A 57,671-nucleotide genomic window follows, 5' to 3' on the forward strand; every position below is an offset into this window, starting at 1 on the left:
CTGCCGCGCGTCCTTGCCCAGCACGGCGAAGGCTTCGGCAAACGCCTGCGGGTCGGCCATGGGCCCGACGATTGGCAGGTAATCCGGGCTGGTGCAGCGAAACGCCGCCCGGCCCTGCAACTGCTCAGGGTCGAGCGCAGCGGTGTCCAGGCGCTGGGCCAGGTCCACGGAAATATCGTCCAGCAGCGCCAGGTTGCCCTTGTGCTCGGCAACGGTCGGCGCCAGGTCGTCACTGTGGAAGTCGAAGCTGGCGCCCAGGGTGTGTTCGCCCTCGCGCGGCGGCGCCACATAGCCGTCCGCACACACCACCGTGCGCAGGGCGCGGCTGCTGTCGGTGGCCGGCAGGCGGGTGATCTGCCCGCGGATACGCTTGAGCGGCAGTTGTGCGCAGGGCGCGAAATGTCGCACGTCGGCAGCACCGGCCAACACCACCAGCGGCGCGCTGGCCAGCAAGCGTTCGCCGTCCCAGGCCTGCCACAGGTGATCGACCTTGCGCAGTTCGATCACCTCATGGTGCACCCGTAGCTGGATCCTGGGGTGTTGCAACTGCGCCTGGCACAAGGCCGGCGGGTGTACCCAGCCGCCTTCCGGATAGAACAGGCCACCTGCGGGCAATGCCACCCCGGCAATGGCTTCGGCCTGGTCACGGTCAAGTGCGTGCAGCAGGTCGTGGTCGAACGCCTCGGCCAGTTTGCCCTGGCGTTCGGCCTCCTTGCTGTCGAACGCCAGCTGCAGCACCCCGCAAGCATCCCAGTCGCGGCCGCGCTGCAAGTGCGCTAGCTGGCGCCGGGTGTAGCCGAAGCCGGCCAGGATCATCTGTGAAAGGGCCGTACCATGGGCAGACAGCTTGAGGTACAGCACCCCTTGTGGGTTACCGGAGGCTTCCTGTGCAGGCGCCGCATGGCGCTCCAGTACCGTGACCTGCCAGCCACGCCTGGCCAGGCTCGCGGCACTGGCACTGCCCGCTAGCCCGGCACCGATCACCAGCGCCTCGCGTGGCCCCGCAGCACTGCGCGGGCGGCCATACCAGGGCAGCTGTTTACGCAGGGCGGTCGGCCCGGTGTAGGCACCGCTCATCACCTCCCACTTTTTGCCAATGCCCGGCACCTTCTTCATGGCGAAGCCGGCCTCGACCAGGCTACGCCGCACCCAGCCGGTGGTGGTGAACGTGCCCAGCACGGTGCCTGGGTGTGACAGCTGCGCCAGTTGCGCGAACAGCTCTGGGGTCCACATGTCGGGGTTCTTGGCCGGGGCGAAGCCGTCGAGGAACCACACGTCGATGCGTGCATCAAGCTGCGGCAACTGCTCGAGCACATCGCCAATCAGCAGGGTCAGGGTCACCCGGCCGTTGGCGAAGGTGAACTGCTGAAACCCTGGGTGCACAGCCACGTACTGCTCAAGCAGTGGCTCGGTATAGGCCGCCAGCTCTGGCCACAGGCGCACCGCCCGGGCCATGTCGTCGTGGCCGAGCGGGTATTTTTCGACACTGACGAAGTGCAGGCGGGCGTCGGCGTGGGCGTGCTGGTCGAATAACTGCCAGGCGCAGAAAAAATTCATGCCGGTGCCGAAACCGGTTTCGCCGATCACCAGGCAGGTGTGCGGCGTTAGGTCGGCGAAACGCTCGGCCAGGCGCGTCTGGCCGAGGAAGACGTGTTTGGTTTCTTCGATGCCTTCGTTGACGGCGAAGTACACGTCGTCGTACTGCCGCGAATGGGGGCGGCCCTGGTCGTCCCAGTCGATCTGGGCATGTTGGAGGAGGGTGGACATGGTGGGCTCGGTTGCAGCGGATGGCGGGATTTTATGCCATCTGCGGTTTTTACGCTGGTTGCATGAACACAGCCCCAGCACAAATCCGCTAGTCTTGGTTATCCAATGAAGGAGCCACTGCATGTTCGAATCCGCTGAAATCGGTCACAGCATCGACAAGGAGACCTACGACGCCGAAGTGCCCGCCCTGCGCGAGGCGCTGCTTGAAGCCCAGTACGAGCTCAAGCAGCAGGCGCGCTTCCCGGTGATCGTGCTGATCAATGGCATCGAAGGCGCCGGCAAGGGCGAGACGGTCAAGCTGCTCAATGAGTGGATGGACCCGCGCATGATCGATGTGCTCACCTTCGACCAGCAGACCGACGAAGAACTCGCCCGGCCACCGGCCTGGCGCTATTGGCGGGCCTTGCCGCCGAAAGGGCGGATGGGCGTGTTTTTTGGCAACTGGTACAGCCAGATGCTGCAGGGGCGTGTGCACGGGGTGTTCAAGGACGCCGTGCTCGACCAAGCCATCACCGGTGCCGAACGCCTGGAGCAGATGCTGTGCGACGAAGGCGCGCTGATCATCAAGTTCTGGTTCCACCTGTCCAAGAAACAGATGAAAGCCCGCCTCAAGGCGCTCAAGGACGACCCGCTGCACAGTTGGCGCATCAGCCCGCTGGACTGGCAGCAGTCCGAGACCTACGACCGTTTCGTGCGCTTTGGCGAGCGGGTGCTGCGCCGCACCAGCCGTGACTACGCGCCCTGGCATGTGGTCGAGGGGGTCGACCCTTACTACCGCAGCCTGGCGGTGGGGCGCATTCTGCTGGACGGCCTGCAAGCCGCCCTCGCCAACAACCCCAAGGGCAAGCACCAGGGCAACGTCGCGCCGTTGGGTCGCAGCATTGACCAGCGCAGCTTGATCGGTGCCCTGGACATGACCCTGCGCCTGGACAAGCAGGATTACCAGGAACAACTGGTCACCGAGCAGGCGCGCCTGGCCGGCCTGCTGCGCCACAAGCACATGCGCCGGCATGCCCTGGTGGCGGTGTTCGAAGGCAACGACGCGGCAGGCAAGGGCGGCGCGATCCGCCGCGTGGCGGCGGCACTGGACCCACGCCAATACCGCATCGTGCCGATTGCCGCGCCCAGCGAAGACGAACGCGCGCAACCGTACCTGTGGCGTTTCTGGCGGCACATCCCGGCGCGGGGCAAGTTCACTATCTTCGACCGCTCCTGGTATGGGCGGGTGCTGGTGGAGCGGGTCGAGGGGTTCTGCAGCCCGGCCGACTGGATGCGTGCCTACAGCGAGATCAACGATTTTGAAGAGCAGTTGGTGAATGCCGGTGTGGTGGTGGTCAAGTTCTGGCTGGCGATCGACCAGCAGACCCAGCTGGAACGTTTCGAAGAGCGTGAGCAGATCCCCTTCAAACGCTACAAAATCACCGAGGACGACTGGCGCAACCGCGAAAAGTGGGACCTGTATACCGAGGCCGTGGGCGACATGGTCGACCGCACCAGCAGCGAGATCGCGCCATGGACACTGGTCGAGGCCAATGACAAGCGCTGGGCCCGGGTGAAGGTATTGCGCACCATCAACGAGGCGCTGGAAGCAGCGTTTGCCAAGGACAAGAAATAGCCACCTGTGCCCGTTGGTCATTGGGGCTGCTGTGCAGCCCATCGCCGGCAAGCCGGCTTGTGTCTTGAGGGGGTATTAGAATCAGGAGTGAGAGCGGTGAATGGCAAGCTGACTGCCGGAGGTGCTGGTTTGCCCGCGAAGGAGGCACCACCTTGGATGGCACGGGCTTCGCCCGTGTTCGCGGGTAAACCCGCTCCCACAGGGTCAGCAACTCGCTTACGAACTTTGTTCTCTGCTCGACAACGCGGTCCAAAGGGCTGGCTGATTTCCCAGAGGATGGAATGCCCTCAGAAATTTGAACAAGACAGTTGCTCCCACGGTTTGCCCGCGAAGGAGGCACCACCTTGGATGGCACGGGCTTCGCCCGTGTTCGCGGGTAAACCCGCTCCCACAGGGTCAGCAACTCGCTTACTAACTTTGTTCTCTGCTCGACAACGCGGTCCAAAGGGCTGGCTGATTTCCCAGAGGATGGAATGCCCCCAGAAATTTGAACAAGACAGTTGCTCCCACAGGTGGGGCGTGAATCTCAGGAGGCGGTGTATCTGTGGGAGTCGGCTTGCCGGCGATGGGGCGCGCAGCGGCCCTTTCGGACCGCCCGTCCAGCCATGCCGCGGTGGAATGACCTGATGAATTCTTTTCCCGGCACTTAGCCCCGCGCCAGCCGCCAAGCCCGTAGAATCCAAGCACCCCCACCACGGGCTTGATCGAGGGCTTTATGCACACCACTTCCGGACGCTGGGTCTATGGCCTGCTGTTGGCACTTCTGACCGCGCTGCTGTGGGGCATCCTGCCAATCAAGCTCAAGCAGGTGCTGCAGGTGATGGACCCGGTCACCGTCACCTGGTACCGCCTGTTGGTGTCTGGCGGGCTGTTGTTCGCCTGGCTAGGGGCCAAGCGCCAGTTGCCCTCGTTCGGCAAGCTCGGGCCCAAGGGCAAGGGGTTGGTGGCCGTGGCCGTGCTTGGCCTGATGGGCAACTACGTGCTCTACCTGATCGGCCTCAGGCTGCTTAGCCCTGGTACCGCGCAACTGGTGGTGCAGGTAGGCCCGGTGCTGTTGCTGGTGGCCAGCGTGTTCGTGTTCAAGGAGCGCTTCAGCCTGGGGCAGGGGCTGGGCCTGGTGGTGTTGATCGGCGGTTTCGGGCTGTTCTTCAACCAGCGTCTGGAAGAGCTGCTGACCTCACTCGGCACCTACACCACTGGCGTGCTGACCATTTTGCTGGCGACCAGCATCTGGGTGTTCTACGCCTTGAGCCAGAAGCAGCTGCTGACGGCATGGCATTCGCAGCAGGTGATGATGGTGATTTACCTGAGCTGCGCCGCGCTGCTCACGCCTTGGGTGCATCCACTGGAAGCGTTGCAACTGACGCCGCTGCAAGGCTGGCTGCTGTTGGCTTGCTGCCTGAATACCCTGGTGGCGTATGGCGCCTTTGCCGAGGCACTGGCGCACTGGGAGGCCTCAAGGGTGAGCGCGACGCTGGCGTTGACGCCGTTGGTGACCTTTGTGGCGGTGGCGCTGGCGGCCTGGGTGTGGCCCGACTATGTGCATGCCGAGGACATCAATGCCCTGGGGTATCTGGGGGCGGTGACGGTGGTGCTGGGGTCGGCGCTGGTGGCGCTGGGGCCTTCGTTGGTTGCCGGTTGGCGCGCCAGAAAGGCACGGTTGGCGCAGGTCCATCAATAGCATGCGCTAACCACCGTCCTTGTAGGAGCAGCCTTGTGCTGCGAAGAGGCCGGTGCAAACACAGCGATTTTTCGCTACTTTCACCGGCCTCTTCGCAGCACAAGGCTGCTCCTACAGGGGAGGGGCGAGCGGGTCAGCCTTTACCGCCCGGCGCCAGCATGTTTTCCGGCCTGACCCACTGATCGAACTGTTCATTGGTCAGGTACTTCAACGCCAACGCCGCCTCGCGCAAGGTCGTGCCTTCGGCATACGCCTTCTTGGCAATTTCCGCTGCCTTGTCATAGCCAATATGCGGGTTCAATGCCGTCACCAGCATCAAACCCTGCTCCAGGTGCGCCGCCATCTGCTCGGCATCCGGCTCGATCCCGGCCACGCAGTGCTGCTGGAAGTTGCGGCAGCCATCAGCCAGCAGTTCAACCGACTGCAGCAGGTTGTGGATGATCACCGGTTTGAACACGTTCAACTGCAAGTGGCCTTGGCTGGCGGCAAAACCGATCGCCGCGTCGTTGCCCAGCACCTGGCAGGCCAGCATGGACAGTGCCTCGCACTGGGTCGGGTTGACCTTGCCGGGCATGATCGAGCTGCCCGGCTCGTTGGCCGGCAGGCGCACTTCCGCCAGCCCCGTGCGGGGGCCAGAGCCAAGCAGGCGCAGGTCATTGGCGATTTTCATCAAGGCCACTGCCAGGGTCTTCAGCCCCCCCGCCAGGCTGGTCAGCGGTTCATGGCCGGCAAGGGCGGCGAACTTGTTGGGCGCGGTGACGAATGGCAAGCCGGAAAGGGCCGCCAGCTCGGCCGCGATGGCTTCGGCAAAGCCGTGTGGCGCGTTCAGGCCGGTACCGACGGCCGTGCCGCCCTGGGCCAGTTCGCAGACTGGGGGCAGGGTGGCGCGAATGGCGCGCTGGGCGTAATCGAGCTGGGCGACGAAGGCCGAGACCTCCTGGCCGAAGGTGATCGGCGTGGCGTCCATCATGTGCGTACGGCCGGTCTTGACCAGTTTGAGGTGGCGCGCAGACAGTTCGGCCAGCCCCGAGGATAACTCGGCGATCGCCGGCAGCAGTTTTTCATGCACCGCCTGGGCCGCGGCAATGTGCATGGCGGTGGGGAAGCAGTCGTTGGAGCTCTGCGAGCGATTGACGTGGTCGTTGGGGTGCACGGGCGTCTTGCCGCCACGGCCTTTGCCGGCCAGTTCATTGGCGCGCCCGGCGATGACTTCGTTGACGTTCATGTTGCTCTGGGTGCCGCTGCCGGTTTGCCAGACCACCAGTGGGAACTGATCGTCATGCTGGCCGTCGAGCACTTCGTCGGCGGCCTGCTCGATCAGCCGGGCGATATCGGCCGGCAGGTCGCCGTTGCGGTTGTTGACCCGTGCCGCGGCTTTCTTGATCAGCGCCAGGGCGTGCAGCACCGCGAGCGGCATGCGTTCCTTGCCAATGGCGAAGTTGATCAGCGACCGCTGGGTCTGCGCACCCCAATAGGCGCCCTCAGGAACTTCGACCGGGCCCAGGCTGTCTGTCTCGATACGGCTCATTCTGCGCTCACTCCTTTGTGGTTCGAAATCGCAGTTTAGGCCCTGATTCGACAGCGCGGTTCCCTCGCTCGTCGTGCCCACTTGAGCACATCGCCACCACAGCGCAGAATGCTCTACTCTGAGGTACCCGCCTCCCTCTCTTGAAGGAAATGCAATGACCCGTCTCCGTGTCCTTTGTGCCGCCGTCGCCCTGGCCTGTGCCAGCGGCCAGGTACTCGCTGCCACCGCCAGTCACAACGCTGCCGCCGAGAAATTCCTGACCCTGGCCAACGCCGACAAGCTGGGCACCCCGGTCTATATGCAGGTCCAACAAATGTTCGCCCAGCGCTTCGCCCAAACCAAGGCGCCTGCGTCCAAGCAACCGGTGCTGCAAAGCTACCAGGCCAAGGCCAACGCCGCCCTGGACAGCGCCATCGGCTGGAACAAGCTGAAGCCGAAAATGGTCGACCTGTACACCGCCACCTTCACCGAGGCCGAGCTCAAGGACCTGGTCAAGTTCTACGAGTCGCCGCTGGGCAAGAAAGTCCTGCGCGAGATGCCCAAGGTTACCCAGCAGTCGGCCCAGCTGACCCAGCAGAGCCTGGAGCCTGCGGTACCGGTGGTCAACAAGCTGCTCGAAGACATGACCAAAGAGCTTGACCCGAACGCTGGCAAGGCCGCCGCCCCTGCCAAGAAGTGAGTAACGCGTGATGAGCATGCAGCACCGCATCGAGCAACAACTGGCCGCGCTGGCGCCGCAACACCTGGAAGTGCTCAATGAAAGTCACATGCACAGTCGTGGTCAGGAGACCCACTACAAGGCAGTGATCGTCAGCGAGCAGTTTGCCGGGCTGAACAGCGTCAAGCGTCACCAGAAGGTCTACGCCACCATGGGCGAGCTGATGGGCCAGATCCACGCCCTCGCGATCCACACCTACACCGCTGAAGAGTGGGCCAAGGTCGGGGCCGCACCGGCCTCGCCGGTGTGTGCGGGCGGCGGGCACTGAATCCTTTTTGCCGTTCTGGTAGAATCTGCAACATCCGGGGGGCCGCTTTGCGGCCCTTTCGCGACACAAGGCCGCTCCTACAGGGGTTATGCGTTCCCTCTGTAGGAGCGGCCTTGTGTCGCGAAAGGGGCGCAAAGCGCCCCCCTGCTTTTTTAACAACCCGGTCCGCCCCTTACGAGGGCAACCACCTGGAGATTCACGTTCATGTCACAACCGATCGTCGTCGCGGCGCTGTACAAATTCGTCACCCTGCAGGACTACGTCGAGCTGCGCGAGCCGCTGCTCAAGGCCATGCTCGACAATGACGTCAAAGGCACCCTGCTGCTGGCCAACGAAGGCATCAACGGCACCGTGTCGGCCACCCGCGAAGGCATCGACGGCCTGCTGGCCTGGCTGCGCAACGACCCGCGCCTGGTGGATGTCGACCACAAGGAATCCTACTGCGACGAACAGCCGTTCTACCGCACCAAGGTCAAGCTGAAGAAAGAGATCGTCACCCTTGGTGTGCCGGGCGTGGACCCCAACCAGCAGGTGGGCACCTACGTCGAGCCCAAGGACTGGAACGCCCTGATCAGTGACCCTGAAGTGCTGCTGATCGATACCCGCAACGACTACGAAGTGGCCATCGGCACGTTCAAGGGCGCCATCGACCCCAAGACCGAGACCTTCCGCGAGTTCCCCGAGTACATCAAGGCCAACTTCGACCCGAGCAAGCACAAGAAAGTGGCGATGTTCTGCACCGGCGGTATCCGTTGCGAAAAAGCTTCCAGCTACATGCTCGGTGAGGGCTTCGAGGCGGTCTATCATCTTAAAGGTGGCGTCCTGAAGTACTTCGAAGAAGTGCCTCAGGAAGAAAGCCTGTGGGACGGCGACTGCTTCGTCTTCGACAACCGCGTCACGGTGCGCCATGACCTGAGCGAAGGCGAGTACGACCAGTGCCATGCCTGCCGCCACCCGATCAACGCAGAGGAGCGTGCGTCCGAGCACTATTCGCCAGGTGTCAGCTGCCCGCACTGCTGGGACAGCCTGAGTGAAAAAACTCGCCGCAGCGCCATCGACCGGCAGAAGCAGATCGAGCTGGCCAAGGCCCGCAACCTGCCGCACCCGATCGGTTACAACTACAAAGCCGAGGCCTGATGCATGACTGCACGCCTGCTGTATGTGATGGACCCCATGTGCTCCTGGTGCTGGGGTTTTGCGCCGGTGGCCGCGGCCCTGATCGCCCAGGCGCGTGAAGCCGGCGTGCCAACCCACCTGGTGCCAGGCGGCCTGCGCACCGGTGGCAGCGCCTTGGATGCGTCGACCCGCAAGTACATCCTCGAGCATTGGCAGGCGGTGGCCGACGCCACCGGCCAGCCGTTTCGTTTCGAGGGCGCCATGCCTGACGGTTTCGTCTACGACACCGAGCCTGCCTGCCGCGCCCTGGTCACCGCCCGTGAGCTGGACGCCGAGCGCGTCTGGCCACTGCTGGCGTTGATCCAGCGCGCGTTCTACGAGGCCGGCGTCGACGTTACCACTGCGCCGCACTTGGTTGAGCTGGCCGAACAGGCGGGCTTCGACCGTGCGTTGTTTGCCGAGGCCTTTGCCCGCGCCGATACGCGTGTAGCAACCGCAGCCGATATTGCGTGGGCGCAAGACCTGGGCATCGCCGGTTTCCCCACCCTGCTGGCCGAGCGTAACGGCCAGCTGGCGCTGCTGACCAACGGCTACCAGCCGCTGGAGCGCCTGCAACCCTTGCTCGGCCGCTGGCTGCAGCAGGCTGCCTGTGCTTGATGTGCCCGGGTCGCCCGACCCTGTGCCAGGGAAACCCCACAGTGCGGCCGATCGACTGAGCTGGGCGGAAATCCGCCGCCTGGCACTGCACCACAAGAAAAACCTCTGGTCTGCCAACCTGATTGCCGTGCTCGCGGCGTGCTGCAGCGTGCCGATCCCCTTGCTGCTGCCGCTGCTGGTGGATGAAGTGCTGCTGGGCCACGGCGACGCCGCGCTGAAGTGGATGAACCACCTGCTGCCGGCCAGCTGGCAGGTCGCGGCCGGCTATATCGGCCTGATGCTGGCGCTGACGTTGTGCCTGCGCCTGGCCGCCCTGGCCTTCAACGTGGTGCAGGCCAAGCTGTTTGCCGGGCTGGCCAAGGACATCGTCTACCGCCTGCGTATTCGGCTGATCGAACGGCTCAAGCGGATTTCCCTCAAGGAATACGAAAGCCTGGGCAGCGGCACGGTGACCACTCACCTGGTCACCGACCTGGACACCCTCGACAAATTCGTCGGCGAGACCCTCAGCCGTTTCTTGGTCGCCATGCTGACCCTGACCGGCACGGCGGCCATCCTGATCTGGATGCACTGGCAACTGGCGTTGCTGATTTTGCTGTTCAACCCGCTGGTGATCTACTTCACCGTGCAGTTGGGCAAGCGCGTCAAACACCTGAAAAAGCTCGAAAACGACAGCACCGCGCGCTTTACCCAGGCGCTGTCGGAAACCCTCGACGCCATCCAGGAGATCCGCGCCGGCAACCGCCAGGGCTATTTCCTGGGGCGCCTGGGCGTGCGCGCCCGGGAAGTGCGTGACTACGCCGTGGACTCGCAATGGAAGAGCGATGCCAGCGGCCGCGCCAGTGGTTTGTTGTTCCAGTTCGGCATCGACATCTTCCGCGCCGCGGCGATGCTCACTGTGCTGTTTTCCGACCTGTCGATCGGCCAGATGCTGGCGGTGTTCAGCTACCTGTGGTTCATGATCGGCCCGGTGGAGCAACTGCTCAACCTGCAGTACGCCTACTACGCCGCCGGTGGCGCCCTGAGCCGGCTCAACGAGCTGCTGGCGCGTGCCGACGAGCCGCAGTACCCCGCGGCCAGTGACCCATTCGTGGGCCGCGAAACAGTGGGCATCGAGGTGCGCGACCTGCGCTTCGCCTATGCCGACGAGCCGGTGCTCGAGCACCTCGACCTGTCCATCGCCCCAGGCGAGAAGGTGGCCATCGTGGGCGCCAGCGGTGGCGGCAAGAGCACCTTGGTGCAGCTGCTGCTTGGCCTGTACAACGCCCAGGCGGGGACCATCCGCTTTGGCGGTGCCAGCCTGCAGGAAATCGGCCTGGAAACCCTTCGTGAAAACGTCGCGGTGGTGCTGCAGCACCCTTCGTTGTTCAACGACAGCGTGCGCGCCAACTTGACCATGGGTCGCGAGTGCAGCGACGAAGCCTGCTGGCAGGCGCTGCGCATTGCCCAGCTGGACGCCACCATCGCCGCCTTGCCGCAAGGGCTGGACAGCGTGGTCGGGCGCTCCGGCGTGCGCCTGTCCGGGGGGCAGCGGCAACGGCTGGCGATTGCCCGGATGGTCTTGGCCGAACCCAAGGTGGTGATTCTCGATGAAGCCACGTCGGCGCTGGATGCCGCCACCGAGTACAACCTGCACCAGGCCCTGGCGCGCTTCCTCAGCGGCCGCACCACGCTGATCATCGCCCACCGCCTGTCGGCCGTGAAACAGGCCGACCGGGTGTTGGTGTTCGATGGCGGGCATGTGGCCGAAGATGGCGACCATCAGCAGTTGATTGCCGAGGGTGGTTTGTACGCCAAGCTGTACGGGCATCTGCAGCAGACCTGAGCCTCTTGTTACGGACGGTGCGAATCGCCCCATTCCTTGTCATAAAAAACCCCTCCACGCAGATGGCAAATGGCCTACGCTGTGCTTGTCTGGGTTGATTCGAGCCTTATCTGCTCTGTGACAGGGACTCCATGAAGGGACATCGCACTCTAGAAGCGCCGAAGCTGCTGGGTATCATCTGGCCCTTCATTGCCGTCGTGATCTTCCAGGCGGCATTGGCCGGTCTCAGCCTTTATACGTTATCGGCGGTACGCGCCTATGTCGCGGGCGAGAGCTTGTGGTCCAAGGCTCAGAAAGACGCCATCTACTACCTCAACCTGTACGCCGACAACCGCGACGAAAGCACTTACCAGCGCTATCGCCAGGCCATCACCGTGCCCCATGGCGATCACCAGTTGCGTGAAGTGCTCGACCAGCCCAATCCGGACTTGAACGCCGCGCGCGATGCCGTGTTGCAGGGGGGCAACCACCCCGACGACGTCGAACGCATCATCTGGTTCTATCGCAACTTCCGCAGCATCAGCTACATGCAGACGGCCATCGATTATTGGGACATCGGCGACCGCTACCTGGGCCAGTTGGATGTGCTGGCGGACGAGATGCGCACAGGCTTTGCCGGTGGCCAGGTCGATGCCGGCACGATCAGCGACTGGAAGGCCCGCATCGTCGCCATCAACGAAGGTGTGACGCCGGCCGCCAGGGCTTTCAGCGATGCCCTGGGCGAGGGTTCGCGCATGCTGCTGCAGGTGCTGCTGATCACCAACCTGCTGACTGCCTTGTTCCTCATTACCATTGCCTGGCGCCGCTCCAGCAAGTTGCTGGCCCAGCGCCAGGCGTTCGCCAGTGCCCTGCAGGCCGAAAAGGAGCGGGCGCAGATCACCCTGCAGGCGATTGGCGATGCGGTCATCACCACCGATGTCGATGGCTATATCGGCTACATGAACCCGGCGGCCGAGCAACTCACCCACTGGCAGGCCGGCCAAGCCCAAGGGCTGCCACTTTCGGCGCTGTTCAGCCTGGTGGACGAGCAGGCCGAAGAGGACGGCCGCAGCCTGGTCGAGCAGGTGCTCAGCGGCAGCCTGAAGGGCGGCGCCGAGCATGCCCGGCTGATCCAGCGCCTGGACGGCAGCACCGTGTCGATCAACCTGGTGGGCTCGCCCATCGTCAATGATGGGCAGGTCAGCGGCATCGTGCTGGTGCTGCACGACATGACCCAGGAGCGCCAGTACATCGCCAACCTGTCCTGGCAAGCGACCCATGACGCCTTGACCGGCCTGGCCAACCGCCGCGAGTTCGAATACCGCCTGGAGCAGGCGCTCAACGGCCTGGCACGTCAGGCTGGGCGGCATTCACTGATGTTCCTCGACCTCGACCAGTTCAAGCTGGTCAACGACACCTGTGGCCACGCGGCGGGCGACGAGTTGCTGCGCCATATTTGCGCCGTATTGCAGTCGGGGCTGCGCGAAGGGGACACCCTGGCCAGGCTGGGTGGCGATGAGTTCGGCGTGCTGCTGGAAAACTGCCCGCCGGACCAGGCCGAGCGAATTGCCGAGCAACTGCGCCAGATGGTCCAGAGCCTGCACTTTGTGTGGAAGGGGCGCCCGTTCGTCACCACCGTGAGCATTGGCCTGGTGAACATGGCGCAGGCCCCCGGTACCCTGGAGGCCTCGCTGCGCGCCGCCGACATGGCCTGCTACATGGCCAAGGAAAAGGGCCGCAACCGGGTGCAGGTGTACCACGCCGACGACAGCGAACTGTCCATGCGCTTTGGCGAGATGGCCTGGATCCAGCGTTTGCACGTGGCCCTGGAAGAAAACCGCTTCTGCCTGTACGCCCAGGAAATCGCCGCGCTGAAGACCATCGAAGGCCCTGGCCATATCGAGATTCTGCTGCGCCTGCACGATGAGAGCGGGCGCACCATCCTGCCCAGCAGCTTCATCCCCGCCGCCGAGCGCTATGGCCTGATGACCGCCCTTGATCGTTGGGTGGTGCGCAATGTGTTCCAGGTGATTCGCCAGTGCCTGGACGAAGGGCGCGAAGGGCCGTTGTCCATGTGCGCGATCAACCTGTCGGGGTCGAGCATCGGCGACGACAACTTCCTCGAGTACTTGCAGCGCTTGTTCGTCGAGTACGCCATCCCGCCACGCATGATCTGCTTCGAGATCACCGAAACCAGCGCCATTGCCAACCTCGGCAGTGCTATTCGCTTCATCAACGAACTGAAAGGGCTGGGGTGCAGGTTCTCGCTAGACGACTTCTGTGCCGGCATGTCGTCGTTCGCCTATTTGAAGCATTTGCCTGTGGATTTCCTCAAGATCGACGGCAGTTTCGTCAAGGACATGCTCGACGACCCGGTCAACCGGGCCATGGTCGAGGTCATCAACCACATCGGCCATGTCATGGGTAAGCGGACCATCGCCGAGTTTGTCGAAACCCCCTTGATCGAACAGGCCCTGCAGGAAATTGGCGTGGATTACGCCCAGGGCTACCTGATCGAACGGCCCCAGGTGTTCACCTGTGACAGCCTGCAGCGCCAACGGATCGCCGCACGGCCTCTGTTGCAGCGGGCACCTGGCACGTTTCGTTAGCTAGACAGCGGCTTTCGCTGACACAACACGTCCGAAAAATCACAAGGAACAAGGAGCTGAAAGTGATTGATGCATTCGTTCGTATCGGGCCATTGATGGACCCCGCCAGTTACCCTCAATGGGCCCAGCAACTGATTGAAGAGTGCCGCGAAAGCAAGCGCCGAGTGGTCGAGCATGAGTTTTACCAGCGCCTGCGTGATGGCCAGTTGAAGCCTTCGACCATCCGCCAGTACCTGATCGGCGGCTGGCCGGTGGTCGAGCAGTTCTCCCTGTACATGGCCCATAACCTGACCAAGACCCGCTATGGCCGCCACCCCGGCGAAGACATGGCGCGGCGCTGGTTGATGCGCAACATCCGCGTCGAGCTCAACCATGCCGACTACTGGGTGCACTGGTGCCATGCCCATGGCGTTCACCTGCATGACCTGCAGGCGCAAGAGGTGCCACCCGAGTTGAATGGGCTCAATGACTGGTGCTGGCGGGTGTGTGCTACTGAAAACCTGGCGATTTCCATGGCGGCGACCAACTACGCCATCGAAGGCGCGACGGGGGAATGGTCGGCGGTGGTGTGCGCCAATGACACCTACGCCCAAGGCTTCCCGGAGGAGCAGCGCAAGCGCGCCATGAAGTGGCTGAAGATGCATGCGCAGTACGACGATGCGCACCCGTGGGAAGCGCTGGAAATCATCTGTACCTTGGCGGGGGAGAACCCGACGCTGGGGTTGCGTACCGAATTGCGCCGGGCGATCTGCAAGAGTTACGACTGCATGTACCTGTTCCTGGAGCGCTGCATGCAGCTGGAAGGGCGTCAGCAGGGGCGGGTGCGGCCGGCGTTGGCGGCGGGTTGATGGTCCCCTGTACTGGCCCTATCGCCGGCAAGCCGGCTCCCACAGCATTTCACCAAGCCAGAAGGCAATGAAACCCCTGTGGGAGCCGGCTTGCCGGCGATAGGGCCAGTGCAGGCCACCCAAAATCACTGGGCGTTGAACGCCTGCCCATTCACCCCAGTGCTGTCTGGCCCCATCAGGTACAGGTACACCGGCATGATCTCTTCAGGCAGCGGGTTGTTCTGCGGGTTCTCGCTCGGGTAAGCCTGGGCCCGCATCGCCGTGCGTGTGGCGCCCGGGTTGATGCTGTTGGAGCGCACCGGCGCAACCCCTTCCAGTTCGTCGGCCAAGGTCTGCATCAGGCCTTCGGTGGCGAACTTCGACACCCCGTAGGCGCCCCAGTAGGCCCGGCCTTTGCGCCCGACGCTGCTGGAGGTGAACACCACCGAGGCGTCCTCCGACAGCTTGAGCAGCGGCAGCAGGGTGCTGGTGAGCATGAAGGTGGCATCGACGTTGATGTGCATTACGCGCATGAAGTTGTCACCCGACAACTGCTCCAGGGGCGTGCGCGGGCCGATGATCGAGGCGTTGTTGAGCAGGCCATCCAGGCGCCCGAACTGGTCTTCGATCATGACCGCCAGCTCGTCGTACTGGTGGGGCAGGGCGGTTTCCAGGTTGAACGGGATCACCACCGGTTGTGGGTGCCCGGCGGCCTCGATCTGGTCGTAGACCTCGTTGAGGTTGGCCTCGGTCTTGCCCAGCAGCAGCACGGTGGCACCGAGCGCGGCGTAGGCCTTGGCAGCGGCGGCGCCGATGCCGCGGCCGGCTCCGGTGACCAGGATGACCCGGCCTTGCAGCAGGTCGGGGCGGGCGGTGTAGTCGAACATCAGATTTTTCCCTTGTTCATTGGGCAGCGCCGATCATTGTGGGAGCGGGCTTGCCCCGCGAAGCAGGCGGCGCGGAGGATGGCACGGGCTTCGCCCGCGTTCGCGGGGCAAGCCCGCTCCCACAGGCCCTGCTGACTTCAGGTCTTGATCAGCAGCCGCACAGCGCGCTGTCGATCACCTTGCGCAGTTCCAGCGGGTGGTCCACCACCACGTCGGCACCCCAGTTGTTCGGGTTGTCCTCTGGATGAATATAGCCGTAGCGCACCGCCGCCGTGCGGGTGCCGGCATCGCGGCCAGACTCGATGTCGCGCAGGTCGTCGCCGACGAACAGCACGCTGGCCGGGTCCAGGTTCAAGGTTTTGCAGGCCAGGATCAGCGGCTCGGGGTCGGGCTTGCTGTTTTTCACGTGGTCCGGGCAGATCAGCAGCGCCGAGCGCTCGGCCAGGCCCAGGCGCTGCATGATCGGCTCGGCAAAACGTACCGGCTTGTTGGTGACCACGCCCCACAGCAGGTTGCCTTTCTCGATGTCGGCCAGCAGCTCTGCCATACCGTCGAACAGCTTGCTGTGCACCGCGCAGTCGCGCTGGTAGCGCTCGAGAAACTCCAGGCGCAGGGCCTCGAAGCCTTCGGCCTCCGGGTCCATGGCGAAGGTGGTGGCGACCATGGCACGGGCACCGCCGGAAATCACCCCGCGAATCAGGTTGTCGTCCACGGCCGGCAAGCCGCGCTCGGCGAGCATGGCCTGGCAGATAGCGATGAAGTCCGGCGCCGTGTCGAGCAGGGTGCCGTCCATGTCGAAGAGTACTGCTCGCAAACGCATGCTCATTCCTCGCGCAGGGTCTGGATCATGTAGTTGACGTCCACGTCGTTGCAAAGCTTGTAGTGCTTGGTCAGCGGGTTGTAGGTCAGGCCGATGATGTCCTTGACTTCAAGGCCGGCAACACGGCTCCAGGCGCCCAGCTCGGAGGGGCGGATGAACTTCTTGAAGTCGTGGGTGCCGCGCGGCAGCATCTTCAGGATGTACTCGGCGCCGACAATGGCCAGCAGGTAGGCCTTGGGGTTGCGGTTGATGGTGGAGAAGAACACCTGGCCGCCAGGCTTGACCATGCGGTAGCAGGCGCGAATCACCGATGACGGGTCGGGGACGTGCTCGAGCATTTCCAGGCAGGTGACCACGTCGAACTGCCCAGGCATCTCTTCGGCCAGTGCTTCGGCGGTGATCTGCCGGTATTCAACCTCGACGCCGGACTCCAACTGGTGCAACTGGGCCACCGCCAGCGGGGCCTCGCCCATGTCGATGCCGGTTACCGAGGCGCCACGCAGGGCCATGGATTCGCTGAGAATGCCGCCGCCGCAGCCCACGTCCAGCACTTTCTTGCCAGCCAGGCCGACCCGCTCGTCGATCCAGTTGACGCGCAACGGGTTGATTTCATGCAGCGGCTTGAACTCGCTTTCACGGTCCCACCAGCGGTGGGCCAAGGCTTCGAACTTGGCAATTTCGGCGTGGTCGACGTTGCTCATTTAAGAGTCCTCTGAAACTTCGCTAAATTGGGCCGGAGTATACCCGAGCGCTCAAGGCCGAGGGTCGCTATAATCGCCGGCTTTTGATATCCGAACGACGGGGAGAGGCGATGCGCGAGCGACTTTTGGCGGCGGAGAAGGTGACCGCGATCCGCTGGCAAGGCGGCGTTCTGCATCTGCTCGACCAGCGCCTGCTGCCCGCGCAGGAGGTCTGGCTGGCCTGCGACAATGTCGCGCAGGTGGTGGACGCGATCCGTGACATGGCTGTGCGCGGTGCGTCGGCCATCGGCATTGCCGCGGCCTACGGCCTGGTCCTCGCCCTGGAAGAGCGCCTGGCCGAGGGCGGCGACTGGGAGCAGGACCTGGAAGAAGACTTCCTCAGCCTGGCCGAGGCGCGCCCCACCGCCGCTAACTTGTTCTGGGCGCTGAACCGCATGCGCGAGCGCCTGCAGCGCTTGCGCCCGGAAGAAGACGTGCTGGCCGCGCTGCAAGCTGAGGCGGTAGCGATTCATGAAAGCGACCGTGAAGCCAACCTGACCATGGCCCAGTACGGCATCGAACTGATTCGCCGCCATCAGGGCAACGCCCAGACCCTGCTCACCTACGGCAATGCCGGCGCCCTGGCCAGTGGCGGTTTTGGCACCGCGCTGGGGGTGATCCGCGCGGGTTACCTGGAGGGCATGGTCGAGCGGGTGTATGCCGGCGAAACCCGCCCCTGGCTGCAAGGCTCGCGCCTGACCGCCTGGGAGTTGGCCAACGAGGGCATTCCGGTGACGTTGTGCGCCGATTCGGCCCTGGCCCACCTGATGAAGAGCAAGGGCATCACCTGGGTTGTGGTCGGTGCCGACTGCATCGCGGCCAATGGCGATGTGGCCAGCAAGATCGGCACCTACCAGCTCGCGGTCAGTGCCATGCACCACGGCGTGCGCTTCATGGTCGTGGCGCCGAGCACCAGCATCGACCTGAACCTGGCCACCGGCGAGGACATCCCCCTTGAAGAGCGCGATGCAGACGAGCTGCTGGATTACGCCGGCACCCGCGTGGCGCCGCAGGTGGAGGTGTTCAACCCGGTGTTCGACGTGACCCCGGCCGACCTGATCGACGTGATCGTGACCGAGAAGGGCATCGTTGAACGCCCGGATACCGCCAAGCTGGCTCAGTTGATGTGCCGCAAGCGTTTGCACTAGTTGGCGTGTGGCGGAAGAGTTTTAGCGCTCAGGAGACCGAGCGCCGCCCGCGCGGCGCATCGCGAGCAACGCTCGCTCCTACGTTTGTTTTCGGCCAATAACGCCTGTAGCAGGCGCGCGCGACCGCCTTGTATGTTCGGCGCGATATCGAGCCATACGCTAAGGCAATCGCGCGCGTTTACCCCAGAAATAATTGGCCCGAAACAAACGTAGGAGCGAGCGTTGCTCGCGATGCGCCGCGCGGGCGGCGCTCGATCTCATCGGCGACACAAAACCCACGGCGAACGCCTGTGCCACATCTCCCCACCCGCACTGCCTTTGTGATAACATCCGGCAGTTTCCAAGACCGCCCATCACGGCGGCCAAATTTGCGCAGATCCATGGCACAACTCATTGATTTGTCGTAAGTCGTCGCAGCACTGCGCGTCGCGACGGCGAGCTTCGTTCGGCCCTTGATGGCGCTGCGAAGTTTCACCAGAAAAAGGAATCAGGCTTCTCATGGGCGAACTGGCCAAAGAAATCCTCCCGGTCAATATCGAAGACGAACTGAGACAGTCTTACCTCGACTACGCGATGAGCGTGATTGTCGGGCGAGCGCTGCCCGATGCGCGTGACGGCTTGAAGCCCGTGCATCGTCGCGTTCTCTTTGCGATGAGCGAACTGGGCAACGACTGGAACAAACCGTACAAGAAGTCCGCCCGTGTGGTCGGTGACGTGATCGGTAAGTACCACCCGCACGGCGACACTGCGGTCTACGACACCATCGTGCGTATGGCCCAGCCGTTCTCGCTGCGTTACCTGCTGGTCGACGGCCAGGGCAACTTCGGTTCGGTCGACGGCGACAACGCCGCGGCCATGCGATACACCGAAGTGCGCATGGCCAAGCTGGCGCACGAGCTGCTGGCCGACCTGCACAAAGAAACCGTCGACTGGGTGCCCAACTACGACGGCACCGAGCAGATCCCGGCAGTCATGCCGACCCGTATTCCCAACCTGCTGGTCAACGGTTCCAGCGGTATCGCCGTAGGCATGGCGACCAACATCCCGCCGCACAACCTCGGCGAGGTCATCGACGGCTGCCTGGCGCTGATCGACAACCCGGATGTCACTATCGATGAGCTGATGCAGTTCATCCCTGGCCCAGACTTCCCGACTGCCGGCATCATCAACGGCCGCCAGGGCATCATCGAGGCCTACCGCACCGGCCGTGGCCGCATTTACATGCGTGCCCGTTCCGAAGTCGAAGACATCGACAAGGTCGGTGGCCGCCAGCAGATCGTCGTCACCGAGCTGCCGTACCAGCTGAACAAGGCGCGTCTGATCGAGAAGATCGCCGAGCTGGTCAAAGAGAAGAAGATCGAAGGCATTACCGAGCTGCGTGACGAGTCCGACAAGGACGGCATGCGCATCGTCATCGAGCTGCGTCGCGGCGAGGTGCCGGAGGTGGTGCTCAACAACCTCTACCAGCAGACCCAGCTGCAGAGCGTGTTCGGCATCAACGTCGTGGCCCTGATCGACGGCCGCCCGCGTCTGCTCAACCTCAAGGACCTGCTCGAAGCGTTCGTCCGCCACCGCCGTGAAGTGGTGACGCGCCGTACCGTGTTCGAGCTGCGCAAGGCCCGTGAGCGTGGCCACATCCTTGAAGGCCAGGCGGTCGCGCTGTCCAACATCGACCCGGTCATCGCCCTGATCAAGGCCTCGCCGACGCCGTCGGAAGCCAAGGAAGCGTTGATTTCCACTGCCTGGGAATCCAGCGCCGTGCAGGTCATGGTCGAGCGCGCCGGCGCCGATTCCTGCCGCCCTGAAGACCTCCCGGAGCAGTTCGGCCTGCGTGAGGGCAAATACTACCTGTCGCCGGAACAGGCCCAGGCGATTCTTGACCTGCGTCTGCACCGCCTGACCGGCCTGGAGCACGAGAAGCTGCTGGCCGAGTACCAGGAAATCCTCGAGCAGATCGGCGAACTGATCCGCATCCTCAGCAGCGCCGAGCGCCTGATGGAAGTGATCCGCGAAGAGCTCGAAGCCATCCGCGCCGAATACGGCGATGCGCGCCGCACCGAGATCCTCAACGCCAGCCACGACCTCAACTACGGCGACATGATCCCGGAAGAAGAGCGCGTGGTGACCATCTCCCACGGTGGCTATGCCAAGACCCAGCCACTGTCCGCCTACCAGGCCCAGCGCCGTGGCGGCAAGGGCAAGTCGGCGACCGGCGTGAAGGACGAGGACTACATCGAGCACCTGTTGGTCGCCAACAGCCACGCCACCCTGTTGCTGTTCTCCAGCAAGGGCAAGGTGTACTGGAAGAAGACCTACGAAATCCCCGAAGCGTCCCGTGCTGCGCGTGGCCGTCCGCTGGTCAACCTGCTGCCGCTGGAAGAGGGTGAGCGCATCACTGCGATGCTGCAGATCGACCTCGAGGCCCTGCAGCAAAGCGCCGACCTGGACGAAGAGCTGGACGAGGCCGATGACACCGTGCTCGAAGGTGAGCTGGTAGAAGCCGAGGAAGTCGACGAAGAAGACGGCGACACCCCGGAATGGTCTGCTGAGCCGACCGGTGCCTATATCTTCATGGCCACCGCTTCCGGTACCGTCAAGAAGACCCCGCTGGCCCAGTTTGCCCGCCCACGCACCAGCGGCCTGATCGCCCTGAAGCTGAAAGAAGGCGACACCTTGATTGCCGCGGCCATCACCGACGGCGCCAAGGAAGTCATGATGTTCTCCGACGCCGGCAAGGTGATCCGCTTCGCTGAAAGCGTGGTGCGCGAAATGGGCCGTACCGCCCGTGGTGTGCGCGGCATGAAGTTAGGCAAAGGGCAGCAGATCATTTCGATGCTGATCCCTGAGTCCGGTGCGCAGATCCTCACCGCGTCCGAGCGTGGCTACGGCAAGCGTACGCCGCTGTCCAAGTTCCCGCGTCGCGGCCGTGGTGGCCAGGGCGTGATCGCCATGGGTACCAAGGGGCGCAACGGTCTGTTGATCGGCGCTATCCAGGTTCAGGAAGGCGAAGAGATCATGCTCATCTCCGACCAGGGCACCTTGGTGCGCACGCGGGTTGGTGAAGTGTCCAGCCTGAGCCGTAACACCCAGGGTGTGACGTTGATCAAGCTGGCGGCTGACGAAACGCTGGTGGGCCTGGAGCGGATCCAGGAGCCTTCCGAAGAAGAGCTCGACGAACTGGTCGAGGCGGATGCGCAAGGCGAAGCGCCGGAGGCTGTCGATGACGACAGCGCGGGCGCCGAAGAGGCACCGCAAGAGTAAGCAAGCGCAACAACCCGAGCGGGGCGACCAAGGTCGCCCCGTTTGACTGATTACAGCAGGTAACGCTGGATCCTCCCATTGGGGGGGCGTTTTTTGTAGGAGCGGCCTTGTGTCGCGAAAGGGTTGCAAGGCAGCCCCCAGGATTTCAGCGACGCTGCAAAAAGCTGGGGGCCGCTTTGCGGCCCTTTCGCGACGCAAGGCCGCTCCTACAAAGAGCGGTGCGCGGCGTGCGAGAAACGATTTTGTTCTATTTGGCAGAGCGAGAGTGGATGTGAGCAAACGAGCCTTTAACTTCTGCGCAGGCCCTGCTGCGCTTCCTGACGCTGTCCTGCAGCGCGCCCAGGCCGAAATGCTGGACTGGCGCGGCAAGGGCTTGTCGGTGATGGAAATGAGCCATCGCAGCGACGATTACGTGGCCATCGCCGAGAAAGCCGAGCAGGACCTGCGTGACCTGTTGTCCGTCCCCTCCAACTACAAGGTCCTGTTCCTGCAGGGCGGTGCCAGCCAGCAGTTCGCCGAGATCCCGCTGAACCTGCTGCCGGAAAACGGTACCGCCGACTACGTCGAAACCGGTATCTGGTCGAAGAAGGCCATCGAGGAAGGGCGCCGTTTCGGCAACATCAATGTCGCCGCCAGCGCCAAGCCTTACGACTACCTCGCCATCCCAGGCCAGAACGACTGGAACCTGACCAAGAACGCTGCCTACGTGCACTATGCGTCCAACGAGACCATTGGTGGCCTGCAATTCGACTGGGTGCCAGAAACCGGTGACGTTCCGCTGGTGGTCGACATGTCGTCCGATATCCTCTCTCGCCCGATCGACGTCTCGCAGTACGGCCTGATCTACGCCGGCGCTCAGAAAAACATCGGCCCGAGCGGCCTGGTGGTGGTGATCGTGCGCGAAGACCTGCTGGGCCATGCCCGCAGCAGCTGCCCGACCATGCTCGACTACAAGGTGTCGGCCGACAACGGCTCGATGTACAACACCCCGGCCACCTATTCCTGGTACCTCTCGGGCCTGGTGTTCGAGTGGCTCAAGGAGCAGGGTGGCGTCGAGGCCATGGAGCAGCGCAACCGCGCCAAGAAAGACCGTCTGTACAGCTTCATCGACGCCAGCGACTTCTACACCAACCCGATCAGCGTCAACGCCCGTTCGTGGATGAACGTGCCGTTCCGCCTGGCCGACGAGCGCCTGGACAAGGCCTTCCTGGCCGGCGCCGACGCCCGTGGCTTGCTCAACCTCAAGGGCCATCGTTCGGTCGGCGGCATGCGTGCCTCGATCTACAACGCCCTGGGCCTGGAAGCGGTTGAAGCGCTGGTTGGCTATATGGCTGAATTCGAGAAGGAGCACGGCTGATGTCCGAACACGAGCTCAAGGCGCTGCGCGTGCGCATCGACAGCCTCGACGAGAAGATCCTCGAGCTGATCAGCGAGCGCGCCCGTTGCGCCCAGGAAGTGGCGCGGGTCAAGACCGCCTCGCTCGCCGAAGGTGAAAAGCCGGTGTTCTACCGCCCCGAGCGTGAGGCTGCGGTACTCAAGCGGGTCATGGAGCGCAACAAGGGGCCGCTGGGCAACGAAGAGATGGCGCGGCTGTTCCGCGAAATCATGTCGTCCTGCCTGGCCCTGGAAGAGCCGCTGAAAATCGCCTACCTGGGCCCTGAAGGTACCTTCACCCAGGCAGCGGCGATGAAGCATTTCGGCCATGCCGTAATCAGCCGCCCAATGGCGGCCATTGACGAAGTGTTCCGCGAAGTGGCGGCCGGTGCGGTCAACTTCGGCGTGGTGCCGGTGGAAAACTCCACCGAGGGCGCGGTCAGCCACACCCTGGACAGCTTCCTTGAGCACGACATGGTGATCTGCGGTGAAGTCGAGCTGCGCATCCACCACCACCTGCTGGTGGGTGAGAGCACCAAGACCGACAGCATCACCCGCATCTACTCCCACGCCCAGTCGCTGGCCCAGTGCCGCAAGTGGCTGGATGCGCACTACCCGAACGTGGAGCGCGTGGCAGTTTCGAGCAACGCCGAAGCGGCCAAGCGGGTCAAGGGTGAGTGGAATTCGGCAGCGATCGCCGGTGATATGGCGGCGAACCTGTACGGCCTGACCCGTCTGGCCGAGAAGATCGAAGACCGTCCAGACAACTCGACGCGCTTCCTGATGATCGGTAACCAGGAAGTACCGCCGACCGGCGACGACAAGACCTCGATCATCGTCTCGATGAGCAACAAGCCGGGGGCCTTGCACGAGCTGCTGGTGCCGTTCCACGAGAACGGTATCGACCTGACCCGCATCGAGACGCGCCCGTCGCGCAGCGGCAAGTGGACGTACGTGTTCTTCATCGACTTCGTCGGCCACCACCGCGACCCGTTGATCAAGGCAGTGCTGGAGGCGATCAGCCAAGAGGCTGTGGGGCTGAAGGTGCTGGGGTCTTATCCGAAGGCGGTGCTGTAAATGAGCTTGCCGGGGCCGCTTTGCGCCCCATCGCGACGCAAGGCCGCTCCTACAGGGCCTGCGTGATACCTGTGGGCGCGGCCTTGTGTCGCGATGGGCTGCGAAGCGGCCCCCTGCGGTCTCACAGACTGTCTTGATTTCTGAACAGGGTTCGCACTCGTGGTAAATGCAGTAACAACCAAACCCGCACCGCTCATCGGTCGCCTCGTCGTCGTAGGCCTGGGCCTGATCGGCGGCTCCTTCGCCAAGGGCTTGCGCGAAAGCGGCCTGTGCCGCGAAGTGGTCGGCGTCGACCTGGATGCCCCCTCGCGCAAGCAGGCCGTGGCCCTGGGTGTGGTCGACCGCTGTGAAGAAGACCTCGCCGCCGCCTGTGTCGGTGCTGATGTCATCCAGCTGGCCGTGCCGATCCTGGCCATGGAAAAGCTGCTGGCGCGCCTGGCACAGCTCGACCTGGGCGATGCCGTCATCACCGATGTCGGCAGTGCCAAGGGCAATGTGGTGCGCGCCGCCCGTGAAGTCCTGGGTGAGCGCCTGTCGCGCTTCGTCCCCGGCCACCCGATTGCCGGTTCCGAGCAGAGCGGGGTAGAGGCCTCCAACGCCGCCCTGTTCCGTCGCCACAAGGTCATCCTCACGCCGCTGCCGGACACCGACCCCGCCGCCCTGGCCACGGTAGACCGCCTGTGGCGCGCATTGGATGCCGATGTCGAGCACATGCCGGTCGAGCGCCATGACGAAGTCCTGGCCGCCACCAGCCACCTGCCGCACTTGCTGGCCTTCGGCCTGGTCGATTCGCTGGCCAAGCGCAATGAAAACCTCGAGATCTTCCGGTACGCTGCGGGAGGCTTCCGCGATTTCACGAGAATCGCCGGCAGCGACCCGACCATGTGGCACGACATCTTTCTCGCCAACCGCGAAGCCGTCCTGCGCACGCTTGATACATATCGCAGCGATCTCGACGCCTTGCGCGACGCGATCGATGCAGGGGACGGGCACCAGCTGCTGGGTGTATTCACCCGCGCACGCGTTGCCCGCGAGCATTTCAGTAAAATCCTGGCCCGCCGGGCCTATGTGGACGCTATGAACGCCAACGATCTGATTTTCCTGGCCCAACCGGGTGGCCGCCTGACCGGGCGAATCCGCGTACCGGGCGACAAGTCGATTTCTCACCGCTCGATCATGCTCGGCTCGCTGGCCGAAGGCACGACCGAGGTCGAAGGGTTCCTCGAAGGTGAGGATGCGCTGGCGACCTTGCAAGCCTTCCGTGACATGGGGGTGGTCATCGAAGGCCCGAACCAGGGTCGCGTAACCATCCATGGGGTCGGCCTGCACGGCCTCAAGCCGCCACCTGGGCCGATCTACGTGGGTAACTCCGGCACCTCGATGCGCTTGCTCTCTGGCCTGTTGGCCGGTCAGCCGTTCGACGTGACCATGACCGGTGATGCCTCGCTGTCCAAGCGCCCGATGAACCGCGTGGCCAACCCGCTGCGCGAAATGGGCGCAGTGGTCGAGACTGGCCCTGAAGGCCGTCCGCCATTGACCATCCGTGGTGGCAACAAGCTCAAGGCGCTGACCTACACGCTGCCGATGGCCAGTGCCCAGGTCAAATCGTGCCTGCTGCTGGCCGGTCTGTATGCCGGAGGCAAGACCACTGTCACCGAACCTGCACCGACCCGTGACCACACCGAGCGCATGCTGCGCGGCTTTGGTTATGCGGTTGAGTCCAATGGCCCGGTGGCTTCGCTGCAGTCTGGCGGCAAGCTGACGGCAACCCGCATCGAAGTGCCTGCCGATATTTCGTCGGCGGCGTTCTTCCTGGTCGCGGCCTCGATCGCTCAAGGCTCGGAGCTGGTGCTCGAGCATGTCGGCATCAACCCGACCCGTACCGGCGTGATCGACATTCTGCGCCTGATGGGCGGCGACATCACCCTGGAAAACCAGCGTGAAGTGGGTGGTGAGCCGGTGGCCGACCTGCGTGTGCGCGGTGCTCAGCTCAAGGGTATCGATATCCCCGAAAACCTGGTGCCGCTGGCCATCGACGAGTTCCCGGTACTGTTCGTTGCCGCGGCCTGTGCCGAAGGGCGCACCGTGCTGCGTGGCGCCGAAGAGCTGCGGGTCAAGGAATCCGACCGCATCCAGGTCATGGCCGATGGGCTGATCAGCCTGGGCGTGAAGTGCGAACCGACCCCGGACGGCATCATCATCGACGGCGGCCAGATCGGCGGCGGCGAAGTGCACGGCCACGGTGACCACCGTATCGCCATGGCCTTCAGCGTTGCCTCGCTGCGTGCCACTGCGCCGATTCGCATCCATGACTGCGCCAACGTCGCCACCTCGTTCCCTAACTTCCTGGCGCTGTGTGCCGAAGTCGGTATCCGCGTGGCTGAAGAGGGCAAGTCGTGAATTCGCAAGCAACAGTCATCACCATCGACGGGCCAAGCGGCTCGGGCAAGGGCACGGTCGCCGGTCTGCTGGCTCGCGAGCTGGGCTGGCGCCTGCTGGACTCCGGCGCGCTGTACCGTTTGCTGGCGTTCAATGCCAACAATCACGGCGTCGACCTGACCAACGAAGAGCTGCTCAAGCAACTTGCCGCCCATCTGGATGTGCAGTTCATCGCGGCCGAGCCCGGTAAGCTGCAACAGATCATCCTCGAGGGTGAGGACGTCAGCAGTGTCATCCGCACCGAAACCGTTGGCGCAGGCGCCTCGATGGTGGCCTCGCTGCCTGCCGTGCGGGACGCGTTGCTGTTGCGTCAGCGTGCATTCCGCGAGACTCCGGGCCTGATCGCCGATGGTCGCGACATGGGTACCGTGGTGTTCCCGGACGCGCCCTTGAAGATTTTCCTGACCGCCAGCGCCGAGGAACGGGCACGTCGTCGTTACCTGCAGTTGAAGGGCAAAGGCGAAGATGTTAGTCTGTCGAGTCTGCTGGATGAGATTCGTGCACGTGATGAGCGTGACACCCAACGTGCAGTGGCCCCGCTGAAACCAGCGGCCGATGCCATTCAGTTGGACTCTACCGAGTTGTCCATCGAGCAGGTGTTGCAACGTATCAGGAGTGAGATCGCGCTTCGCGACCTTCACTGATAGCCAGGAGAGCAGGCAGGTGCACCAGTCAACGTCCTGTCGGCTTTCCTTTAAATAACGAAACCCACATTGTCTGGAATGTGGCGATGGGCGTCTGTTTCGCCCGAATCTACAGGAATTAAAATGAGCGAAAGCTTTGCAGAACTCTTTGAAGAAAGCCTGAAAACCCTCAATCTTCAGCCGGGTGCGATCATCACCGGTATCGTTGTCGACATCGACGGCGACTGGGTTACCGTACACGCTGGCCTGAAGTCCGAGGGCGTCATCCCGCTCGAGCAGTTCTACAACGAAGCTGGCGAGCTGACCATCAAGGTCGGTGACGAAGTTCACGTTGCGCTGGACGCGGTCGAAGACGGCTTTGGCGAAACCAAACTGTCCCGTGAAAAAGCCAAGCGCGCCGAGTGCTGGATTGTTCTGGAAGCAGCTTTCGCCGCCGAAGAAGTGGTCAAGGGCGTTATCAACGGTAAGGTTAAGGGCGGCTTCACTGTCGACGTTAACGGCATCCGTGCGTTCCTGCCGGGCTCCCTGGTTGATGTCCGCCCAGTGCGCGACACCACCCACCTGGAAGGCAAAGAGCTGGAATTCAAGGTCATCAAGCTCGACCAGAAGCGCAACAACGTTGTCGTTTCCCGTCGCAGCGTGCTGGAAGCCGAGAACTCCGCCGAGCGCGAAGCCCTGCTGGAAACCCTGCAGGAAGGCCAGCAAGTCAAAGGTATCGTCAAGAACCTCACCGACTACGGCGCATTCGTGGACCTGGGCGGTATCGACGGCCTGCTGCACATCACCGACATGGCCTGGAAGCGCATCAAGCATCCTTCCGAAATCGTTAACGTTGGCGACGAAGTCGACGTTCGCGTTCTGAAGTTCGACCGTGAGCGCAACCGCGTTTCGCTGGGTCTGAAGCAGATGGGCGAAGATCCGTGGGTTGCTATCACTGCCCGCTACCCAGAAGGTACTCGCGTACAAGCTCGCGTTACCAACCTGACCGACTACGGCTGCTTCGCTGAGCTGGAAGAAGGCGTTGAAGGTCTGGTACACGTTTCCGAAATGGACTGGACCAACAAGAACATCCACCCGTCGAAAGTCGTTCAGGTTGGCGACGAAGTGGAAGTCATGGTTCTGGACATCGACGAAGAGCGTCGTCGTATCTCCCTGGGCATCAAGCAGTGCAAGTCCAACCCATGGGAAGACTTCTCCGGCCAGTTCAACAAGGGTGACAAGATCACCGGTACCATCAAGTCGATCACCGACTTCGGTATCTTCATTGGTCTGGACGGCGGCATCGACGGCCTGGTTCACCTGTCCGACATCTCCTGGAACGAAACCGGCGAAGAAGCCGTACGTCGTTTCAAGAAGGGCGACGAGCTGGAAACCGTCATCCTGTCGGTCGACCCAGAGCGCGAGCGCATCTCCCTGGGCATCAAGCAGCTGGAAGACGATCCGTTCTCCAACTTCGTTGCTGTCAATGACAAGGGCGCTATCGTCAAGGGCATCGTGAAAGAAGTTGACGCCAAAGGCGCCATCGTCACCCTGGCCGACGACATCGAAGCCACTCTGAAAGCTTCCGAAATCAGCCGTGACCGCGTTGAAGACGCGCGTAACGTTCTGAAGGAAGGCGAAGAGATCGAAGCTAAGATCATCAGCGTTGACCGTAAGTCCCGCGTTATCAGCCTGTCGATCAAATCGAAAGACGACGCTGAAGAGCGCGAAGCTATCCAGAGCCTGAAAAACGCTCCGGAAGCTGCTGCCGACACCACCATGGCTGCGCTGCTGCGCGAAGCAATGGCCAAACAGAACTAAGTTCTGTTGGATCGGTAAGAAAAAGGGCGACCCTCGGGTCGCCCTTTTTTTATCTGTGATTTTTGTGGTGGTGCCTAAATCGAGCGGCCCGAATCAATCGTAGCGAGCGTTGCTCGCGATGCGCCGCGCGGGCGGCGCTCGATCTCAAACCCACACTGCATCCCAGTGCGGATAATCGCCAATCCTGGCGACCAATCCCGCCCTGACCGGATTGGCTATGATGTATCGGGCAACCCTCAAAACATCTTCATCTTGCCGCAAAGCCCGGTCGTGATAACCCGCCTGCCAGACCGGTGAAACCTTTATCCCTGCCTTGCGCAGTGCATGACTGGACCGGCTCTTTACGCGTTGCATAAGTACACTAAGCGTCACTTCCCCTAATTCAAGCAACCAATGCACATGGTCAGGCATCACAACCCAGGCTAATGATCGGCAGTGGTTTTTTTCTTCGGCATGGCGAAGGTTCTGGATAATCATGCGCGCTAAATGAAAGTCCTGAAACAGTGGCCGACGTTGGTGTGTGGCTGTGGTCAACATATAAAGCCTGCCTGGCTCAGAGTATCGTGCGCGGCGAAGCATGCAGCCATGAGGTTTGGGCATCGTGTTCTTCCGTGAACAAGGGTGTCCAATCAGCGTAGTTGCCGACCTGTGGCGCTGGGCGATGGAAGATTGTCAGCATGTAAATGCCATGAGTTGAATGGCTGGGTCAGTGGGGGCGTGGGGCGGCCATTTGACGTGAGTTGTGTGGTGGTGCGTAGATCGAGCGCCGCCCGCGCGGCGCATCGCGAGCAACGCTCGCTCCTACGTTTGTTTCGGGCCAATTATTCCTGGGGCATTGGCGCGCGGCCCCTTGGCGCATGGCTCGATATCGCGTCGAACAAACAAGGCGGTCGCGCGCGCCTGTCACAGGCGTTATTGGCCAAAAACAAACGTAGGAGCGAGCGTTGCTCGCGATGCGCCGCGCGGGCGGCGCTCGATCTACGCGTCACCCCAAAACTCACGACGTACCCCTTCAACCACGCGCATCCCAGCCAATCCGCGACAAATTTCTTTTTACTTCAATCTTGAATTTTTTTATTAAGTCAAGAACCGCCCTGTTCAAATCCCTCCCAGCGTGCTACAAACTGGTTAAGCAATGATCTAGCTGCTTGATAACGAAGGGAAAAATATGACGAAGTCGGAGCTGATCGAACGTATTGTCACCCATCAGGGGCTGCTCTCCTCGAAAGATGTGGAGTTGGCCATCAAGACCATGCTTGAGCAGATGTCGCAGTGCCTGGCGACGGGCGATCGCATCGAGATTCGCGGTTTTGGCAGCTTCTCGCTGCACTATCGCGCACCCCGTGTCGGTCGCAACCCCAAGACTGGCCAGTCGGTCAGCTTGGAAGGCAAGTTCGTGCCGCACTTCAAACCGGGCAAGGAATTGCGTGACCGGGTCAATGAAGAAGATGAGGCCGAGGCCTGATAAAAAAGGAGCAGTCTGATGCGTAACCTCAAGCGCGCCCTGGCGGCGTTGTTCGTGCTGCTGTTGGCGGCTGTGGTGCTGTTCTTCGTGCTCGAGAACCAGCAGGCAGTCTCGTTGGTCCTGTTTGGTTGGTCTGCCCCTGAAGTGCCGGTTGCGGTACTGGTACTGGCCGCGCTGGTCATCGGCTTGGCTATCGGCCCACTGCTCGGCGCCTACGGCGTGCAGCGCAGCAAGCGCAAAATTCGCGCTTCTGCCCGCCAAGCGGCATTAAGCGGTAATTGAGGCGGTTTCCTACTTCTATTGAGGAAAGTCTCACCTATGCCCGCATCGGCTGTCATGAAGTAATAGCACACTTCATTTTCGGCCCAGGCGAGTGTGCAGCAGCATGGATTTCCCCGTTCTTTCTCATCACGGCGCCACCCGAGGCGTAACTGGCTCTTGCCACCAGCTTCATCTTGGCCCCGCTATTAGCCTGCTGGTCGATTGCGGCCTGGAGCAGGGTGATGATGCATCGCCTGGCGCGGAGTCCGCGTCCCTGGGTTTGGGTGCGAGCTTCGAGGTGAGCAGTGTTCAGGCGCTGATCGTCACGCACGTGCATCTCGACCATGTCGGCCGCATCCCCGCGCTGCTGGCGGCGGGGTACCGAGGCCCCATTCTGTGCAGCGAGCCCTCTGCCAAGCTGCTTCCGCTGGTGCTGGAGGATGCCTACAGGCTGAGCATCAGCCGTGAACCGAAGCACGTGCAGCGCTATCTCGCGATGCTCAATGAACTGATCGTCCCGCTGCCTTTCGAGCAATGGCATGTTCTCATCGACCGACCTGGTCTTGGCTGCCGCATTCGCTTGCAGCGCGCCGGGCACCTACTGGGTTCAGCCTATGTCGAGTGTGACGTGGCGCGCGGGGAGGTCAACACCCGCTACGTGTTCTCCGGCGACCTAGGGCCCTCCACTAATCCCTTGCTGCGGCCAGTGCAGCCCGCAGAGCGCGCTGACGTGCTGGTGCTCGAAAGCACCTATGGTGATCGCCCGCACCCCAGTACCGACGACCGTCGAGAAAAACTGGGGGCAGTCATCGATCGGGCATTGGCGGATAACGGCACGATCCTTATTCCAGCCTTCAGCCTGGGGCGTACCCAGGAATTGTTGTACGAGCTCGAAGACATCCTTCATCGCAAGGCCCTGCTGAACGCGGGGCAAGCATCGGGTGATAATCCTCTTGATTGGTCACAATTACCCATCATTCTTGATTCACCCTTGGCTCAACGCATCACCGGCGTTTACCGCGACCTGCATGAATACTGGAATGAAGAAGCCCGGGCGCGGTTGGCTGAAGGGCGTGACCCGCTGGGCTTCGGTCAGCTGATCAGTGTGGATACCCATGCCAGGCATCAGCAGGTGGTGAATTACCTCAAGAGCACCGGGCGCCCGGCGATTGTCATAGCAGGCAACGGCATGTGCTCGGGTGGGCGAATCGTCAATTACCTCAAGGCCATGCTTGGGGATCCGAGGCATGAGGTGCTGTTCGTCGGGTATCAGGCCAAGGGCACGCCGGGGGCAGTGATCCAGGCCAGTGAAGGCGCGGAAGGGTTTGTGCAGATTGATCTGGATGGAGAGGCTTATGGGATTCGGGCGAAGGTGATGACGTTGAGTGGGTATTCGGGGCATGCGGATCAGCATGGCCTGCTCGAATTTGCCATGGGCGGCGCCACGTCGCCTGCCAAAGTGGTTTTGGTGCATGGGGAGCCAGCCGCAAAGGCGGCCTTGAGCCGAGCTCTACTCAGTCGGGCACAGGGAGCCAAGCAGCAAGTGGAGGTGAGCATTCCTTGAAAGCGGCAAGATGATCTGCGCGTTATCCGCTGTGCCAAGAAACTGATAGATTGTGCTTTCCTCGGTCGAATTAGAGCGAATGCTGTACTCTGATTCATAGTGGGGCAGGCTCGAATGCGGGCGGCTGGGTGACACATCGCCGCTGAGCTATGTCTTGATCCACCGATTTGGGTGGGTTGCTGAAAGTGGCTTTCCCTGGTTTGCCAGGGAATCGTGCAGATCGTCGGATTCAAGGATAACTAAAAGAAATGCGCAATGATCGTGAGCGCCTCGGTGAAGCGCGTGAGTATGATATTTTCGATTTGACCGAGGGGCTTTGGCGGCAACGCTTGCTGGTGCTGGTGGTCACTGTGTTGGTTGCGGCACTGGCAGTCGTCTACGCAATGCTGGCGACTCCGGTGTATGAGGCCAAGGTTCTTCTGCAGCCGCCACTGAGCAGTGATATCAGTCAGTTGAATGTCGGACGGGTGGGTGGTGATGATTTGCTCGCTCCCATTCGTGAGCGGGAGGTCGGCCAGATCTACCGGCGCAATCTGCAGTCAGATTCGTTGCGGCAAGCGTTTTTCGAGCAAGTTTACCTACCCAGTCTTGGTGAGGGGCTTGGTGCAGGTTCGGCTGGTCTTTACGCCAAATTCTATGGGCAGCTACAGGTGCTCAATGCTAATGAGGAGGAGGGCCGTTCTTCTGTTTCTGCACGTGCCGAGGATCCCCATCAAGCGGCTGATTGGGTTGTGAAGTATGCGGAGATGGCGGCTGAGCGAACCAAAAGTGAACTGATAAAAAAGGTCACTGCCGAGTTCAAGGTAGAGGCCGACAACCTACAGCGAGCTATCGATGCCGCGCGTGCCAATGCCTCACGTGAGCGTGAGGACCGGATTATCCAGTTGACGGAGGCGTTGCACACGGCGCGCTCCATCGGTCTTGAAAAGCCGCCAATTATTACCACCGGGTTGTCAGCGGAAGTCTCTTCGGGGATGAATGGCTCGCTGATGTATATGCGCGGAAGCAAAGCGCTGGAATCGGAAATCAAGAATTTGCAGGCGCGCGTGTCTGATGACCCGTTCGTGAGTAACTTGCGTGAGCGAGAACAAAAGGTGTCGTTCTATCGTTCGGTAACACTGACGCCTGATCAGTTTGAGGTGTATCGGCAGGATGGCGTAGTGGAGCCACCCGAAGCTCCAATCAAGCCTCGCAAGGCTTTGATTGTGGGGATCGGCGTGTTGGTTGGCTTGTTCATCGGCACATTCATCGCGCTCATTCGTGAGGCGTGGCGGTTCAGGCAAGCGCGCCAGGACTAGTGGTCAGCAGAGGTGCTGGTGGTGTGCGGCAATGAATAAACTGTCGAACACTGCTGGCCTGTGAAGCGTCGGCTCATAGTGCCGAAAACTCAAAAGACATAAGGCAGTGGTTGAGGATGAGTGAGCAATATCTAGTTTCCATTGTAGTGCCAACTCATAACCGTTCGAAGTACGCGATTCCCTGTGTGAAGAGCTTGCTCGAAATAAAGTCCGAGCGGCTACAGGTCGTGGTGCACGATACCAGTAACGATGATTGCCAGTTGGCTGCCTGGGCGGCGGATCAGGCGGACTCGAGATTGGTTTACGTCCATTGGAAAAGCCGTCTTTCCATGACCGAGAACCATGAGCGGGCCATGCAGTTGGCAGAGGGCGAGTACGTCTGCCTGATTGGTGATGATGATACTGTTTCGCAACGGATTCTCGAGGCGGCCGAATACGCAAAGGCTGAAAACGTCGACATGCTGACGCCGCGGGTTAAAGCCTTCTATTACTGGCCAGACTTTCGCACCAAGTTTTACGGTGCTGCGCATGCAGGGCGCATTTATCTGGAAACGTTTGGGCGGGGTGCCGAGACGCTGCAGGCTAGCAAGCAGTTGGACAAAGCACTCCATGAGGCATGCCAGGGCACCGATGCGCTGCCGAAGCTTTACCATGGCCTGGTAAGGCGTAACTTGCTGGACGAACTGCGTCGCCGCAGTGGAAAGATTTTCTTCGGGACTAGCCCCGACATGTCAGCGTCCGTTTCGCTTGCGATGATAGGCAAGACTTATTGCTTGCTCGATTTCCCCTTCACCATGCCAGGCGGTGGGGGTGGGAGTAACAGCGGGCGTAGCGCCATGGGCAAGCACAAGGGCAACTTGAAAGATGACCCTCATATGAAGCCCTTCACGGACTTGCAGTGGCCTGCTGAGTTGCCCATGTTCTTCAGTGTTGAGACTGTTTGGGCTCACGCTGCCTGGGCAACGCTGGAAGGTATGAAAGACGAAAAGCGGCAGTCGCAGTTCAACTTAGCGCGCCTTTATGCCTTGTGCCTTTTTTATCACCGTGACTACGCAAAAGAAATTTTTGCAGCGCGTCGGGCGGCTCAGGCAGGTGGCAATAGCCAGGTGGGCATGGTCCGGCTGGTTTCTGAGTTTGTATCCGTGGTTACAAAATATACCTTCTCCCGCCTGAAAAGGGTGATGAAGCCTAATGCCAGTAACGGGCGCGAAGTGGTTGGCGTGGTAGAAGATGTGTACCTCGCACGGCAGGCCCTGGACAATAAGCTGGAAGCAAGGTTGGCGGGGGCGGGCATCTGCACTTCATCGACGAGAACGCGCAGCGTGACAGAGTGATTGGTGGGAGGCAATGAAGATAGCTAATCTCTCGTCACTGCTGCTGGCCAGTTTTTCCGGAAAGCTCATCTATGCGTTGGCAAGTGTCATTTCATTGCCGCTGGCCGCTTATGTGCTTGGCGCAGAAGCGGTAGGCCTGGTAGGTTTTTTTACTACACTGCTGATGGTGTTGATGGTGCTGGAGGGCGGACTGACCAGTAACGTCATCCAGCGTTTGGCCAGGATCAGAGGCGTTGCGAGCGCTGACCGTTCAATGCGCTCGGTCAGGGCGCTGGTGAATACCTACCTGTTGGTCTTTTCTGCAGTGGGCTTGATTGCGGCGTGCGCGATATCGCTGGCGTCGCCGGCACTCGTGAGCCATTGGCTGAAGCTCACTGATATCAGCCAGGATCAAGCACTGTACGCCCTTTACTGCATGGCAATATTCATTGGCCTTAATTTGCCAGTGATGTTGCTGCAGGGCGTATTTGTAGGCAATGAACTGCAATACCCGCTGAACAAAGTGTACATCGTCTACTCGTTGATGCGTACCCTCGGCGTATTAGGGTTGGTTCATAGTGTTCCCGTCTTCGGTGGCGTGACGGGTTATTTTACACTTCAGGTTTTAATCCAGTTGATGTATGTCGCGACATTGATGTATGTGCTGTATCGTCGTGACTTGCTGGGGGCGGGTAGGGTTCACAAAAAATACGTTCTTAGCGGCTTGGCATTTAGTCGAGGGGTTTTTCTGATCTCCTTGACTTCGGTGATAACCGTGCAATATGACAAGTTGTTCATGAGCGGTGCGCTCGGCCTGCAAGACTATGCGTACTACAGCCTTGCCAGCACAATTGCAGGTTTTCCTTATATTTTTTCGACAGCTTTTAATACGGTGTTGTTCCCACGGTTCTCGCGGGACCTGCGTGTTGGTGAACTGGCGCGTATCGAAAAAGTATTTCGAGCTGCACTGGTACTGTTTGCGTTGATCATGACCATTATGTGCAGTGCGGTATTCTGGTATGCCGGCGCGGCCTTGCACATGATGTTCGAGCCGTTTTTGGCAGAGGGTATCGACACGGTAGTGCCTTGGCTGCTGGTGGGCACAGCACTGCAGTCCTTGTTGATCGTTCCTTTCTCGCTGCAGATGGCTGCGGGGTGGACGTCGCTTGCGTTCCGCTTAAACCTGGTTGCGGTGCCGATTATCTTGTTCGGCCTGCCAGCACTGGTGGCGAGCTTTGGGGCTGTTGGCGGTGCTTACAATTGGCTGCTTTACAACGCCTTTTCGTTTGGCTGTACGGTATATTTTACGTGTCGCCGATTTCCTTGGTTGCTGCCTGCTTATCGCGCGTGTCTATACGCTGCGTTGGTGACTGCCGTGATGGCGAATGGCTTATTCTTCCTGTGTTTCCAATGGTTGTCTGGCGCGGTGGCGGGCGTGGTGGGTGCATGCCTGGCTTCGGCGTTGCTGGCTGCATTGGGGGCATTTATCTTTCGCAAGCAGTTGGCTGGACTCAGGTGACATGAGCGTATAGTCTGTCTTGATTACGGAGAATTATAATGAAGATAGTTGTGCTGGGTGCTTCCGGGATGCTGGGTAATGCGGTGTTCAGGTACTTGGTGTCTGATCAGCGCTACACAGTATGGGGCACGGTACGTAGTTCCGCGTCGCTCAAGTATTTTTCTGCCAGTGAACGTGAACGTTTGGTGGTAGGGCTTGATGTGCTTAGCCAAGACGACCTGCTTGAATTCTTCATGCAGTATCGGCCGGATGTCGTTGTCAATTGCACTGGGCTGATAAAGCAACTTTCAACTGCAAATGACCCGCTCGCGGTATTGCCGATCAATGCGCTGCTGCCTCATCGTCTGCAGAAGCTCGCACAACTGATTGGTGCGCGGCTGGTTCATATTAGTACCGATTGTGTTTATGCCGGCACCCAGGGGCAGTACGTAGAGGCTGATGTTTCTGATGCTGAAGACCTGTACGGCAAGTCGAAGTACATCGGTGAAGTACATGATTCAGCGAACGCGATCACGTTGCGAACCTCGATCATTGGTCACGAGCTGTCAGGGAGCAAGTCACTGGTGGACTGGTTCCTTTCTCAGTCCGGCAGTGTCAAGGGTTACCAGAAGGCCATATTTTCAGGCCTGCCAACGGTTGAAATGGCGCGGGTCATTGCGGACTACGTGCTGCCCAATGCAGCGCTGAATGGCCTCTACCATGTGTCGGCGGAGGCGATTGATAAATACTCATTGTTGAAGTTGGTCGCTGAGAAATACGGTAAGACGATCGATATCGTGGCGGATGACGCGGTTGCTATTGATCGCTCGCTTGACTCGAGCCGGTTTCGTCAGGCGACAGGTTACCTGCCCCCGAGCTGGGCTGATCTGATCGTTAAGATGCGCGACTTTAAATAAGATATTTCAGGGCTTGGAAATGTTTAAAAATAAAGTATTGATGATTACGGGTGGTACTGGGTCGTTCGGCAATACAGTGCTTAAGCGGTTTCTCGATACCGATGTGAAAGAAATTCGGATTTTCAGTCGTGACGAGAAAAAGCAGGAAGACATGCGCATTGCCTTGGGTAATGACAAGGTCAAGTTCTACATTGGCGATGTGCGTGATTATTCCAGCCTGTTGCAAGCGATGGTCGGCGTGGATTACATCTTCCATGCTGCAGCGCTCAAGCAGGTGCCGTCTTGCGAGTTCTTCCCCATGGAGGCGGTCAAGACCAACGTGATGGGTACTGAGAATGTGCTCAACGCGGCAGTCGAGTGCAAAGTCAAGCGCGTGGTGGTATTGAGCACCGACAAAGCGGTGTACCCGATCAACGCGATGGGTATCTCCAAGGCGTTGGCGGAAAAACTGGTCATTGCCAAGTCCCGTATGATTCCTGCGAGTTCACAAACTGTCATTTGCGCTACCCGCTATGGCAACGTGATGGCGTCCAGGGGCTCGGTAATCCCCTTGTTTGTCAATCAGCTAAAAAGTGGCCAGCCGCTTACTATTACCGACCCCAATATGACGCGTTTCCTCATGTCGCTTGAGGACTCCGTCGACTTGGTGCTGCATGCATTCGAGCATTCCCAGCAAGGGGATATTTTTGTGCAGAAGGCGCCTGCTTCAACGGTGGGTGACCTGGCGACCGCCTTGCAACAATTGTTCAAGCTTAAGAATGAAATCAAGGTCATCGGCACGCGGCATGGCGAGAAGCTCTACGAGTCGCTGATATCGCGTGAAGAAATGGCCAAGGCCGAAGACATGGGCCGTTATTATCGCGTGCCTGCTGATAACCGAGATCTCAACTACGAAAAATATTCCTCCAATGGCGAGGAAGAAGTTTCCCATCTCGATGACTACACCTCACACAATACCGTGTTGTTGTCGATCGAAGAGATCAAGGAGACCTTGCTCAAGCTGGACTACATACAGCAAGAGCTGAAAGCCTGATCAACGTCGTGTGCCCGGTTGTTGGTGCTTTATTATTTGTCGGTGTGTTGGAGAAGTCGTTTGGCCGAGCTCAGTGCTGTCGTCAGTGTCAGTGTTGTTATCCCTTGTTATCGCTGCAAGGGTTCGATAGCGCGCGCGGTTGAGTCTGTGTTTGCTCAAACACTGAGGCCTGCTGAAGTTATCCTGGTTGACGACTGCAGCCCAGATGACACGCTTGAACAGCTGCACGCTGAAGCGAAGAGGTACCCGCCGGGCTGGGTAAAGGTCATTGCGCTGAAGAAAAATGGCGGCCCAGGCAATGCGCGGAATGCTGGCTGGGCAGAAGCCACTGGGAAGTACGTGGCGTTTCTTGATTCTGATGACAGCTGGCATATCAAGAAAACCGAGTTGCAATACCAGTGGCTTGAGCAGCATCCCGAGGTCGACTTGCTTGGCCAGCATTTTGCGGCAGGTCAGCGCAGCGAACCGTCGATTGACGATGTGCGTTTTATCCCCGTGACGGGACGCCAGTTGCTGCTGTCCAATCGCTTTTCCACCTCTTCTGTCATGATTCGGCAAGACGTGAAGTATAGATTCAAGCAGGGCATGCGTTACTGCGAAGATTACCAGTTGTGGTGTGATATCTGTTTCGGCGGTGGGGCATGCTTTAACGTGGATTACCCACTCGTCAACACCTTCAAGCCCGTGTACGGCGACTCAGGCCTGAGTGGTCAACTCTGGCGCATGGAGAGAGGCGAGTTGGCGGTGCACCTGTCGCTGCTCAAGCGCAGGTACATAGGCCTTCCTGCGTGCTTGCTCGCCGTTTCATGGTCACTCGGGAAGTTTGTTCGTCGCGTCATCAACTCATCGGTTCGAAGGACTCTATGATTTATATCGTCGGCTGGGGGATCATGCTGCTCGGGCTTATGGTTTCGGAGGTGGTCAAAAACCGAAGCCGTATCCCTGCTGCGGTGGTGATCGCTTTCGTGGCGATATTGGCTATTTTCCGGGGTGCGGTGGGTACGGACACAAACACCTACGAATTCTTGCTGGAGTCCGTGGACCCTGCGGCGTTCAGCGGCGGTGTAGAGCCTCTGTTCATGGTGTCCGGCTGGCTTTTCAAGACGGTCACGGGTTCTGCAGTGGGGGCGGTCAGGCTGTTTGCGCTTGTGTTATTTGGCGTGCTTTTCTATTTTCTGTTGCACTCGAATAGAAATGAACGCTTCTTCCTGTTGTCGTTTTTCCTGCCGTCATTCATCTATCAGTACAGCATGAATACCTTGCGCTTAGGCTTGGCCAGCGCCGTACTTCTGTTGGTGTTTCAGTACATTCGTCGGTACCGTTATTCACAACGCGCAGCGTTATCGATAGTTGCCTTGGCGTTTCATTACTCGTCCCTTTTCAATCTGGGGTTTTTGCTGGCACTGCGCATGCGCTGGACACGCTGGGCCAGCATGCTGGGGTTCGCCGTTTTCGTCGTCTGTGCGTTGCTGGTCGTGCTCTTGAATAACGACTACTTCTTGATGAAGCTGAACGCTTATCAGCAGGTCGCGTCGCCCGGGAGGTTTTCTGGGTTGAGCAAGGTCGTGCTGATTGCGGTGATGCTGTTGGCGGTCATCGCCTCACGTATGCCGCGGCCGGACAAGTTTAAATTGTTCGTTTTGGCGGTGCTGTTGACGGCGGCTTCGTTTGGCTTGGCGACCGTAAGCTACGCGGGTTTGCGCTTCCTTGATTTGCTGTCGTTTTCACTGCCATTGGCGGTCATGGTTGTTTATAACGACAACGATCTTGAATTCGACTGGGCGATAAAGTTGGGGCTTTCGCTGGTTGGGCTTATCTCGGTAGTGGCCAGTTACAGGAACTATTTGCAAGAGTCGGGGCAGGGGCCTAGCCCATTCCTGCCTTATCATTTTTTGGACTTGCTTGGTGGTGTCTAGGCTGCGGGCGCACAGGTGGAAAACGGGGGGGCGTAATTGAAGATATTAGTGTTGGGCGCAAACGGCTTTATTGGGTCGCGGTTGGTACGTCTTCTTAAGGAGCAGGCGCTCTCGATTCGTGTTCTGACCCGTAAGCCAGCGCTTTTTGATGCCACGCAGCTAGAGGTATTCGCCGGGGACCTGACTGACCCGCAGTTGAATGTGGATGACGTGCTCAGCGGCTGCGATGTCGTCATCAACTGCGCGGGCGAGATCAGAAATGAACAGCTGATGCCTGCGCTGCATGTTGACGCGGTCGAGCGTTTACTCACTGCCGTGGGCCGTGCGCGCAGCCGCACAGGGCGCGTGCGCTGGGTGCAGTTGAGTAGCGTCGGGGCATATGGCCCGGCGGCTGGCCGTGAGCGTATCGTCACCGAGCAGACGCCAGTCAACCCGCAGGGGACCTATGAAGTCACCAAGACCCAGGCTGATGAATTGATCATGTCTCACCCTGCGCTGCAGGGCGATTTCGCTGATTGGGCTATCCTTCGGCCCTCCAACGTTTTTGCAGACGACATGCCGAACGCTTCGATCCGGCAGCTGGGCGCGATGATTCGCAAGAAGTTGTTTTTTTACGTCGGCTACAAAGAGGCGATTGCCACGTACATTCATGCCGACGATGTTGCTGCCGCCCTCGTGCGCTGCGCCGTAGATCCGCGTGCCTCACGGCAACTCTACAACCTGTCGAATGATTGCCCGTTCAGCGAGGTGGTCAACGCCCTGGCCGCTGCCCAGGGGGTGTCATCGCCGCGTTTGAGGGTGCCGGAGGGGGTGGTGAGGCTCGCCGTGTGGGTGGCTGGCAAAGTCACGCGCTTGCCTCTGACACAGGGGCGAGTTGATGCCATGGTCAATAAAACCGCTTACCCGATAGGCAAAATACGCGACGAACTGAATTTTGTGCCGCGTTACAGCGTCCCAGCGCATATCAGCGAAGTGCTGAAATAAAATAGCGATGCGCCAGTGGCCAGCCCAGAGGGCCCAGCAGGCGATAGAAAATAATGAACATGCAAATTGGAACCTCAAGCGATGTCGATCAAAGGCCTAAGGGTGGCGCGAATCTCAACGGTTCCGTTTTTTGTAGTGACCCAGCTCAGTGCGCAACTGCAAGCCCTGGGTGAGGCGGGCGCGCAAGTGCACGTGATTGCCAGCAACGACGAGCTGGTAGGGGCGCTTCAAGCCCGTGAGGACATACGTTTCATACCGGTCGAGATCGCGCGTGAAATCAGCCCTTTCAAAGACTTGGTCAGCCTGATTCGGCTGGTCGTCTTGTTCCGCAAACAGCGTTATGACATCGTGCATTCCACCACGCCCAAAGCCGGGTTGCTTACGGCAATAGCCGCGAAGATTGCCGGGGTCAAGGTGCGCCTGCACACTTTTACCGGGCAGCCTTGGGTGACCATGAGCGGGGCCAAGAAGAAGCTGCTCAAGCTCTGCGATATGCTCATCGCCAGGCTCAATTCACATACCTTCACCGACAGCGTCAGCCAGCGCGACTTCCTGGTAAGGGAAGGGGTGGTCGCTGCTTCGAGAATTTCAGTGATCGGTTCCGGGTCACTCGCCGGCGTTGATATTCGTCGTTTTGACGCCGCACGGTTTTCGACGTCTGCCAACGACGCAATGCGTCAACAGTTGGGTATTCCAGCGGATGCTAAAGTCTTGCTGTTCGTTGGCAGGGTGACGCCGGAGAAAGGCGTCGGTGAATTGATGCAGGCTTTTTTGAAGCTGCAAGCGCACTACCCTGAGCTTTATCTGGTGCTGGTTGGGCCCTATGAAGCGGACGGCCGCGCCGTGGTCGAGTCGCATTTGACGCCTGCATGTGTTGAGCGGGTGAAAGTGCTGGGCTTGCAAGCTGCGCCTGAGCAGTACATGGCGATCGCCGATCTGTTGTGCTTGCCGAGTTATCGAGAAGGTTTTGGCACCGTGGTGATAGAGGCGGCGGCGATGGGCGTGCCGACGGTAGGCACCGCAATCTACGGTTTGACCGATGCCATTGTGGACGGTGAGACAGGCTTATTGGTCCCCGTGCAGAATGCCGACGCCTTGGCCGAGGCTATTCGATCGCTTTTGGCTGAGCCTGAGCGTCTGAAGGAAATGGCCAGGCACGCCAGGGAGCGGGCTATAAGGGATTTTGATTCAGCACGGTGCTCAGCCTTGTTGATTGAAAAGTACGAAGGATTCAGCTCATGAGTGGCAGTCAGCCGTTATCTTCTTCTCAGCGCGTCCTCGTTACGGGCGCTAGCGGTTTTGTTGGGCGTGCGCTGGTGACGCGATTGCTGGCAAGCAATGACTTTGAGGTCGTCGCGCAGTTTCGCTCCAGCGCCTCTGCGCAGAAGAGCCTGGGAAAAGCCGTTGTCACACCCGCTATCAACAGTGAGACCGACTGGTCGTCGGCGTTGGCTGGGGTGAATGTGGTCGTGCATTGCGCGGCGCGCGTTCATGTCATGAACGAAACCACTGCAGATCCGTTGGCTGCATTCCGCGAGGTCAACGTGGAAGGCACGTTGAAGCTTGCGCGGGAGGCCGCTCGCTCAGGCGTTAGGCGCTTCATTTATCTCAGCTCGATCAAGGTCAACGGCGAGGGTACGGACGGAGCAGCCTTCACTGCCGAAGACGACTGCGGCCCGACCGACCCCTACGGCCTTTCGAAATGGGAGGCTGAAAAAGGACTCATGGAGCTGGCTCAACATTCGGCGATGGACGTCGTCATCGTCAGGCCACCGCTGATTTATGGGCCGGGCGTAAAGGCAAACTTCCTGAAGATGATCCAGTGGGTCGATCGGGGCGTGCCGCTTCCGTTGGCCTTGGTTGATAACCGCAGGAGTTTGGTTGGCCTGGAAAACCTGACCAACTTCCTGATCCATTGCATCGACCATCCTGGTGCAGCGAACCAGGTGTTCCTGATTTCAGATGGAGAGGATCTTTCCACCCCCGCGCTGTTGCGCAACGTTGCGCAGGCACTTGGAAAGCCCTCTCGTCTGCTGCCGTTCCCCGTCACGTTACTCCGTGGGTTCGCTGAACTGCTGGGTAAGCGGGCCGTTGTGGACCGGCTGTGCGGCTCGTTGAGAGTCGACATTGAAAAAAACAGCCGCGTGCTGGGCTGGACGCCTCGATCATCGGTTGCCGAAGAGTTGAAGCGCACTGTTAAAGCTTACCGTGAGCAGGAACCTAGATGAGCCTTTGGTTACTTTTACCCCTGACTGTGATTGTGTCGCTTGTATTGACTGCAGCACTGCGTCGTTACGCACTGGCGACGAGCATGATCGATGTGCCCAATGCCCGTAGTTCGCACACGATACCCACGCCCCGCGGCGGCGGTGTGGCGATCGTCGTCAGTTTTCTCATTGCGCTGGCATGGCTGGGCTATGTGGATGCGATCGACTGGGCTGTTGCTGTGGGCCTGTTCGGTGCCGGCCTGATTGCTGCCCTCGTCGGGTTTCTGGATGACCACGGGCACGTCCCTGCCGGATGGCGGTTGCTCGGGCATTTTGCGGCCGCTGCCTGGGGGCTTTTCTGGCTCAACGGTGCGCCACCGCTGGAGTTTTTCGGCGTTGTTGTTGATTTGGGCGTGATAGGCCACTTGCTGGCGGCCGTTTACCTTGTGTGGTTGTTGAACCTGTACAACTTCATGGATGGGATCGATGGGCTGGCGAGTGTGCAGGCGGTTACCGCATGCCTGGGGGGAGGCCTGCTTTGTTTGCTGGGGGGGCACATATCGCAACTGTGGCTGTCAGGGTTGATGCTGATGGCAGTGGCGGGCTTTCTGGTCTGGAACTTCCCGCCTGCGAAGATTTTCATGGGGGATGCCGGTAGTGGCTTCCTGGGGATCATGCTGGGCCTTTTCGCGCTCCAGGCAGCGTGGATTTCGCCGGCGTTTTTCTGGAGCTGGATGATACTGCTAGGGGTATTCATCGTTGATGCCACGTGGACGTTGATCCGCCGGCTGTTGCGCGGTGACAAAGTCCATGAAGCCCATCGCAGCCATGCTTACCAGTATGCTTCAAGGCATTATGGGAGCCACCGTACCGTGACCCTCGCTGTGCTGCTGATCAATATAGGGTGGCTGTTGCCCATCGCGTTGTTGGTGGGCTCTGCCCACCTCGACGGTATAGCCGGTCTTGTTCTGGCCTATATTCCCTTGGTGTGTTTGGCGTTAAGGTTCAATGCCGGATTGAAAGAGGCCTGACTAGCTATGGTTCAAGGATACGATAAGATGCGCAGCTGGCTTTTACAGCTAACGCGGCGCCAGAAGCGGCTGCTGCAGCTCTCTACTGACGTAGTGATGATCTGGCTCGCCTTGTGGCTTGCCTTTGTCGTTCGTCTTGGCATCGACGACCTGGCCAATCCGATCGTCGACCACATGTGGCTGTTCCTGTGTGCGCCGGTAGTGTCGATCCCGCTCTTCATTCGCTTCGGGCTGTACCGCGCGGTGATGCGTTATTTTGGTAACGACGCACTGATCGCCATCATCAAGGCGGTCACGCTGTCTGCGCTGATCCTCGGCTTCATCATCTATTGGTCCAGCAACCATCAGAACGTAGTGCCGCGTTCCATCACCTTCAACTACTGGTGGTTGAGCCTGATCATGGTCGGTGGCCTGCGGCTCGCCATGCGCCAGTACTTCCTGGGTGACTGGTTTGCTGCCGCCGTCCAGCACGTACCGTTCGCTCAACGAGACGATGGCCTGCCACGGGTGGCAATCTACGGGGCCGGCGCCGCCGGTAACCAATTGGCAACGGCGCTGCGCATGGACAAAGCCATGCGGCCCGTGGCATTCATCGACGATGACCCGAGCATTGCCGACCGTGTGATCGCTGGTTTGCAAGTGTATCGCCCAGAGCAACTGCAGCAGTTGATCGACGATACCGGCGCCCAGGAAATCCTGCTGGCACTGCCGTCATCGACCCGCACCCGCCGTCGGGAGATCCTTAACTTCCTCGAAGACTTCCCGCTGCATGTGCGCAGTGTGCCCAGCTTCATCGACCTGGCGAGCGGCAAGGTCAAGGTGGATGATATTCAGGAAGTGGACATCGCCGACCTGTTGGGCCGTGACCCGGTGCCCGCACAAAGCGACCTGCTTGAACGTTGCATCGCTGAACAAACCGTGTTGGTCACCGGTGCCGGTGGCTCGATCGGCTCCGAGCTGTGCAGGCAAATTCTTTCGCAGTCCCCGAAAACGCTGCTGCTGTTCGATCACAGCGAGTTCAACCTCTACAGCATTCTTTCTGAACTGGAACAGCGCATTGCCCGTGAGTCGCTGTCTGTTTGCCTGCTGCCGATCCTGGGTTCGGTACGTAACCAGGCGCAGATGCTCGACATCATGAAAACCTGGCGGGTCGATACGGTTTACCATGCTGCGGCCTACAAGCATGTACCGATGGTCGAGCACAATATCAGCGAAGGCTTGCTGAACAACGTCATTGGTACCTTGCACACCGCGCAAGCAGCATTGCAGGCCGGGGTCGCCAACTTTGTGCTGATTTCGACCGACAAGGCGGTACGCCCGACCAACGTGATGGGCAGTACCAAGCGCCTTGCCGAGATGACCCTGCAGGCCCTGAGCCGCGAGTTGGCGCCCGTACTGTTTGGCGATGGCGGCAATGTTTCGCAGGTCAACAAAACCCGCTTCACCATGGTCCGTTTCGGCAACGTGCTGGGCTCATCGGGCTCGGTAATCCCGCTGTTCCATAAGCAGATCAAGGCCGGCGGCCCGCTGACCGTTACCCATCCGAAAATCACCCGCTACTTCATGACCATTCCCGAAGCCGCGCAGTTGGTGATCCAGGCGGGTTCGATGGGCAAGGGCGGGGATGTGTTCGTACTCGACATGGGCGAGCCTGTGCGGATTGTCGAGTTGGCCGAGAAGATGATCCACCTGTCCGGTTTCAGCGTCCGCTCCGAACGCAACCCCATGGGTGACATCGCTATCGAGTTCACCGGGTTGCGGCCGGGCGAGAAGCTTTACGAAGAGCTGTTGATCGGTGACAACGTGCTAGCGACCCGCCACCCGATGATCATGAGTGCAAGCGAGGACTTCCTCCCTTGGGACGAGCTCAAGGACGCGCTGAACCAGTTGCTGGGCGCGGCGTCTGCAGATGATTTTGTACGGGTGCGTCAGTTGCTGCGTGAAACCGTGATCGGCTATGCCCCGGAAGGGGAAATCGTTGACTGGATTTATCAGCAGCGGCGCTTGGATCTGTAAGCATCCTCTGTGACACAAGGCCGCTCCTTATAGCAGCGGCCTGTTCTACACGATTAGCAGTGCCAGCCATGAGGGCCGCAATGGCCCTCATTAGAGCGGGGCAGCACTACCGCCCAGCGTTAATGTGAACCCCGCAGCACCCCAGGGTTTTCCCCACCCCCCCAACCCGCGTATCATCCCCTCACACAAATCTGAATATCCCCACGCCTGCTTCAGACCAAAGGTCTTGCGTTCCCAGCGTGCATAGCAGCTTCAGATAACCAGACGATCATCAGTGTCATAAAACGACCTGCCAGATTCATGGCCAGGCCAGGCATGCCGGCTGTCCGACGGATGGGACGGTGCCCGATGAGATTTGAAGGAATAGGTTTTGATTAAGCGTAGAAAGGTTGCAATCGTTGGCTGTTCGTACCGCTTCCCTGGATCTTCCAATGCCAGCTTCTGGCAAAACCTGATGGAGGGGCGCGACCTGGTCACCCAGGTCGACCCTTCTCGGTGGGAGAAATCTGAGTTTCTGCACCCGGACAAGGCCAACCCTGCGACCAGCTACACCTTCGCCGCGGGCACTTTGGGCGACATCAGCGCGTTCGACGCGGGGTTCTTCAATATTTCGCCGCGTGAAGCGGGGATGATGGACCCCCAGCAGCGCATGCTGCTGGAAATGTGCTGGGAAACCTTCGAAAACGCCGGGGTCAAGCCGTCGAGTCTGCGCGGCAGCAACTGTGGCGTGTACCTGGGCATCGCCGGTGTCGAGCAGTCCTACCGGCTGGTCGAAGACCTGGCGTCGATCGATGGTGCAACCGCCACGGGCAACACCATGAGCATTGCCGCCAACCGCCTGTCGTTCTTCTACGACCTGCGTGGGCCGAGCATGGCCATCGACACCGCCTGTTCCTCTTCGCTGGTGGCCTTCCACCAGGCGTGCCAGGCCATCCTCAGCGGTGATGTCGACCAGGCGCTGACCGGCGGCATCAGCCTGCACATGCACCCGTTTGGCTTCATGATCTTTGCCAAGGCGACCATGCTGTCGCGCACCGGGCGCTGCCAGTCATTCGATGAGAATGGCGATGGCTATGCGCGTTCGGAAGGCGGTGGGTTGTTCCTGCTCAAGGATTACGACCAGGCCGTGGCCGATGGCAACACGATTCTGGCCGTGGTTGCGGCCAGTGCGGTGAACACCGACGGGCGCAAGTCCAGCCTGACCCTGCCCAACGCCGAAGCCCAGGCCGCGCTGCTCAAGCAGACCTACGCCAAGGCGGGCATCAGCCCCGACCAACTCGATTATCTGGAAGCCCATGGTACCGGTACCTCGGTCGGTGACCCGATCGAAACCCGTGCCATCGGCGAAGCACTGGCCCAGGCGCGTGGCAATGGCAACCCGTTGCCGATTGGCTCGGTCAAAAGCAACCTTGGCCACCTGGAAGCCGCGTCCGGTGTGGCGGGCCTGATGAAGGCGCTCAACTGCCTGACCGAACGCACCGTGCCGGCCACCATCGGGGTCAAGGCGCTTAACCCGAATATCGCGTTCGGCGACCTGAACCTGCAGGTGGTCACCGAGCCGCTGCCGCTCAAGCCTGAAGGCCAACTGACGGTCGGCGTTAACTCGTTCGGCTTTGGCGGCGCCAACGCGCACGTCATCCTGCAGAGCCCCGAGCCGCAGGCTGCGCCGGCTAAAGCTGCCGAGGCGCGACGCGTACCGTTGCTGCTCAGCGGCAAGACCGAACAAGGCCTGCGCGCCACCGCCGAGCGCTTTGCCGCGTACCTGGCCGCCCACCCCGAGCTGGATTATTACGACGTGGCCTATCAGGCCATGTACCGCCGGGACGCGCACAGCCATCGCCTGCTGCTGGTCAGCGACAATGCCGCCGAAGCCGCCCAGGCCCTGGACGACTATGCCCAGGACCCAACCCTCAGTGAACTGAGCGCGGTGCTCGAAGCCGGCCAGGCACTGGAAGCCGCCTCGGCGCCGGTGTTCGTCTACTCCGGTAACGGCTCGCAGTGGCAAGGCATGGGCCGGGCGATGCTCGGTCAACCGCTGTTTGCTGCTGCGGTGGATGAAGTGGATGCGTTGTTCCAGCCGCTGGCGGGCTATTCGTTGCGCGCCGAGCTGCTGGGTGACAACGGCGAAGGCCGTTATGCCCGCACCGAAATCGCCCAGCCGGCGCTGTTTGCCTTGCAAGTGGCGGTGACCCGCGTGCTGGCCGCCGAAGGCATCCACCCTGTCGCGGTGATCGGCCATAGCGTCGGTGAAGTGGCCGCGGCCTGGGCCAGTGGTGCCCTGAGCCTGGAAGACGCCACCCAAGTGATCTACCACCGCAGCCGCCTGCAAGGGCTGACCCGCGGTACCGGGCAGATGACCGCCGTGGGGCTGTCGGGTGAAGCCGCTGGCGAGCTGATCACTGAACTGAAGCTGGACGGCCGCCTGGTCGTCGCCGGTGAAAACAGTGCCCGTGGCGCCACTCTGGCAGGTGAGGTCGACGCCCTGACGCTCCTGGAAGAAACCCTTGCCGAGCGCCAGGTGTTCGCCCGCCGCCTGGACCTGGACTACGCCTTCCACTCGCCAGCAATGAACCCGATTGAACAGGCCGTCATCGACGACCTCGCGCACATCCGCCCGCGCGCCACGCAGATCCCGTTCTACTCCACGGTGGTCGGCGGCGAGCTGGATGGCGAGCGCCTGGGCAACCACTACTGGTGGCAGAACATCCGCTTCCCGGTGCTGTTCCAGGGCGCCTTGGACGCGCTGGTGCGCAACGGCCATAACCTGTTCGTCGAGATCGGCCCGCACGCGATTCTGCGCAGCTACGTCACCGATGTGCTCAACCAGTGCGAGCAGCCCGGCCAGGTGGTCGGCACGCTCAAGCGCAACGACCACAGCCCGCTGCTGCTGGAGCGCACCGTGGCCCGCCTGCTGATTGCCGGCGTCGAGCCGCAGTGGGCAACGCGCTTCCCGGTTGCCGGGCGCCAGGTACGCCTGCCGAACTATGCCTGGCAGCGTGATCACTTCAGCTTGCCGGTGAGTGCCGAGTCGCACAGCCCCTTGAACCGCAAGCGCGTGCACCCGTTGCTGGGTTACCCCGTCGTCGACCAGCCGCTGACCTGGGAAAACCGCCTGGACACGCAACTGTTCCCGACCCTGGCTGACCACAAAGTGGGCGAGTCGGTGCTGTTCCCCGGTGCCGGTTTCACCGAGTTGGCCCTGGCGGCGGCGCAGTTGCACCAGCCAGGTGAGTTCGTTGACATCGAAGAGCTGGAAATCCACAACCCGCTGCTGCTGAGCAGCGAGGGCAGCAAAAAAGTCCGCGTGCACATCGAAGAGGCCGACGGCACGCTGCGCATCATTTCGCGCAACCTGGCGCAGCATGAAGACTGGGTGCAGCACGTGGTCGCGCGCCTTCCGGGCGAAGCCCGTGGCGTCATGCTGGACACCCGTGCGCCGGCGCTGCCACAGCGCCCGGCGGACTTCAGCGGCGAGCAGCACCTGGCACTGACCTGTGCGGTCGGCCTGAACTACGGCCCGGCCTACCAGACCGTCGCCGCGGCTTGGGTAGAAGAAGAGCAGGTTCTGGCGCAACTGGCCGTCCCTGCCGCCATCGAGCACGAACTGGACGCGCTGCACCTGCACCCGGCGCTGCTGGACGGTGCCTTCCAGCTGATTACCGAACTGCTGGCCAGCCGCCCGGGCCGCAACAATGGGCTGGCCTTCATCCCCGTCAAGCTGGGGCGTGTTGCCTTCAGCACGGCAGGTGCTGTGCCGGTGCTGGCCGAAGTACGCCAGCGCAAGCGCACCGCGCATTCGCTGTTGGTCGATTTCACCCTGTTCGATGCCAGCGGCGCTGCCGTGCTGGCGATCAAGGATGCACGCATGCGCGCCGTGCGCCTGCAGTACGACCGCAGTGGCGATATCAAGCGCCTCGGCCACGTTGGCCTGGCCGCACCGGGCAATGCCGTTGCGGTGCAACGCCACGCTGTGGCTGGTACGCCGGTGGCCGACGCGCTGCACAGCCTGGCCGACGAGCCGGCGCAGTTGCGTTACCTCAATGAAGTCGAACCGCTGCTGGATGTGCTGTGTGCCAGCTTTGTGCTCGACCTGGTCGAGCAGGCCGGTGGCCAGCTGAGCGCCGAACAGGTTGCGCTGTGGTCCCAGGGCCAGGGCGATTACCTGGCGACCCTGCTGCGCCACGCCGAGCAGGACGGCAATGTGCTGCGCAACGCCGATGGCAGCTGGCAGTTGGTCGACAGCGACGAGCGCCCGTCGTCGGAGGCCATCTGGCAGGAGCTGTTCCAGAGCTACCCCGAGTACTTCCAGATCATTCATTCGGTGGGGCGTATTGGCCGTCACCTGCCGACCTTGCTGACGGGCGAGCAAACGCTCGAAAGCCTGTTGCCGCGCGAAACCAGCGGCAGCAGCCTGGCGCGCCTGGTGCTCGGTGCGGCCGGCCAGCAGCGCCTGCTTACCGGTATCAGCCGAACCTTGGCCTTGCGCCTTGAGCAACTGCCGGCCGGGCAGCGCCTGCGTGTGCTGGAAGTCGGCTTTGGCGGCGCATCGTTTGCCGAGCTGCTGTACGCAGGGCTCGACTTCGACCGCATCGATTATGTCTACGCTGTGGCCGAGCCCGAGCTGCAGCAACGCCTGCATGACGATTGCCCTGCGCTGAGCGTGCTGAGCCTGGAGCAATTGGCCGACGCCGGCCGCTTTGACTGGGCACTGGTGCCGACCGACCTCGCCGCACTTGGCGCAGTGGGCGATGCCTTGCGCCAGGCCAGCGCGCAGCTTAACCCCCATGGCCAACTGGCGCTGCTGGGGCAATACCCGGCGCGTTGGGCTGATTTCGTCTTCGGTGGCGAGCCTGACTGGTGGCTGGCTGGCCCGCAGCACGCGCTTTCGCGTCAGCAGGCCCCGGCCTTCTGGAGCCATGAACTGCAACGCCACGGCCTTGGCCCGCTGCACACCGTCGATGCGTTGCCTGGCAGCGCGTGCGGTAGCTACGTGCTGCTGGCCGACAAGCCTGCGGGCGCTGTGCACGCCTCGGCAGAGGTGCCTGTGCAGCACTGGGCATTGCTTGCCGAAGCCGGGCAGGGCGCTGCCGAGTGGTTGGCCGCGCAACTGCGTGCCCAAGGCCAGCTCGTCAGCCTGCTGCTGCCTGGCGATGCGCAGGCGCTGGCTGCCCAGCTCAGCGCATTGGACCAGGCGCCAGCGCATGTGCTGCACCTGGCAGGCTTCGACAGCGCCGCCGGCCTAGACAACCAGGCTGAGCGCTGCTTGCAGGCAGCCGCACTGGTACAGGCCTGCGAGGCCCTGGCGCTGGCGCCGCAATGCTGGCTGCTGACCCGTGGCGCTGCCGAACACCTGTACGGCACCGACACCGCCGCCGACGTCGCGGCCATCGCTGACGCGGCGTTCTGGGGCTTTGGCCGCACCCTGGCCAACGAATCGGTCAATTGCCGCATTCGCCTGCTGGACCTGGCCCACGCGGCACCGATCGACCACGTGCTGCCCTCGTTGCTGCACGCCGACAGCGAAACCGAGTTGGCGCTGGATGCCGAAGGCCGCCGCTATGTGCCGCGCCTGCGTGTATTGGCAGACCAGCCCGCCAGCGCCGACAGCGCCGCGCAGTGGGTGTGCCTGGGCTTCGACCTGCCTGGCCAGCTTCGTAACCTGCGTTGGGAGCTGCGCGAGCCGCGCCAACCGGCGGCGGACGAGCTGGACATCGCCGTACGGGCCACCGGCCTGAACTTCCGCGACGTGATGTTCGCCCTCGGCCTGCTGTCTGATGAGGCGATCGAGAACGGCTTCTCTGGCCCGACCCTGGGCTTCGAGTTTGCCGGTGTGGTGCAAGGCAAGGGCGCTGACGTGCTTGGCGATTTCGCCCCGGGCGACCGCGTGGTGGGCTTTGGCCCGTGCAGCTTCGCCAACCGCCTGGTGACCAACGCCAACGCCGTGGCACGCATCCCAGAGGGCATGTCGTTCGAAGCGGCAGCGACCATTCCGAGCACCTTCTTCACCGTGTACTACGCGCTGCACCACCTGGCACGCGTAGAGCCGGGTGAGAAAGTGCTGATCCACGGCGCGGCTGGCGGCGTGGGCATCGCTGCGATCCAGATTGCCAAGTGGCTGGGTGCCGAGATCCACGCCACCGCCGGCAGCGACGAGAAGCGCGACTTCCTGCGCCTGTTGGGCGTGGACAACGTCTACGACTCGCGTTCGTTGGCCTATGCCGACCAGGTACTGGCCGCAACCGGCGGGCGTGGCGTCGATGTGGTGCTCAACTCGCTGGCGGGCGAGGCGATCAACCGCAACCTGCGTGTGCTGAAGCCGTTTGGCCGCTTCCTCGAACTGGGTAAGCGCGATTTCTACCAGAACACCCGTATCGGCTTGCGCCCGTTCCGCAACAACATCAGCTACTTCGGCATCGACGCCGACCAGCTGATGAGCGAACGCCCGCAACTGACCCGTCGCCTGTTCGCCGAAATGATGGCGCTGTTTGCCCAAGGCATCCTGCACCCGCTGCCATTCCGCGAGTTCGACGCCAACCAGGTGGTCGAAGCCTACCGCTACATGCAGCAGGCGCGGCAGATCGGCAAGGTCGTGATCACCTACGCCAACCCGATCGAACGCACGGTCGACACCCGCGAACAACCGCTGCGTAACGTGCAACTGGCAGCCGATGCCAGTTACCTGGTCACCGGTGGCCTGGGTGGCTTCGGCCTGCGCACGGCGCAATGGTTGATCGACAAGGGCGCCCGCCACCTGGTGCTGCTGGGCCGCCGTGGCCCGGCCAGTGCCGAGGCTCAGCCGCAGCTGGCGCTGTGGCAGGCTCAAGGTATCGATGTGCAGGCAGTGGCTTGCGATATCACGGATGCCGGCCAGCTGCGCGCGGTGTTCGAGCGCATCGCAGCCAGCCCATGGCCGCTGCGAGGCCTGGTGCATGCCGCGACAGTGATCGACGACAGCCTGATCCGCAACCTCGATGGCGACCAGCTGCGTCGCGTGCTCGAGCCCAAGGCCAAGGGCGCGCAGTACCTGCATGAACTGACCCAAGCGTTGCCGCTGGACTTCTTCGTGATGTTCTCGTCGGCCACCACCCTGTTCGGCAACCCCGGCCAGGCTAACTACGTCGCCGCCAACCACTGGCTCGAAGCCTTGGCGCGCCACCGTCGTGCCCAAGGGCTGGCGGCCACCGCAGTGCTGTGGGGCGCGATTGACGACGTCGGCTTCCTGGCCCGCAACAGCCAGATCAAGGATGCCCTGCAAAGCCGCATGGGCGGTGCTGCCCTGCGCGCCGAGGCGGCCCTGGCCCAGCTCGAAGCCATGCTGCTGAGCGGTGACAACGGCCAAGGCGTGCTCGAACTGGACTTCAAAGCCCTGTCGCGCTTCCTGCCGACCGCCACCTCGCCACGCTTCAGCGAACTGGCCCGTGCCCACGGCGGTGACCAGGAAGACGACAACGGCGGTGAAGACATCCAGCGCATGCTGGCCGAGCTTGACGATGCCGAATTGCTCGAGCGCTTTGCCGAGATGCTCAAGCACGAGGTGTGCGAGATTCTGCGCCTGCCGCCCGCGCGCCTGGATGCACAGCGCCCGCTGCAGGAACTGGGGCTGGACTCGCTGATGAGTGTCGAGCTGGTGGTGGCCTTGGAAGAGCGCTTCGGCATTCGCCTGCCGGTCATGGAACTCAGTGACAGTTCCAGCATCGATAAGCTCAGCGTGCGCTTGCTTGAGCTGTTGCGCGGTGAAGCCGGCACTGGCGAAGACCAGCTGGCGCAAAACGTGCTCGCCCGTCATGGCAGCGAACTCAGCGCCGAACAAGTGGCTGAACTGAATGCAGAACTGGCCGAGACCAGTGTGGCACCTAACCGATTGATTGACTAAGAGCTCAGATGACAGCCAAAACCCCGACCGGCCTTGGTGGCGACGCCAAGCAACGCCTGATCCAGCAAGCCCTTGCGCGGCGCCGTAACACAGGCGCCGAAGGCGCGGAAGGTGCCACCCTGGAGCAGGTGCAGCAGGCTGCATTGAAGGTGCCTGAAGCGTTTTACCGTTTCGACCAGCACCCGGGTTACCAGCACCTGCGGGTGATGCAACAAACCGCGCAGCGGCTGGGGCTGAGCAACCCGTTTTTCCGCCTGCACCAAGGCACCGCCGGCGCGCAGACCCAGATTGGCGAGCGCGAGTACCTGAACTTCGCCAGTTACAACTACCTGGGGTATTCCGGCCACCCCAGCGTTGCCGAGGCAGCCAAGGCGGCGATCGACCGCTACGGCACCTCGGTGTCTGCCAGCCGCCCGGTCTCGGGTGATCGCCCGCTGCACCGTGAGCTGGAGCAGGGGTTGGCCAGGCTGTACGAGGTGGACGACGCCGTGGTGATGGTCAGCGGCCATGCCACCAACGTCACCACTATCGGCTACCTGTTCGGGCCGCGCGACCTGGTGGTGCATGACGAGCTGATTCACAACAGCGTCCTGCAGGGCATTCAGTTGTCCGGTGCACGGCGTTTGAGCTTTGCGCATAACGACTGGCAGGCGCTGGACCGCCTGTTGAGCGAGCAGCGCCAGCACTTCGAGCGGGTGCTGGTGGTGGTCGAAGGCATCTACAGCATGGACGGCGACTACCCTGAGCTGCCCCGCTTCGTCGACATCAAGCGCAAGCACAAAGCGTTTCTGATGGTGGATGAAGCGCATTCGCTGGGCGTGATGGGGGCTACGGGTAAAGGTATCCGTGAGCACTTTGGCCTGGCGGGTGATGACGTCGACATCTGGATGGGCACCTTGAGCAAGACCTTGGCCAGTTGCGGCGGATATATCGCTGGCAGCACGGCGCTGATCGAGCACCTCAAGTTTCTGGCGCCGGGCTTTTTGTACAGCGTCGGTATGCCGCCGGCGGTCGCAGCGTCGGCCTTGGCAGCGTTGCAGCTGCTGGCGGCGGATAACGGGCGGGTTGCCCAGGTGCAGGCGCGGGGCGAGTTGTTCTTGCGCCTGGCGCGTGAAGCGGGCTTGGACACCGCCACCAGCACGGGGCTTGCGGTGATCCCGGTGATTACCGGCAGTTCGTTCAAGGCGGGGCGGTTGTCCAGTGCCCTGTTCGAGCGGGGCATCAATGCCCAGCCGATCGTCTACCCGGCCGTGCCAGAGCAGGCGGCGCGGGTGCGCTTCTTTGTCTCGTGCGAGCATACGCCCGAGCAGATCCAGCACACGGTGGCGGTGGTCGCTGAAGAGATGGCGCGGCTGGGGTGATGGGGTAAGGCCTGAGGGGCTGCTTGGCAGCCCTTGTGGCGTGCCATCAATGAGCCATCAATGATAGCTGGAATCTGGCCACTGCAAAGCGGCTAATCATATTAAATCGAAGCAAGAAAAGCCGAACTTACTTCGAGCGCTCTAGTGTTAAACATCTAAATAATTCCTCTTTAAAACGACGCAAAAAAGTGTCTGTGTAAAGTTTGCGTAACGCCTGCAACTTTAAAAAATACGACTATCGTGATCATTAACCGGGCCACCCCCTGGGCCCGTCGTGTATCCGATGGAGTACTTATGAGCAGAGTGACTCTTGCTGCTGTTGTATCGGCGTGCGTCTGCGCCGTGCCAACCGTTTGCGATGCGACTTCTCACACTGCACCGGCTTTTGCGTTTGGCTTACAGGGAAGCTACACCGAACAGGAATTCACCGGGCACGGTAAAACCGACACGGAACATATGCCAGAAGGCGGCGCATTCATTAACTTCGGCAATAAAATGACGTCAACCGACGGGTTCATTTATCAGGCAGAACTCAGCGGCCTCTATAGCAAGCACCAGAACCAGAAGGTCAAGGACGCGCAGGCCGACCTCGACCTGGGCTGGCGTATTGCGCTGGCTGAGCGCCATTCCGTCGACCTGCTGGTGGGCGGCGGTTACAAATGGAACCGCCTGCAGCCGAACAACCGCAAATACGACATCGACCTCACCAACCGCACGCCTTTTGCCAAGGTGGCGCTGGGTTACAACTACCGGTTCGATACCGCGACCCTACGTTTCGAAGCCGGCATGCGTAAGCTGATCAATGGTGATTCGCAATTGGAGATCCATGGCATCAGCAACGAGAAAGTGGACTTGAAAGATGGCACTCACCCGTTTGCTGAAATGAGCCTGCTGTTCAATCAGGACGGGATGATACCGATGATTGCCTCGTTGTATTACAGCCGCTTTGAATATGAGTTGGACGGGCAGTTTGCAATGACCCCAACGGATACTCAGGTGCAGGATGAATACGGTATAAAACTTGGCGTCAGCTTTTAATCTTGCACACGCAAGGGTTTTGCAATAATTAATGAAGTGACCCTGAGCCAACCGCCAGGCGCAATCCTTGTAGGAGCAGCCTTGTGCTGCGAAGAGGCCGGTGCCAGCACAATCGATCTTCGCTGCTGCCACTGGCGTCTTCGCAGCACAAGGCTGCTCCTACAGGTGTCTGTGCTGACCGAAGGAATAACTGAACACACGCAAGGGCTTTCGCCAGGCGCAGTCCCTTGTAGGAGCAGCCTTGTGCTGCGAAGAGGCCGGTGCCAGCACAATCGATCTTCGCTGCTGCCACTGGCGTCTTCGCAGCACAAGGCTGCTCCTACAGGTGTCTGTGCTAAGCGAAGGAATAACTGAGCGCACGCAAGGGCTTTCGCCAGGCGCAGTCCCTTGTAGGAGCAGCCTTGCGCTGCGAAGAGGCCGGTGCCAGCACAATCAATTTTCGCTGCTGCCACTGGCGTCTTCGCAGCACAAGGCTGCTCCTACAGGTCGGTGCTGACCGACGGGATAACCGCCTTAAATATGCGGCGACTCATAGGCATTCAGGTGCTCCACAAACCGCCAATGGCTCTTCTTGTCAAAACCCATCCAGCGCTTCAGGCGGATGTCCCAGCGCATGTGATGGTTGGCAATCCACGGCAGGGCAAACAGGTGCGCCCCGCGCCAAGGGATGAACGGGTTGCGCCGCAAGCTGGCGTAAATTTCTACCCGGTGGCTGGCCTGGTGGCTGGCGCAGCGGGCATGGAAGCCGGATGTATCGGCCACCACCAGGGTATTGGCAGGCACCGCAAAGCGGCGCGGCTGCGGCAGGCCCAGGGCGGCGAGGTCGGGGGTGTCGATACGGAACGAGCCCTCGCGGTGCATCTGCTCGGTCGAGCGGGCAGCGCCCAGGCTTTGCTGATACTCCCACGCCAGGCGCTCGGGCGTCAGGCGGTGCGACCCCGGCACATAACTGAACGGCCCCTGGTCGTCGGCCACGTCATCCAGGAATAACCACGCCTTGGCGGTGGGGTGGAAAGTATCTGCGTGCAAGCGGGTTTGCGGGTCTAGGTCGGCATTGGCAGCATCGATGATGATCGACTGCAGCTGATAGGTAATGCCGCCCGTGTTGGACGATGC

At 61.3% G+C, this 57,671-nt stretch carries 41 protein-coding genes (2 of these 41 running past the window's edge); 34 read left to right on the forward strand and 7 right to left on the reverse strand.

The window, feature by feature from the left end; all coding sequences use genetic code 11:
- A protein-coding gene (gene mnmC / locus ACMCNM_RS08820; protein ID WP_412764223.1) for a bifunctional tRNA (5-methylaminomethyl-2-thiouridine)(34)-methyltransferase MnmD/FAD-dependent 5-carboxymethylaminomethyl-2-thiouridine(34) oxidoreductase MnmC crosses the window boundary here: on the reverse strand, positions 1–1,767 show its 5' portion. Its footprint begins 201 nt before the window's first position; the window shows 1,767 of its 1,968 coding nt (coding positions 1–1,767); the start codon lies at positions 1,765–1,767; its stop codon lies beyond the left edge, outside the window.
- Positions 1,768–1,888: 121 nt separating this feature from the next.
- On the opposite strand from mnmC, the gene pap reads away from it, so the two are divergent.
- Together pap and ACMCNM_RS08830 are read left to right on the forward strand one after the other, a co-directional pair.
- On the forward strand, positions 1,889–3,382 hold the full coding sequence (pap, locus tag ACMCNM_RS08825; RefSeq protein ID WP_027595934.1) for a polyphosphate:AMP phosphotransferase: 1,494 nt from the start codon (positions 1,889–1,891) through the stop codon (positions 3,380–3,382).
- Positions 3,383–4,097: 715 nt separating this feature from the next.
- Positions 4,098–5,063: a DMT family transporter gene (locus ACMCNM_RS08830; protein WP_085272796.1), complete on the forward strand. Its 966-nt coding sequence runs from the start codon at positions 4,098–4,100 to the stop codon at positions 5,061–5,063.
- Between the two features lie 133 nt (positions 5,064–5,196).
- On the opposite strand, the gene ACMCNM_RS08835 is transcribed toward ACMCNM_RS08830, so the two are convergent.
- Positions 5,197–6,591, reverse strand: a complete 1,395-nt coding sequence (locus ACMCNM_RS08835; protein ID WP_099453215.1) for a class II fumarate hydratase — start codon at positions 6,589–6,591, stop codon at positions 5,197–5,199.
- A 154-nt stretch (positions 6,592–6,745) separates the two neighbouring features.
- On the opposite strand from ACMCNM_RS08835, the gene ACMCNM_RS08840 reads away from it, so the two are divergent.
- The 7 genes from ACMCNM_RS08840 (at position 6,746) to ACMCNM_RS08870 (ending at position 14,611) form a co-directional block, all read left to right on the forward strand.
- On the forward strand, positions 6,746–7,270 hold the full coding sequence (locus ACMCNM_RS08840) for a DUF2059 domain-containing protein (RefSeq protein WP_027595937.1): 525 nt from the start codon (positions 6,746–6,748) through the stop codon (positions 7,268–7,270).
- A 10-nt stretch (positions 7,271–7,280) separates the two neighbouring features.
- Positions 7,281–7,577 (forward strand): BolA family protein, encoded by a 297-nt coding sequence (locus ACMCNM_RS08845; protein WP_027595938.1) that lies wholly within the window; start codon positions 7,281–7,283, stop codon positions 7,575–7,577.
- Between the two features lie 204 nt (positions 7,578–7,781).
- Complete coding sequence (locus ACMCNM_RS08850; RefSeq protein ID WP_027595939.1) at positions 7,782–8,714, forward strand: rhodanese-related sulfurtransferase; 933 nt, start codon at positions 7,782–7,784, stop codon at positions 8,712–8,714.
- 3 nt (positions 8,715–8,717) lie between these two features.
- A complete protein-coding gene (locus ACMCNM_RS08855) occupies positions 8,718–9,350 on the forward strand; it encodes a DsbA family protein (RefSeq protein WP_412764224.1) in 633 nt (210 codons plus the stop codon).
- The gene (locus ACMCNM_RS08860; RefSeq protein WP_412764225.1) at positions 9,343–11,175 is read left to right on the forward strand and encodes an ABC transporter ATP-binding protein; all 1,833 of its coding nucleotides are present in this window, start codon (positions 9,343–9,345) and stop codon (positions 11,173–11,175) included. The genes ACMCNM_RS08855 and ACMCNM_RS08860 overlap by 8 nt, the downstream gene beginning before the upstream one ends.
- A 131-nt stretch (positions 11,176–11,306) precedes the next feature.
- Positions 11,307–13,763 (forward strand): EAL domain-containing protein, encoded by a 2,457-nt coding sequence (locus ACMCNM_RS08865; RefSeq protein WP_027595942.1) that lies wholly within the window; start codon positions 11,307–11,309, stop codon positions 13,761–13,763.
- A gap of 62 nt (positions 13,764–13,825) precedes the next feature.
- Entirely contained in the window at positions 13,826–14,611 is a 786-nt protein-coding gene (locus tag ACMCNM_RS08870) for a TenA family transcriptional regulator (protein WP_027595943.1), read from the forward strand.
- A 125-nt stretch (positions 14,612–14,736) separates the two neighbouring features.
- On the opposite strand, the gene ACMCNM_RS08875 is transcribed toward ACMCNM_RS08870, so the two are convergent.
- From ACMCNM_RS08875 to ubiG, 3 genes are all read right to left on the reverse strand, one after another.
- A complete protein-coding gene (locus tag ACMCNM_RS08875) occupies positions 14,737–15,477 on the reverse strand; it encodes a YciK family oxidoreductase (protein WP_027595944.1) in 741 nt (246 codons plus the stop codon).
- Positions 15,478–15,625: 148 nt separating this feature from the next.
- Positions 15,626–16,297, reverse strand: a complete 672-nt coding sequence (gene mupP, locus ACMCNM_RS08880; protein ID WP_027595945.1) for an N-acetylmuramic acid 6-phosphate phosphatase MupP — start codon at positions 16,295–16,297, stop codon at positions 15,626–15,628.
- Between the two features lie 2 nt (positions 16,298–16,299).
- Positions 16,300–16,998 (reverse strand): bifunctional 2-polyprenyl-6-hydroxyphenol methylase/3-demethylubiquinol 3-O-methyltransferase UbiG, encoded by a 699-nt coding sequence (gene ubiG, locus ACMCNM_RS08885; RefSeq protein ID WP_027595946.1) that lies wholly within the window; start codon positions 16,996–16,998, stop codon positions 16,300–16,302.
- Positions 16,999–17,108: 110 nt separating this feature from the next.
- Here ubiG and mtnA point away from each other — a divergent pair, with 110 nt between their 5' ends.
- The 7 genes from mtnA (at position 17,109) to rpsA (ending at position 28,780) form a co-directional block, all read left to right on the forward strand.
- Positions 17,109–18,185 carry an S-methyl-5-thioribose-1-phosphate isomerase gene (gene mtnA / locus ACMCNM_RS08890; RefSeq protein ID WP_085272800.1) on the forward strand — a complete coding sequence of 359 codons (1,077 nt, stop codon included), beginning with the start codon at positions 17,109–17,111 and terminating at the stop codon, positions 18,183–18,185.
- Between the two features lie 498 nt (positions 18,186–18,683).
- Positions 18,684–21,446 carry a DNA gyrase subunit A gene (gene gyrA / locus ACMCNM_RS08895; protein ID WP_027595948.1) on the forward strand — a complete coding sequence of 921 codons (2,763 nt, stop codon included), beginning with the start codon at positions 18,684–18,686 and terminating at the stop codon, positions 21,444–21,446.
- A 271-nt stretch (positions 21,447–21,717) separates the two neighbouring features.
- Complete coding sequence (serC, locus tag ACMCNM_RS08900) at positions 21,718–22,803, forward strand: 3-phosphoserine/phosphohydroxythreonine transaminase (protein WP_085272802.1); 1,086 nt, start codon at positions 21,718–21,720, stop codon at positions 22,801–22,803.
- Positions 22,803–23,897 carry a prephenate dehydratase gene (gene pheA / locus ACMCNM_RS08905; RefSeq protein ID WP_027595950.1) on the forward strand — a complete coding sequence of 365 codons (1,095 nt, stop codon included), beginning with the start codon at positions 22,803–22,805 and terminating at the stop codon, positions 23,895–23,897. The genes serC and pheA overlap by 1 nt, the downstream gene beginning before the upstream one ends.
- A gap of 159 nt (positions 23,898–24,056) precedes the next feature.
- On the forward strand, positions 24,057–26,297 hold the full coding sequence (locus ACMCNM_RS08910; protein WP_412764226.1) for a bifunctional prephenate dehydrogenase/3-phosphoshikimate 1-carboxyvinyltransferase: 2,241 nt from the start codon (positions 24,057–24,059) through the stop codon (positions 26,295–26,297).
- Entirely contained in the window at positions 26,294–26,980 is a 687-nt protein-coding gene (gene cmk / locus ACMCNM_RS08915; protein WP_099428556.1) for a (d)CMP kinase, read from the forward strand. The genes ACMCNM_RS08910 and cmk overlap by 4 nt, the downstream gene beginning before the upstream one ends.
- A gap of 123 nt (positions 26,981–27,103) precedes the next feature.
- Complete coding sequence (gene rpsA, locus ACMCNM_RS08920; protein WP_003252673.1) at positions 27,104–28,780, forward strand: 30S ribosomal protein S1; 1,677 nt, start codon at positions 27,104–27,106, stop codon at positions 28,778–28,780.
- A 144-nt stretch (positions 28,781–28,924) separates the two neighbouring features.
- Here the strand turns inward: rpsA and ACMCNM_RS08925 are convergent, their stop codons facing one another.
- A complete protein-coding gene (locus ACMCNM_RS08925; RefSeq protein ID WP_339550114.1) occupies positions 28,925–29,380 on the reverse strand; it encodes an REP-associated tyrosine transposase in 456 nt (151 codons plus the stop codon).
- A gap of 568 nt (positions 29,381–29,948) precedes the next feature.
- Between ACMCNM_RS08925 and ihfB the strand changes: the two genes are divergently transcribed.
- From ihfB to ACMCNM_RS09015, 18 genes are all read left to right on the forward strand, one after another.
- Entirely contained in the window at positions 29,949–30,245 is a 297-nt protein-coding gene (gene ihfB / locus ACMCNM_RS08930) for an integration host factor subunit beta (RefSeq protein ID WP_003252675.1), read from the forward strand.
- Positions 30,246–30,263: 18 nt separating this feature from the next.
- On the forward strand, positions 30,264–30,527 hold the full coding sequence (locus ACMCNM_RS08935; RefSeq protein WP_027595953.1) for a lipopolysaccharide assembly protein LapA domain-containing protein: 264 nt from the start codon (positions 30,264–30,266) through the stop codon (positions 30,525–30,527).
- 103 nt (positions 30,528–30,630) lie between these two features.
- The gene (locus tag ACMCNM_RS08940; protein WP_412764227.1) at positions 30,631–32,070 is read left to right on the forward strand and encodes an MBL fold metallo-hydrolase RNA specificity domain-containing protein; all 1,440 of its coding nucleotides are present in this window, start codon (positions 30,631–30,633) and stop codon (positions 32,068–32,070) included.
- Positions 32,071–32,318: 248 nt separating this feature from the next.
- Positions 32,319–33,368, forward strand: a complete 1,050-nt coding sequence (locus tag ACMCNM_RS08945) for an LPS O-antigen chain length determinant protein WzzB (RefSeq protein ID WP_186682301.1) — start codon at positions 32,319–32,321, stop codon at positions 33,366–33,368.
- A 116-nt stretch (positions 33,369–33,484) separates the two neighbouring features.
- The gene (locus ACMCNM_RS08950; RefSeq protein ID WP_186682303.1) at positions 33,485–34,702 is read left to right on the forward strand and encodes a glycosyltransferase family 2 protein; all 1,218 of its coding nucleotides are present in this window, start codon (positions 33,485–33,487) and stop codon (positions 34,700–34,702) included.
- Between the two features lie 13 nt (positions 34,703–34,715).
- Entirely contained in the window at positions 34,716–36,200 is a 1,485-nt protein-coding gene (locus ACMCNM_RS08955; protein WP_412764228.1) for an oligosaccharide flippase family protein, read from the forward strand.
- Positions 36,201–36,238: 38 nt separating this feature from the next.
- Positions 36,239–37,096 (forward strand): dTDP-4-dehydrorhamnose reductase family protein, encoded by an 858-nt coding sequence (locus tag ACMCNM_RS08960; RefSeq protein ID WP_186682307.1) that lies wholly within the window; start codon positions 36,239–36,241, stop codon positions 37,094–37,096.
- 19 nt (positions 37,097–37,115) lie between these two features.
- Entirely contained in the window at positions 37,116–38,129 is a 1,014-nt protein-coding gene (locus tag ACMCNM_RS08965) for a polysaccharide biosynthesis protein (RefSeq protein WP_186682309.1), read from the forward strand.
- A gap of 60 nt (positions 38,130–38,189) precedes the next feature.
- Positions 38,190–38,996 (forward strand): glycosyltransferase family 2 protein, encoded by an 807-nt coding sequence (locus ACMCNM_RS08970; protein WP_265968861.1) that lies wholly within the window; start codon positions 38,190–38,192, stop codon positions 38,994–38,996.
- Entirely contained in the window at positions 38,993–40,045 is a 1,053-nt protein-coding gene (locus ACMCNM_RS08975) for an EpsG family protein (protein WP_412764229.1), read from the forward strand. Before ACMCNM_RS08970 ends, ACMCNM_RS08975 begins: the two co-directional genes overlap by 4 nt.
- Before the next feature lie 36 nt (positions 40,046–40,081).
- Positions 40,082–41,029, forward strand: coding sequence for an NAD-dependent epimerase/dehydratase family protein (locus tag ACMCNM_RS08980; RefSeq protein ID WP_339550126.1), 948 nt, complete (start codon positions 40,082–40,084; stop codon positions 41,027–41,029).
- An 81-nt stretch (positions 41,030–41,110) separates the two neighbouring features.
- Positions 41,111–42,271 (forward strand): glycosyltransferase family 4 protein, encoded by a 1,161-nt coding sequence (locus tag ACMCNM_RS08985; protein ID WP_186682317.1) that lies wholly within the window; start codon positions 41,111–41,113, stop codon positions 42,269–42,271.
- On the forward strand, positions 42,268–43,257 hold the full coding sequence (locus ACMCNM_RS08990; RefSeq protein WP_412764230.1) for a UDP-glucose 4-epimerase family protein: 990 nt from the start codon (positions 42,268–42,270) through the stop codon (positions 43,255–43,257). Before ACMCNM_RS08985 ends, ACMCNM_RS08990 begins: the two co-directional genes overlap by 4 nt.
- Positions 43,254–44,267, forward strand: a complete 1,014-nt coding sequence (locus tag ACMCNM_RS08995) for an MraY family glycosyltransferase (RefSeq protein WP_412764231.1) — start codon at positions 43,254–43,256, stop codon at positions 44,265–44,267. The genes ACMCNM_RS08990 and ACMCNM_RS08995 overlap by 4 nt, the downstream gene beginning before the upstream one ends.
- Before the next feature lie 27 nt (positions 44,268–44,294).
- Complete coding sequence (locus ACMCNM_RS09000) at positions 44,295–46,283, forward strand: polysaccharide biosynthesis protein (RefSeq protein WP_225935615.1); 1,989 nt, start codon at positions 44,295–44,297, stop codon at positions 46,281–46,283.
- A gap of 370 nt (positions 46,284–46,653) precedes the next feature.
- A complete protein-coding gene (locus ACMCNM_RS09005; RefSeq protein WP_412764232.1) occupies positions 46,654–54,156 on the forward strand; it encodes an SDR family NAD(P)-dependent oxidoreductase in 7,503 nt (2,500 codons plus the stop codon).
- 8 nt (positions 54,157–54,164) lie between these two features.
- Positions 54,165–55,517 carry an aminotransferase class I/II-fold pyridoxal phosphate-dependent enzyme gene (locus ACMCNM_RS09010; protein ID WP_186682327.1) on the forward strand — a complete coding sequence of 451 codons (1,353 nt, stop codon included), beginning with the start codon at positions 54,165–54,167 and terminating at the stop codon, positions 55,515–55,517.
- A gap of 294 nt (positions 55,518–55,811) precedes the next feature.
- Positions 55,812–56,555: a hypothetical protein gene (locus ACMCNM_RS09015; RefSeq protein ID WP_412764233.1), complete on the forward strand. Its 744-nt coding sequence runs from the start codon at positions 55,812–55,814 to the stop codon at positions 56,553–56,555.
- A gap of 513 nt (positions 56,556–57,068) precedes the next feature.
- Here ACMCNM_RS09015 and ACMCNM_RS09020 read toward each other — a convergent pair.
- Positions 57,069–57,671, reverse strand: the 3' portion of a protein-coding gene (locus ACMCNM_RS09020) for a phytanoyl-CoA dioxygenase family protein (RefSeq protein ID WP_412764234.1). The gene runs 441 nt beyond the window's last position; 603 of the gene's 1,044 nt are visible here — the last part of the coding sequence; its start codon lies off the right edge, out of view; the stop codon is at positions 57,069–57,071.

It is taken from the genome of Pseudomonas sp. NGC7 (assembly GCF_047159675.1).
GTDB lineage: Bacteria > Pseudomonadota > Gammaproteobacteria > Pseudomonadales > Pseudomonadaceae > Aquipseudomonas > Aquipseudomonas kermanshahensis.

Bases quoted from the DNA above. Each gene is read 5' to 3' on its own strand.
- ACMCNM_RS08995 (WP_412764231.1), top strand. From the start codon at position 43,254: ATGAGCCTTTGGTTACTTTTACCCCTGACTGTGATTGTGTCGCTTGTA.
- ACMCNM_RS08855 (WP_412764224.1), top strand. From the start codon at position 8,718: ATGACTGCACGCCTGCTGTATGTGATGGACCCCATGTGCTCCTGGTGC.
- ACMCNM_RS08950 (WP_186682303.1), top strand. From the start codon at position 33,485: ATGAGTGAGCAATATCTAGTTTCCATTGTAGTGCCAACTCATAACCGT.
- ubiG (WP_027595946.1), bottom strand. From the start codon at position 16,998: ATGAGCAACGTCGACCACGCCGAAATTGCCAAGTTCGAAGCCTTGGCC.
- ACMCNM_RS08935 (WP_027595953.1), top strand. From the start codon at position 30,264: ATGCGTAACCTCAAGCGCGCCCTGGCGGCGTTGTTCGTGCTGCTGTTG.
- rpsA (WP_003252673.1), top strand. From the start codon at position 27,104: ATGAGCGAAAGCTTTGCAGAACTCTTTGAAGAAAGCCTGAAAACCCTC.
- gyrA (WP_027595948.1), top strand. From the start codon at position 18,684: ATGGGCGAACTGGCCAAAGAAATCCTCCCGGTCAATATCGAAGACGAA.
- ACMCNM_RS08865 (WP_027595942.1), top strand. From the start codon at position 11,307: ATGAAGGGACATCGCACTCTAGAAGCGCCGAAGCTGCTGGGTATCATC.
- mtnA (WP_085272800.1), top strand. From the start codon at position 17,109: ATGCGCGAGCGACTTTTGGCGGCGGAGAAGGTGACCGCGATCCGCTGG.
- ACMCNM_RS08850 (WP_027595939.1), top strand. From the start codon at position 7,782: ATGTCACAACCGATCGTCGTCGCGGCGCTGTACAAATTCGTCACCCTG.
- ACMCNM_RS08990 (WP_412764230.1), top strand. From the start codon at position 42,268: ATGAGTGGCAGTCAGCCGTTATCTTCTTCTCAGCGCGTCCTCGTTACG.
- mupP (WP_027595945.1), bottom strand. From the start codon at position 16,297: ATGCGTTTGCGAGCAGTACTCTTCGACATGGACGGCACCCTGCTCGAC.
- ACMCNM_RS09010 (WP_186682327.1), top strand. From the start codon at position 54,165: ATGACAGCCAAAACCCCGACCGGCCTTGGTGGCGACGCCAAGCAACGC.
- ACMCNM_RS08835 (WP_099453215.1), bottom strand. From the start codon at position 6,591: ATGAGCCGTATCGAGACAGACAGCCTGGGCCCGGTCGAAGTTCCTGAG.
- ACMCNM_RS08985 (WP_186682317.1), top strand. From the start codon at position 41,111: ATGTCGATCAAAGGCCTAAGGGTGGCGCGAATCTCAACGGTTCCGTTT.
- ACMCNM_RS08925 (WP_339550114.1), bottom strand. From the start codon at position 29,380: ATGCCCAAACCTCATGGCTGCATGCTTCGCCGCGCACGATACTCTGAG.
- ACMCNM_RS08955 (WP_412764228.1), top strand. From the start codon at position 34,716: ATGAAGATAGCTAATCTCTCGTCACTGCTGCTGGCCAGTTTTTCCGGA.
- ACMCNM_RS08960 (WP_186682307.1), top strand. From the start codon at position 36,239: ATGAAGATAGTTGTGCTGGGTGCTTCCGGGATGCTGGGTAATGCGGTG.
- pap (WP_027595934.1), top strand. From the start codon at position 1,889: ATGTTCGAATCCGCTGAAATCGGTCACAGCATCGACAAGGAGACCTAC.
- pheA (WP_027595950.1), top strand. From the start codon at position 22,803: ATGTCCGAACACGAGCTCAAGGCGCTGCGCGTGCGCATCGACAGCCTC.
- ACMCNM_RS08830 (WP_085272796.1), top strand. From the start codon at position 4,098: ATGCACACCACTTCCGGACGCTGGGTCTATGGCCTGCTGTTGGCACTT.
- ACMCNM_RS09015 (WP_412764233.1), top strand. From the start codon at position 55,812: ATGAGCAGAGTGACTCTTGCTGCTGTTGTATCGGCGTGCGTCTGCGCC.
- ACMCNM_RS08975 (WP_412764229.1), top strand. From the start codon at position 38,993: ATGATTTATATCGTCGGCTGGGGGATCATGCTGCTCGGGCTTATGGTT.
- ACMCNM_RS08875 (WP_027595944.1), bottom strand. From the start codon at position 15,477: ATGTTCGACTACACCGCCCGCCCCGACCTGCTGCAAGGCCGGGTCATC.
- ACMCNM_RS08945 (WP_186682301.1), top strand. From the start codon at position 32,319: ATGCGCAATGATCGTGAGCGCCTCGGTGAAGCGCGTGAGTATGATATT.
- ACMCNM_RS08965 (WP_186682309.1), top strand. From the start codon at position 37,116: ATGTTTAAAAATAAAGTATTGATGATTACGGGTGGTACTGGGTCGTTC.
- ihfB (WP_003252675.1), top strand. From the start codon at position 29,949: ATGACGAAGTCGGAGCTGATCGAACGTATTGTCACCCATCAGGGGCTG.
- ACMCNM_RS08840 (WP_027595937.1), top strand. From the start codon at position 6,746: ATGACCCGTCTCCGTGTCCTTTGTGCCGCCGTCGCCCTGGCCTGTGCC.
- ACMCNM_RS08845 (WP_027595938.1), top strand. From the start codon at position 7,281: ATGAGCATGCAGCACCGCATCGAGCAACAACTGGCCGCGCTGGCGCCG.
- ACMCNM_RS08940 (WP_412764227.1), top strand. From the start codon at position 30,631: ATGGATTTCCCCGTTCTTTCTCATCACGGCGCCACCCGAGGCGTAACT.
- ACMCNM_RS09000 (WP_225935615.1), top strand. From the start codon at position 44,295: ATGCGCAGCTGGCTTTTACAGCTAACGCGGCGCCAGAAGCGGCTGCTG.